Origin of the sequence: Brevundimonas sp. P7753, assembly GCF_013386595.1 — a bacterium.
GTDB lineage: Bacteria > Pseudomonadota > Alphaproteobacteria > Caulobacterales > Caulobacteraceae > Brevundimonas > Brevundimonas bullata.
On sequence record NZ_JACARP010000042.1, the window covers coordinates 1 to 55,132 of the forward strand.

54 protein-coding genes (1 of these 54 cut by a window edge) are annotated in these 55,132 nt (G+C 67.9%); 33 read left to right on the forward strand and 21 right to left on the reverse strand.

Translation table 11 applies throughout. The features are described 5' to 3' along the window. The 13 genes from HX774_RS09145 to HX774_RS09200 all read left to right on the forward strand — a co-directional run. Positions 1 to 693: hypothetical protein (locus tag HX774_RS09145; RefSeq protein WP_218650358.1), on the forward strand; the 693-nt coding region annotated here is incomplete at its 5' end. After that, a complete protein-coding gene (locus HX774_RS09150; protein WP_178826174.1) occupies positions 690 to 1,412 on the forward strand; it encodes a site-specific DNA-methyltransferase in 723 nt (240 codons plus the stop codon). The genes HX774_RS09145 and HX774_RS09150, both read left to right, overlap by 4 nt. Continuing rightward, complete coding sequence (locus tag HX774_RS09155; RefSeq protein ID WP_178826176.1) at positions 1,409 to 1,990, forward strand: hypothetical protein; 582 nt, start codon at positions 1,409 to 1,411, stop codon at positions 1,988 to 1,990. Before HX774_RS09150 ends, HX774_RS09155 begins: the two co-directional genes overlap by 4 nt. Further along, the gene (locus HX774_RS09160) at positions 1,987 to 2,340 is read left to right on the forward strand and encodes a hypothetical protein (RefSeq protein ID WP_178826178.1); all 354 of its coding nucleotides are present in this window, start codon (positions 1,987 to 1,989) and stop codon (positions 2,338 to 2,340) included. Before HX774_RS09155 ends, HX774_RS09160 begins: the two co-directional genes overlap by 4 nt. Then, positions 2,337 to 2,693, forward strand: coding sequence for a hypothetical protein (locus tag HX774_RS09165; RefSeq protein WP_178826181.1), 357 nt, complete (start codon positions 2,337 to 2,339; stop codon positions 2,691 to 2,693). Before HX774_RS09160 ends, HX774_RS09165 begins: the two co-directional genes overlap by 4 nt. After that, entirely contained in the window at positions 2,690 to 2,926 is a 237-nt protein-coding gene (locus tag HX774_RS09170; RefSeq protein ID WP_178826183.1) for a hypothetical protein, read from the forward strand. The genes HX774_RS09165 and HX774_RS09170 overlap by 4 nt, the downstream gene beginning before the upstream one ends. Next, positions 2,923 to 3,153 carry a hypothetical protein gene (locus tag HX774_RS09175; RefSeq protein WP_178826185.1) on the forward strand — a complete coding sequence of 77 codons (231 nt, stop codon included), beginning with the start codon at positions 2,923 to 2,925 and terminating at the stop codon, positions 3,151 to 3,153. Before HX774_RS09170 ends, HX774_RS09175 begins: the two co-directional genes overlap by 4 nt. Positions 3,154 to 3,207: 54 nt before the next feature. After that, the gene (locus HX774_RS09180; protein WP_178826187.1) at positions 3,208 to 4,434 is read left to right on the forward strand and encodes a tyrosine-type recombinase/integrase; all 1,227 of its coding nucleotides are present in this window, start codon (positions 3,208 to 3,210) and stop codon (positions 4,432 to 4,434) included. Between the two features lie 192 nt (positions 4,435 to 4,626). Beyond that, positions 4,627 to 4,758 (forward strand): hypothetical protein, encoded by a 132-nt coding sequence (locus HX774_RS20060; protein WP_255500293.1) that lies wholly within the window; start codon positions 4,627 to 4,629, stop codon positions 4,756 to 4,758. A gap of 74 nt (positions 4,759 to 4,832) precedes the next feature. Then, positions 4,833 to 6,527: an alkaline phosphatase family protein gene (locus tag HX774_RS09185; RefSeq protein WP_178826312.1), complete on the forward strand. Its 1,695-nt coding sequence runs from the start codon at positions 4,833 to 4,835 to the stop codon at positions 6,525 to 6,527. A 135-nt stretch (positions 6,528 to 6,662) separates the two neighbouring features. Next, a complete protein-coding gene (gene pyk / locus HX774_RS09190) occupies positions 6,663 to 8,114 on the forward strand; it encodes a pyruvate kinase (RefSeq protein WP_178826189.1) in 1,452 nt (483 codons plus the stop codon). A gap of 162 nt (positions 8,115 to 8,276) precedes the next feature. Next, positions 8,277 to 9,317, forward strand: coding sequence for a DNA adenine methylase (locus HX774_RS09195; protein ID WP_178826191.1), 1,041 nt, complete (start codon positions 8,277 to 8,279; stop codon positions 9,315 to 9,317). A 38-nt stretch (positions 9,318 to 9,355) separates the two neighbouring features. Next, positions 9,356 to 9,493, forward strand: coding sequence for a hypothetical protein (locus HX774_RS09200; RefSeq protein WP_162790554.1), 138 nt, complete (start codon positions 9,356 to 9,358; stop codon positions 9,491 to 9,493). A gap of 143 nt (positions 9,494 to 9,636) precedes the next feature. Here HX774_RS09200 and HX774_RS09205 read toward each other — a convergent pair whose 3' ends face one another. The 9 genes from HX774_RS09205 to HX774_RS09245 form a co-directional block, all read right to left on the reverse strand. Beyond that, entirely contained in the window at positions 9,637 to 10,287 is a 651-nt protein-coding gene (locus HX774_RS09205; RefSeq protein WP_370523438.1) for a ribonuclease HII, read from the reverse strand. After that, positions 10,284 to 10,898 carry a DNA-3-methyladenine glycosylase I gene (locus HX774_RS09210; protein WP_178826193.1) on the reverse strand — a complete coding sequence of 205 codons (615 nt, stop codon included), beginning with the start codon at positions 10,896 to 10,898 and terminating at the stop codon, positions 10,284 to 10,286. The genes HX774_RS09205 and HX774_RS09210 overlap by 4 nt, the downstream gene beginning before the upstream one ends. A 96-nt stretch (positions 10,899 to 10,994) precedes the next feature. Next, complete coding sequence (locus HX774_RS09215; protein ID WP_178826195.1) at positions 10,995 to 11,141, reverse strand: hypothetical protein; 147 nt, start codon at positions 11,139 to 11,141, stop codon at positions 10,995 to 10,997. 36 nt (positions 11,142 to 11,177) lie between these two features. Further along, a complete protein-coding gene (locus HX774_RS09220; RefSeq protein ID WP_178826197.1) occupies positions 11,178 to 11,315 on the reverse strand; it encodes a hypothetical protein in 138 nt (45 codons plus the stop codon). 75 nt (positions 11,316 to 11,390) lie between these two features. Next, the gene (locus HX774_RS09225; RefSeq protein ID WP_178826199.1) at positions 11,391 to 11,591 is read right to left on the reverse strand and encodes a helix-turn-helix transcriptional regulator; all 201 of its coding nucleotides are present in this window, start codon (positions 11,589 to 11,591) and stop codon (positions 11,391 to 11,393) included. Continuing rightward, entirely contained in the window at positions 11,588 to 12,040 is a 453-nt protein-coding gene (locus HX774_RS09230) for a hypothetical protein (protein ID WP_178826201.1), read from the reverse strand. Before HX774_RS09230 ends, HX774_RS09225 begins: the two co-directional genes overlap by 4 nt. Before the next feature lie 102 nt (positions 12,041 to 12,142). Continuing rightward, positions 12,143 to 12,937: a folate-binding protein YgfZ gene (locus tag HX774_RS09235; RefSeq protein ID WP_178826203.1), complete on the reverse strand. Its 795-nt coding sequence runs from the start codon at positions 12,935 to 12,937 to the stop codon at positions 12,143 to 12,145. Positions 12,938 to 13,108: 171 nt separating this feature from the next. Further along, positions 13,109 to 13,654, reverse strand: coding sequence for a hypothetical protein (locus HX774_RS09240; protein WP_178826205.1), 546 nt, complete (start codon positions 13,652 to 13,654; stop codon positions 13,109 to 13,111). A 76-nt stretch (positions 13,655 to 13,730) separates the two neighbouring features. Further along, positions 13,731 to 14,396 (reverse strand): hypothetical protein, encoded by a 666-nt coding sequence (locus tag HX774_RS09245; RefSeq protein WP_178826207.1) that lies wholly within the window; start codon positions 14,394 to 14,396, stop codon positions 13,731 to 13,733. 137 nt (positions 14,397 to 14,533) lie between these two features. On the opposite strand from HX774_RS09245, the gene HX774_RS09250 reads away from it, so the two are divergent. From HX774_RS09250 to HX774_RS09260, 3 genes are all read left to right on the forward strand, one after another. Continuing rightward, the gene (locus HX774_RS09250) at positions 14,534 to 15,490 is read left to right on the forward strand and encodes a glycosyltransferase family 9 protein (RefSeq protein WP_178826209.1); all 957 of its coding nucleotides are present in this window, start codon (positions 14,534 to 14,536) and stop codon (positions 15,488 to 15,490) included. Positions 15,491 to 15,566: 76 nt separating this feature from the next. After that, positions 15,567 to 16,904, forward strand: a complete 1,338-nt coding sequence (locus tag HX774_RS09255; protein WP_178826211.1) for a dihydroorotase — start codon at positions 15,567 to 15,569, stop codon at positions 16,902 to 16,904. A gap of 496 nt (positions 16,905 to 17,400) precedes the next feature. Next, positions 17,401 to 18,168 carry a prephenate dehydrogenase/arogenate dehydrogenase family protein gene (locus tag HX774_RS09260; protein ID WP_178826213.1) on the forward strand — a complete coding sequence of 256 codons (768 nt, stop codon included), beginning with the start codon at positions 17,401 to 17,403 and terminating at the stop codon, positions 18,166 to 18,168. Positions 18,169 to 18,314: 146 nt separating this feature from the next. On the opposite strand, the gene HX774_RS09265 is transcribed toward HX774_RS09260, so the two are convergent. Genes HX774_RS09265 through HX774_RS09275 form a run of 3 tightly spaced genes read right to left on the reverse strand, consistent with a single transcriptional unit; the run spans position 18,315 to position 20,234 of the window. Next, a complete protein-coding gene (locus HX774_RS09265; RefSeq protein ID WP_178826215.1) occupies positions 18,315 to 19,238 on the reverse strand; it encodes an alpha/beta hydrolase in 924 nt (307 codons plus the stop codon). A gap of 31 nt (positions 19,239 to 19,269) precedes the next feature. Next, a complete protein-coding gene (locus HX774_RS09270; protein ID WP_178826217.1) occupies positions 19,270 to 19,950 on the reverse strand; it encodes an SdpI family protein in 681 nt (226 codons plus the stop codon). Further along, positions 19,947 to 20,234, reverse strand: a complete 288-nt coding sequence (locus tag HX774_RS09275) for a metalloregulator ArsR/SmtB family transcription factor (protein WP_178826220.1) — start codon at positions 20,232 to 20,234, stop codon at positions 19,947 to 19,949. The genes HX774_RS09270 and HX774_RS09275 overlap by 4 nt, the downstream gene beginning before the upstream one ends. A 170-nt stretch (positions 20,235 to 20,404) precedes the next feature. On the opposite strand from HX774_RS09275, the gene HX774_RS09280 reads away from it, so the two are divergent. Next, on the forward strand, positions 20,405 to 21,163 hold the full coding sequence (locus HX774_RS09280; RefSeq protein ID WP_178826222.1) for a 3-oxoacyl-ACP reductase: 759 nt from the start codon (positions 20,405 to 20,407) through the stop codon (positions 21,161 to 21,163). A 43-nt stretch (positions 21,164 to 21,206) separates the two neighbouring features. On the opposite strand, the gene HX774_RS09285 is transcribed toward HX774_RS09280, so the two are convergent. Genes HX774_RS09285 through HX774_RS09300 form a run of 4 tightly spaced genes read right to left on the reverse strand, consistent with a single transcriptional unit; the run spans position 21,207 to position 24,791 of the window. Beyond that, positions 21,207 to 21,695 (reverse strand): DUF411 domain-containing protein, encoded by a 489-nt coding sequence (locus tag HX774_RS09285; RefSeq protein WP_178826224.1) that lies wholly within the window; start codon positions 21,693 to 21,695, stop codon positions 21,207 to 21,209. Positions 21,696 to 21,697: 2 nt separating this feature from the next. Further along, positions 21,698 to 21,895: a heavy-metal-associated domain-containing protein gene (locus HX774_RS09290; RefSeq protein ID WP_178826226.1), complete on the reverse strand. Its 198-nt coding sequence runs from the start codon at positions 21,893 to 21,895 to the stop codon at positions 21,698 to 21,700. Then, the gene (cueR, locus tag HX774_RS09295) at positions 21,892 to 22,311 is read right to left on the reverse strand and encodes a Cu(I)-responsive transcriptional regulator (RefSeq protein ID WP_178826228.1); all 420 of its coding nucleotides are present in this window, start codon (positions 22,309 to 22,311) and stop codon (positions 21,892 to 21,894) included. Before cueR ends, HX774_RS09290 begins: the two co-directional genes overlap by 4 nt. Next, on the reverse strand, positions 22,308 to 24,791 hold the full coding sequence (locus tag HX774_RS09300; protein ID WP_178826230.1) for a heavy metal translocating P-type ATPase: 2,484 nt from the start codon (positions 24,789 to 24,791) through the stop codon (positions 22,308 to 22,310). The genes cueR and HX774_RS09300 overlap by 4 nt, the downstream gene beginning before the upstream one ends. Positions 24,792 to 25,018: 227 nt before the next feature. Between HX774_RS09300 and HX774_RS09305 the strand changes: the two genes are divergently transcribed. The 6 genes from HX774_RS09305 (at position 25,019) to HX774_RS09330 (ending at position 34,202) form a co-directional block, all read left to right on the forward strand. After that, a complete protein-coding gene (locus HX774_RS09305) occupies positions 25,019 to 26,794 on the forward strand; it encodes a copper resistance system multicopper oxidase (protein WP_178826231.1) in 1,776 nt (591 codons plus the stop codon). Then, entirely contained in the window at positions 26,791 to 28,083 is a 1,293-nt protein-coding gene (locus HX774_RS20065; protein ID WP_255500300.1) for a copper resistance protein B, read from the forward strand. The genes HX774_RS09305 and HX774_RS20065 overlap by 4 nt, the downstream gene beginning before the upstream one ends. A 76-nt stretch (positions 28,084 to 28,159) precedes the next feature. Beyond that, a complete protein-coding gene (locus HX774_RS09315) occupies positions 28,160 to 28,522 on the forward strand; it encodes a hypothetical protein (RefSeq protein ID WP_178826233.1) in 363 nt (120 codons plus the stop codon). Between the two features lie 54 nt (positions 28,523 to 28,576). Then, positions 28,577 to 29,830: a TolC family protein gene (locus HX774_RS09320; protein WP_178826235.1), complete on the forward strand. Its 1,254-nt coding sequence runs from the start codon at positions 28,577 to 28,579 to the stop codon at positions 29,828 to 29,830. Then, positions 29,830 to 30,990: an efflux RND transporter periplasmic adaptor subunit gene (locus HX774_RS09325; protein WP_178826237.1), complete on the forward strand. Its 1,161-nt coding sequence runs from the start codon at positions 29,830 to 29,832 to the stop codon at positions 30,988 to 30,990. The genes HX774_RS09320 and HX774_RS09325 overlap by 1 nt, the downstream gene beginning before the upstream one ends. 11 nt (positions 30,991 to 31,001) lie before the next feature. Then, positions 31,002 to 34,202 (forward strand): efflux RND transporter permease subunit, encoded by a 3,201-nt coding sequence (locus HX774_RS09330; RefSeq protein ID WP_178826239.1) that lies wholly within the window; start codon positions 31,002 to 31,004, stop codon positions 34,200 to 34,202. A gap of 57 nt (positions 34,203 to 34,259) precedes the next feature. Here the strand turns inward: HX774_RS09330 and HX774_RS09335 are convergent, their stop codons facing one another. After that, on the reverse strand, positions 34,260 to 39,449 hold the full coding sequence (locus tag HX774_RS09335; RefSeq protein ID WP_178826241.1) for a hypothetical protein: 5,190 nt from the start codon (positions 39,447 to 39,449) through the stop codon (positions 34,260 to 34,262). Positions 39,450 to 39,829: 380 nt separating this feature from the next. On the opposite strand from HX774_RS09335, the gene HX774_RS09340 reads away from it, so the two are divergent. Continuing rightward, a complete protein-coding gene (locus HX774_RS09340) occupies positions 39,830 to 40,810 on the forward strand; it encodes an AraC family transcriptional regulator (protein WP_178826243.1) in 981 nt (326 codons plus the stop codon). 45 nt (positions 40,811 to 40,855) lie between these two features. On the opposite strand, the gene HX774_RS09345 is transcribed toward HX774_RS09340, so the two are convergent. Beyond that, a complete protein-coding gene (locus HX774_RS09345) occupies positions 40,856 to 41,509 on the reverse strand; it encodes a ChrR family anti-sigma-E factor (RefSeq protein WP_178826245.1) in 654 nt (217 codons plus the stop codon). Next, the gene (locus HX774_RS09350; protein WP_255500303.1) at positions 41,506 to 42,084 is read right to left on the reverse strand and encodes a sigma-70 family RNA polymerase sigma factor; all 579 of its coding nucleotides are present in this window, start codon (positions 42,082 to 42,084) and stop codon (positions 41,506 to 41,508) included. Before HX774_RS09350 ends, HX774_RS09345 begins: the two co-directional genes overlap by 4 nt. Before the next feature lie 164 nt (positions 42,085 to 42,248). Between HX774_RS09350 and HX774_RS09355 the strand changes: the two genes are divergently transcribed. The 6 genes from HX774_RS09355 to HX774_RS09380 are packed head-to-tail and all read left to right on the forward strand — an operon-like array spanning position 42,249 to position 48,547. Beyond that, entirely contained in the window at positions 42,249 to 43,574 is a 1,326-nt protein-coding gene (locus HX774_RS09355; RefSeq protein ID WP_178826247.1) for an NAD(P)/FAD-dependent oxidoreductase, read from the forward strand. After that, positions 43,571 to 44,374, forward strand: coding sequence for a DUF1365 family protein (locus tag HX774_RS09360; protein WP_178826249.1), 804 nt, complete (start codon positions 43,571 to 43,573; stop codon positions 44,372 to 44,374). The genes HX774_RS09355 and HX774_RS09360 overlap by 4 nt, the downstream gene beginning before the upstream one ends. Continuing rightward, entirely contained in the window at positions 44,364 to 45,827 is a 1,464-nt protein-coding gene (locus tag HX774_RS09365; RefSeq protein ID WP_178826251.1) for a deoxyribodipyrimidine photo-lyase, read from the forward strand. The genes HX774_RS09360 and HX774_RS09365 overlap by 11 nt, the downstream gene beginning before the upstream one ends. A 31-nt stretch (positions 45,828 to 45,858) precedes the next feature. Further along, positions 45,859 to 47,079: a cyclopropane-fatty-acyl-phospholipid synthase family protein gene (locus HX774_RS09370; protein WP_178826253.1), complete on the forward strand. Its 1,221-nt coding sequence runs from the start codon at positions 45,859 to 45,861 to the stop codon at positions 47,077 to 47,079. A 48-nt stretch (positions 47,080 to 47,127) separates the two neighbouring features. Further along, positions 47,128 to 47,691 (forward strand): lipocalin family protein, encoded by a 564-nt coding sequence (locus HX774_RS09375; protein WP_178826255.1) that lies wholly within the window; start codon positions 47,128 to 47,130, stop codon positions 47,689 to 47,691. A 52-nt stretch (positions 47,692 to 47,743) separates the two neighbouring features. Next, complete coding sequence (locus HX774_RS09380) at positions 47,744 to 48,547, forward strand: DUF3313 family protein (protein ID WP_178826256.1); 804 nt, start codon at positions 47,744 to 47,746, stop codon at positions 48,545 to 48,547. Between the two features lie 75 nt (positions 48,548 to 48,622). On the opposite strand, the gene HX774_RS09385 is transcribed toward HX774_RS09380, so the two are convergent. Beyond that, positions 48,623 to 49,801: an acyl-CoA dehydrogenase family protein gene (locus tag HX774_RS09385; RefSeq protein ID WP_178826258.1), complete on the reverse strand. Its 1,179-nt coding sequence runs from the start codon at positions 49,799 to 49,801 to the stop codon at positions 48,623 to 48,625. Further along, positions 49,798 to 50,865 carry a phosphotransferase family protein gene (locus HX774_RS09390; protein ID WP_178826260.1) on the reverse strand — a complete coding sequence of 356 codons (1,068 nt, stop codon included), beginning with the start codon at positions 50,863 to 50,865 and terminating at the stop codon, positions 49,798 to 49,800. The genes HX774_RS09385 and HX774_RS09390 overlap by 4 nt, the downstream gene beginning before the upstream one ends. Before the next feature lie 112 nt (positions 50,866 to 50,977). Here HX774_RS09390 and HX774_RS09395 point away from each other — a divergent pair, with 112 nt between their 5' ends. From HX774_RS09395 to HX774_RS09405, 3 genes are all read left to right on the forward strand, one after another. Further along, positions 50,978 to 52,474, forward strand: coding sequence for a carotenoid oxygenase family protein (locus tag HX774_RS09395; protein ID WP_178826262.1), 1,497 nt, complete (start codon positions 50,978 to 50,980; stop codon positions 52,472 to 52,474). A gap of 71 nt (positions 52,475 to 52,545) precedes the next feature. After that, the gene (locus tag HX774_RS09400; RefSeq protein ID WP_178826264.1) at positions 52,546 to 54,408 is read left to right on the forward strand and encodes an AMP-binding protein; all 1,863 of its coding nucleotides are present in this window, start codon (positions 52,546 to 52,548) and stop codon (positions 54,406 to 54,408) included. Positions 54,409 to 54,425: 17 nt separating this feature from the next. Beyond that, on the forward strand, positions 54,426 to 55,132 hold the 5' portion of the coding sequence (locus HX774_RS09405) for an acetyl-CoA acetyltransferase (protein WP_178826266.1). It continues 514 nt past the right edge of the window; the window shows 707 of its 1,221 coding nt (coding positions 1-707); it begins with the start codon at positions 54,426 to 54,428; its stop codon lies beyond the right edge, outside the window.

The following is a 55,132-nucleotide window of genomic DNA, read 5'->3' on the forward strand; positions in this document are numbered from 1 at the left end:
GACGGGGCGGAAGCCCCAGCGCGGGAGGGGGTGGTCATGGCTGCGACCGACGTTCCTATGTGGGCCGATGGGATCGCCACGGACGGCGAAAACGTCGCCATGGCTCAGAAGGCCGAGGCGGACCACGGCGGCCACTATTGGGCCGTGGACGGGGGCAATGGCGGCCTAGATTGGGAGCCGACGCACTTCATTTCGCTGGACGCCCTCACCCCCCGCCATGAAGCCCCAGCCCCCCGCCAGGAACTCGCGCCCTATACCGAAGACCTGAAAGGCATCAAGGCGGCAATGCTGGCAGATGAAGCCCCAGCCGAGGGGGCGGGGGAGGTGCTGATGTTGGAGGGGAACCCGTTCGGAACCGGCCTTTCAGAGCCGCGCCTTGTCCGCGCCCGTTCGTCTGCGCCGGAAGCCCGCGATGAAGCGCTAGGAAATCTGCTGGCAGTCATTCACGGCGACGGCGGACACAGGGCACTGGAAGTCGGAACCAAACAGGCTGCGCTTGAGGCTGAAAAGATCGTTGCTGGTTTATTTGCCGCCCCGAGCGCCGACAAGCTGCGGGAGGCTATGAAGACGGCTTGCGATTTGCTGGCAGGACGAACCTACGGCCATGCTGCTCGCTCGCCGGGACATAATGCGCGACTTGTCCTTGAACACGCCCTCTCCACCCCTGACGCCCTGAAGGGGGATGCGAAATGAGCGGTCTCTATCACGGCGACTGCCTCGACATCCTCCCGGCCATCGCGACCGGAAGCATCGACCTGATCCTGGCCGACATGCCCTACGGCACGACTCGATGCGCGTGGGACAGCCATATCGACCTGCAGCGGTTGTGGCCCGAACTCAAGCGCGTGTCGAAAGGGGCGATTCTGCTTTTCGCGCAGACGCCTTTCGACAAGGTGCTGGGGGCCAGCAATCTGCCAATGCTCCGCTATGAATGGGTCTGGGAGAAGACGCACGCGACCGGCCATCTGAACGCCAAGCGCGCGCCGCTCAAAGCCCATGAGAACGTGCTGGTATTCTACACCAAGGCCCCGACGTTCAATCCGCAGAAGACATCGGGCCACGTTCGCAAATCAGCGGTGAAGCGCGGGGACGTCACGCCGGTCTATGGCGCACAGACCTTCGCGCCTATCAGCTACGACAGCACGGATCGCTACCCCCGTTCGGTCCAGGCCTTCGCCAGCGACAAGCAGAGGTCGAAGCTGCATCCGACCCAGAAGCCGCAGGGCCTCTGCGAGTATCTGATCCGCACCTACAGCAATCCCGGCGACGTGGTTCTTGATTTCTGCATGGGGTCGGGAACGACCGGGGCTGCGGCTCATGCCGAGGGGCGCCGCTTCATCGGGATCGAAAGCGATCCGGCCCACTTCGCGACTGCGCAGTCGCGGGTCTCGACCATAAGGAAAGCCGCATGACCGCCCCCACCACCCGAGAGACAGCCGACCATGCGGAACTGCTGGAGAAGCTGAAACGCGTCAAATACGTCCGTGAGGCGCACGACGAGCCCCACGGAACCTATGATCAACCGTGCGACGCTGACGATTACGGAGCGGAGGCGGTCCCGGTCAATCCAGACGGTGAAGCCGCCGCCGACGCCCTCGAAAATCTCCTGTCCGAGATAGCGGCGCTGCGTGGGGATTTGACTGTCTCGCGCGACGATCTCGACCAGTTGCAGGCGCATTTTCGGCAGCGGGACCGCGAGGCCACCCAAGCCGAGCGCCAGCGCGACGAGTTGCGGAAGGCGTTGGAGGGTGCGCTGCCTCAGCTTGAGGTGCTCCACAGCATCCTTTCCAGCAAGGAAACGCGAGCTGTCGTGTGGCGCGAAATCACTAAGGGACGCCAAGCCCTCGCCAGCCAGGGAGCCGACCCCACGCCGGTCAAGAAAGAGCGCGCTTGGATTTGTCCGCAGGACAACACGCCATGCCCTCCCGAGTGCGACAGCGACGACCGCCGCCACTGCGCTTCCGTCGCTTGCAATGAGCAACCAGAATGACCGACCTTAGCGCGCTCATCGAACTGGTCGAACACCGCATCGGCCAAGACTTTGACGGTGAATGCCACCTGACCGAAGCCGAAGCTCGCCAGATCGCCGCAGCCATCCGCGATCTGACGGAGTGGCGTGACATTGCGACGGCTCCGAGGGATGGCCGAGAAATCATCCTGAGACGCTGTAAGCGCGTGGGCGCTGCGAGTTGGATCGAGTGGCCAGAGTCCGCGTCCGAAGAAGCGGGGCAGGGATGGACCATTGGATACGATGGGGACTGCTGGGACGGCGATAAATCTCCCGCCCACTGGCTCCCCCTCCCATCCGCCCCTAACCAAGCAAAGGAGGCTGGAGAGTGATGGTTCATTCCGCCGAAGACGGCTTCATACCTGTTGATGGTGCATCCATCGTCCGCGACTATTGGTCCGCAATCTGCGACTGCGATTGGCATCAGGTGCCGGAGGACGTTCGGGACACCTATGAGGACGCGCTCATTTCTCAGGGGCTGGCTGTCTGGGACGCCGTCGATGACGACGATCTGGACAACCCTTTCGCCGAAGAGATTGGTATCGTTCCGGGTGGATCGGTCCTGCGCCTCACGCCAGCAGGTCGAGCCGCTTTCGTCAGCCCTATCCAGCACGGGTACGAAGGCGCTGAAAGCGGCGAAGTCTCCCCTAATCTCAAAGCCAAGGCACAGGGAGAGGGCGGATGACTGACCGCATCGCCATGATCGTCGGCTACGGCGTCATGTGGTTATCGGCCAGCGCCATCGTCGCCTTAGCTGCTGGTGTCCTCATGCAGTTGATCTGGGTCCGCGTTATCCGGCCTGCACACCTGATGGCCGACTATCAGGAGTGGCGACGCGCGAGGGCTTCAGGCGCTTGGCAATGGCCGCGCATCGTGACCCGCACCCCCACCACGCCCCCTGATGGAGAGGGACGATGAGCGCCGCGAACGACAGCACGCCGACCCGCCGCGTCCGTCTGGAGGGCGCCGCCGACATCGCCAGCTATCTCGGCCGGCCCGAGCGTTGGGTCTATCACGCCCGAGAGAAGGGCTGGTCCTGCCCGATCAGGAAGCGCGACGGGATCGGGCTCTATGCCTTCCCCGACGAGCTGGACGCGTGGCTGGAAGCTGACGAGACCCTAGCCCCGAACGTGCGGGCCGCGTGACAGATGACATCGGCGGCCTGACGTGCCTGTATGCGGCACGCTCAGGGGCTTCGCATGGCTAACGTCCGCAAGATCAAGAACCGGCCGCGCCAGGACGGTAGCGTCAAGGTCAGCTGGCGCGCGACCTGGGCTGGCCCTGACGGCGTCAGGCAGTCCAAGAACTTCGACCTGAAGGGCGAGGCGAAGGCCTGGCTGGACAGCGTGTCGGCAGGGCTGGTCGGCGGGTCGTCCACCATGACAGTGACGCAACTGGCCGAAGCCCATATCGCCAACTTCCACGGCCTGGTCAGGGCGGGCGCCCGGCGCACCGGGACGGCGGACGGCTATCAGTCGATCCTCGATACCCATATCCGCGACCACAAGATCGGACGCACCCGGCTCTCCAACCTGCGGTCGCCCGACATTCAAGGCTTCCTTGATGAGGTCGTCCAGAGTGGCGGCTCCATCAACCTCGCACGCCAGATCAGGCGCTCTCTGGTGACGTGGTGCCGGTTCGGAGCTCGCCGCGGCTGGCTGTTGGCGAATCCGGCTCAGGCCTGCGCCGTCGAGGGCGATGGGGAAAAGGCCGACAGCGAGCCCTTCTCTTTGCCGTCGAAGGATCAGCTCGCCGCCCTGGTGAAGGCCGCGACCGAGAGCACCAACCCTGAACGCGATAGCGCCGTTGTGCGCATCCTCATGTTCGGCGGGCTGCGGATCTCGGAAGCTCTTGGCATGGCAGACGACGCCGCAGCTGTTCGGACGACGGGCGGCAAGCTGCGCGTGAAGGAGCGGCTAGACCGGACGCATCGGACGCTGGACCCTCCGAAGACGAAGAAGGGCCAGCGCGACGTGCCTATCGGGCAGACGACGGCCCTGGCCGTTCGCGCCTGGCGCCTGAAGCGCGGGCCGGTCGGCCACTTCCAGCACGTAGACGGCCGCCGGGAGCGCCGACTGATGCCGGGCCGGCTGTTCCCGAACCCGAAGACCGGCGAGGGCGTCTGGGGCTATGAAGACTTCATCCGCGACTGCTGGATGCCGCTGATGCGCGCCGCCGGGCTGGTGATGATGCTGCCCGACAGCAAGGGCAAGAACCGCCCGGTTGCCGAGTTCAAGCCCCACGTCCTGCGCCATGTCGCCGTCAGCCTCTGGCTGGCGCAAACGCCGCAGCCCAAGCCGAAGAAGGTTCAGGAGCTGGTCGGACACGCTACGCTGAAGATGACGATGGACACCTACGGCCATCTTTGGCGGGACGAGGAAGAGGACGACGCCATCGCCCAGGCAAGCGAGCGCCTGATTAGCTGAGAGCGCCGCGCCAGCGCCGCAAATCCGGCAAGGTGTTGGAATTGCTCAGGGCGTCTCAGACTTAAAATCTGCCGACTTCGGTCTTGCGGGTTCGACCCCCGCCGCTCGCACCACTTCCATTTCACAGGCTTGGTTGTCGTTGCGGGGACCCGAGGGCTCGACGCGTCCGAGGTGTATGGCTAGGCTTGGGCGATGAAGAAGATGCCCCTGAGCGAAGTCCTTCTCTGCATCATTCTGGTCATCGGCGCGATCGGGGCCGCACTGTCGGTCCTGGCCATATTCGCGGCTCTGGGGGTCAGCCTCTACGCGGCTCTGTTGGGTTGATCCGATCCCTTGTCTTGGCGCCGTAACGCTGCGGGGGTAGGCAAGCTGCACCTTTAGTGTTTCCGGTGTTCAAGATGATCTTCAGCCGCGTTCTGGCTCCGACCCTGGCGCTCGCCCTTCTGGCCGGTGCGGCCCTTCCGGCCATGGCGCAGCAGGCGGCTCAGCCCATGGCGGCGACGACATCGGCTGAGCGCGCCGCGCCGGCCCTGGTCGTGACCCTGGTGGTCGATCAGTTGAGCGCCAACCTTTTCAACCAGTATCGCAGCCAGTTCACCGGCGGGTTGAAGACCCTTGCCGATCAGGGTCTGGTGTCGATCAACGGCTATCAGACGCACGGCGTCACCGTGACCTGCGCCGGGCATTCCACCGTCCTGACCGGCGTCCATCCGACGCACAGCGGCATCCCGGCCAACGACTGGATCGACACCACGACGGGTCAGGAGACCTATTGCCTGGCCGCGCCGCAGAACACCCTGGCGCACGGCAGGAACACCGACAACGGCCCGGTCGGGCCGGATATGCTGAAGGCCTCGACGCTCGGCGACTGGCTGAAGTCGGTCAGCCCGACCAGCCGCGTCTTCGGCATTTCCGGCAAGGATCGCGGGGCCATCAACCTGGCCGGGCACAAGGGCGACGGCGCCTTCTGGCTGACCGAGGGCTTCGGCTTCACCACCTATGTCGAGCCGGGTCAGTCGGCGGAAGCCAAGCTGGCGCCCGTCGCGGCGATCAATGCGCGGATGATCGACCGCTTCTCGCGTCAGGCGCCGACCTGGACCTATACGAATGACGCCTGCCGTCGTCTGGAAGGCCAGTGGGTCATCGGCGGGCAGACCTTCAACTCGACCCTGCCGCCCGCCAATGATAGCATCGAGGGATCGCCCCTGCTGGATGAGCTGACGCTGGAGGGCGCCGCCGAGTTGCTGGACAGTCAGCAACTGGGCCGTCGCGGCGTCACCGACATGCTGGGCGTCAGTCTGTCGGCCACCGACAAGATCGGTCACGGCTATGGCACGCAGGGCCCCGAGATGTGCGAGCAGATGCTGCGTCTCGATGCGGCGCTGGGCGTCTTCCTCGACAAGCTGGCGACCGTGCCGGGCGGCGTGGTCGTGGTGCTGACCGCCGACCATGGCGGGTCGGACTTCCCCGAGCGGTCCTCGGTCGAGGGCTATCCGGCGGCGGGCCGTGTGGACCGCGCCCTGATGCCGCGCGTCAATGATGCGTTGAAGGCCCGCTTCAATCTGGACGCCAATCCGCTGGCGTCGTCGGCGGGCGGGCTGATCGTCGTCGACAAGGACAAGAAGTCGCTGGCCGAGCCGCTGCGCAGTCAGGTCATGGCCGCGGCTGTCGAACTGCTGAACCAGGAGCCGCAGGTGGCGTTGGCGGTGTCGCGCGACGAACTGCTGGCCGAGCCGGCGCCCGCCTCGGACAATCCCGAGGAACTGAGCCTGCGTCAGCGCCTGCGCCTTTCGGCGGTGGCCGGGCGCTCGCCGGACATCATGCGATCCTATCAGCCTGGCCTGACCGGCGCGGGCCGGGTGGGCGGCGCTATTTCCAGCCACGGCTCGCCCTGGGACTATGATCGTCGCGTGCCGATCATCTTCTGGTGGCCGGGCGCCCAGGGTCAGGAGCGCTTCCTGCCGATGCGGACCATCGACATCGCCCCGACCCTGGCCCACCTGATCGGGGTCAAGCCGACGGACGAAGTGGACGGTCGCTGCATGGACCTGCCGCAGTTCGCCACGGGGCGTTGCGAGGCCCAAAAGCCGTAAAGTCGTGTTTCAGGGCTCATAAACTCGTGTTTCGGGCCGGGGGCGTGGTCTTACGCCCCCGACGTTTCGTTGGCACAAGGGATCAAGGCCTCTGAGGGGAGGCCATGGCCGTCAGAGCCGCTTTGAGGAAACACCATGAACAGAGCCCGCCGCGCGCGCATCGTCGCGACCCTTGGACCCGCGAGCCGTGCGCCCGCGACCGTCAAGGCGCTGGCCCAGGCCGGGGTGGACGTCTTCCGCCTGAACTTCAGCCACGGCTCGCACGAGGACCACGCCGCCGCCTTCAAGGCCGTGCGCGGCGCCGAGATCGCGCTGAAACGCCCGCTGGGCATTCTGGCCGACCTGCAAGGGCCGAAGCTGCGGCTGGGCCGGTTCGCCGATGTCGAGATCGCCATCAAGCCCGGGCACAGGATGCGCTTCGATCTGAACCCGGAGCCGGGTGACGAGACGCGGGTGCAGATGCCGCACCCGGAAATCTTCAAGGCCCTGCGCACCGGCATGCTGCTGCTGATCGACGACGGGCGCATTCGTCTGCGGGTCGGGGAACGCTCGGATGAGTGGGCCGACGTCACGGTCGAGAGCGGCTCCAAGCTGTCGGACCGCAAGGGCGTGGCCGTGCCGGAAGCGGTCATTCCCGTCTCGGCCCTGACGCCCAAGGATCGCGAGGACCTGGCCTTCGCCCTGCGCCTCGGCGTCGACTGGGTGGCGCTCAGTTTCGTGCAGCAGGCCGAGGACATGGCCGAGCTTAAGCGGATCGTGAACGGGCGCGCCGCCTGCATGGCCAAGATCGAGAAGCCCCAGGCGCTGAACGATCTGGAGAGCATCCTCGACTACTGCGACGGCGTCATGGTCGCGCGCGGCGACCTGGGCGTGGAGATGGAGCCGGAAGAAGTGCCGGTGGCGCAGAAGAAGATCCTGCGCGCCGCCCGCCAGCGCGGCGTGCCCGCCATCGTGGCGACGCAGATGCTGGAGTCGATGACCAGTTCGCCGGCCCCGACGCGGGCCGAGGCGTCCGACGTGGCCAACGCCGTCTATGAGGGGGCCGACGCCTTGATGCTGTCGGCGGAGACGGCGTCCGGCGACTATCCGATGGAGGCGGTGCAGATCATGAACCGCATCATGGAGCGGGTGGAGCGCGACCCCCTGTGGCCCGGCCTGATGGACGCCGAGCACGCGGGCATGGATATCCACGACGTCGACGCCCTGGTGGCGGCGGCGCGCAAGGCGGCGGAGGCGGCCTCGACCGCATGCATGGTGGTGTTCACGACCCTGGGCGGCACGGCGCGGCGGATGTCGCGCGAGCGGCCCTTGCAGCCGGTGCTGGCCCTGACGCCCAAGCCCGAGACGGCGCGTCGTCTGGCCCTGGTCTGGGGGCTGGAGCCGCGTCTGGGCGAGCAGCCGACCTCGCTGGAAGGCCTGACCGAGGATGCTGTCGAAAGCGCCATGATCTATGGCCTGGCCGAGGCCGGGCAGCGCATCCTGATCCTGGCAGGAACGCCTTTCGGCGCGCCGGGGGCCGCGAATCTGTTGCGTCTGGCCCATGCTCCGGCCCATGTTGCGGGAAAGGTGAAGCGCGGCCAGGACTGAGGTATGAATCCTCCCCTGTGCAGCGTCAGCGAAACGGGGGAGGGGGACCGCGCAGCGGTGGAGGGGGCGACCCTGAAACGCAGAGCCCGGCTTCCGCCCCCTCCACCATCCTTCGGATGGTCCCCCTCCCCCGCAAAGGGACGGGGGAGGATCGGAGAACGAATGATCAAATACATCGGCTCAAAGCGCGCGCTTCTGGGCCATGTGACCGGAGCGGTGCGCGCCGCCCTGCCGGACGGCGGGACGGTCTGCGACCTGTTTTCCGGCTCAGCCCGCGTCGGTCATGCCTTGAAGGGGCAGGGCTTCCGCGTCTGGTCCAACGACCACAACGCCTATGCCCACACGCTGGCCACGGCCTATGTCCAGGCCGACCGTGAGCGCTGGGAGACGCAGGCCCAGGTCATCCTGACCGAGTTGCGGACGGTGACGCCCGAGGCCGGCTGGTTCACCAAGGCCTTCTGCGAGGACGCCCGCTTCTTCCATCCCGACAACGGCGCCCGCATCGACGCCATGCGCGCCCGCATCGAGACCATGGGCCTGGAGCCTGAGCTGAAGGCCGTGGTTCTGGTCGCCCTGATGGAGGCGGCGGACCGGGTGGATTCCACCGCCGGGTTGCAGATGGCCTATATGAAGCAGTGGGCGCCGCGCGCGTTGAAGCCGCTGGAGCTGCGGCTGCCGGACCTGTTGCCGGGCGTGGCGGCCGGACCGTGCAAGGCGACGCAGGGCGACGCGGTCGAGATCGCCGATCAGGTCGAGGCCGACCTCGTCTATCTGGACCCGCCCTATAACCAGCACTCCTATCTGGCCAACTACCATTGCTGGGAAAGCCTGATCCTGTGGGACAAGCCCGAGACCTACGGCATCGCCAACAAGCGGGTGGACGTGCGGACCCGCAAGAGCCCGTTCAACAGCCGCCCCGGCATCGGCCCGGCCCTGCAATCCGTGGTCGAGCGGCTGAAGACGCCCAACCTGATCGTCAGCTTCAACGACGAGGGCTATCTGAGCCGCGACGACCTGACGGCCATGCTGTCGGCGCGCGGTCATGTGCAGGTGGTCGAGATCCCGCGCCCCCGCTACGTCGGCGCCCGCATCGGCATCCATAACCGCAAGGGCGAGAAGGTCGGGGCCGTCGGGCGGCTGCGCAATGTCGAGCATCTGTTCGTCGTGACGCAACAGCCGTTGAGCCTGCCCGTCGCCGCCTGAGGCGGAACCAATCTCGCAAGGTCGGGATTGTTTTCCGCATGACCATGCCGTCGCAACGCCCATCCTCGACCCGGCGTCTCGCCTCCAAAGGGCTGCCCAGCTGGGCGATCCTGCTGGCCGGGCTCGCGGTCGCGGTGGTGATCGCCTTGCTGGTCGGCGGCGCTCTGGGACTTTAGGCGCTTTTCCCTTTCGTCATCCCAGCGTCATCCCGGAAGCGGCGCAGCCGCTATCCGGGACCGCAAAAAGCACCGAGCGTCAGCGTATTGGGCGGTCCCGGCTCTGCGCCTCGCTGTGCGAGGCTCCGGCCGGGATGACGGTTTCAAGCCTCCGCCAGCAAGGCCTTGATCGGCGCCCAGCTGGGGCGATGCGCAGGGCAGGGGCCGAGGGTTTTCAGCGCCTGCTGGTGCAGGGGGGCGTTGTAGCCCTTGTGGCTGGCGAAGCCGTAGCCGGGGTATTGTCCGTCCAGCTCGATCATCAGCCGGTCGCGCGCCGTCTTGGCCAGGATGGAGGCCGCCGCGATGGACAGGGACAGGCTGTCGCCCTTGACCACGGTGGTCACGTCGCAGGGCAGTTTGAAGCGGTAGTTGCCGTCCACCAGGGCGATGGCGGGCTGGATGCTCAGGGCCTCGATGGCGCGGCACATGGCCAGGCCGGTGGCGTGCAGGATGTTCAGCTCCTCGATTTCCTCGACCGAGGCGAAACCGACGCCCCAGGCCAGGGCGCGGGCCTTGATCTCGGGTTCCAGCGCAGCGCGGCGTTTCTCGGTCAGGGCCTTGGAATCATCGATGCCGGGCGGCAAATCGTCGGGGTTGAGGATCACCGCCGCCGCCGACACCGGCCCGGCCCAGGGGCCCCGCCCCGCCTCGTCCACGCCGCAGACGGGGCCGTTCCAGGTCGCGCGGGCCTCAAGCTCCAGCATCAGGGTGGGGAAGGGGCGGTCGATCTTGGTGGCGGCTTTGGGCGGCTTCATCGCGCGTCAGTGCCACGAACTTCTCCATGGCGGAAGCACGTCGTCTGGTGGTCGTTGACCATGCCGACGGCCTGCATGAAGGCGTAGGTGATGACCGGGCCGCAGAATTTGAAGCCGCGGGCCTTTAGAGCCTTGGCCGTGGCGACGCTTTCAGGAGTCTGGGTCGGGGCTTCGCGGAAGTCGGTCCACTGGTTCACCAGCGGCTTTCCATCGACGAAGGACCAGAGCCAGGCGGAGAAGTCCTCGCCGTCGTCGCGCATCTCCAGCCATATGCGGGCGCCGTTGATGGCGGCGTCGATCTTGGCGCCGGAGCGGATGATGCGCGGGTCGGCCAGCAGTCGGGCGCGGTCGGCCTCGCCATAGCGGGCGACGATCTCGGGATCGAAGCCGTCGAAGGCGTCCCGCATTCCCTCGCGCTTTCTCAGGATGGTGATCCAGGCGAGGCCAGCCTGGAAGCCGTCCAGCACCAGCTTCTCCCACAGGGCGCGGGGGTCGTGCTCGGGCACGCCCCATTCCTCGTCGTGGTAGGCGATGTAGAGCGGATCGGTGGTTCCGCACCAGCCGCAGCGGCCATCACTCTTGTCGGCAGAGGCTTTCTCGGATTCGGTCATGCCGGGATGTTGCCGAAATGTTCTGTCGGGACAAGTAAAAAGGCCCGGCGTCTCCGCCGGGCCTGGAGGTGTGCGTCGGCCAGCGGAAGGGCCGGATCAATGCGAGGGCGTTACGGCGGCGGCGGGGTGGGGCTGGCCGAAGGTTGGGACCGCCTCAACCGCCAGGGCGATCAGCAGGGCTCCGCAAAGCCCGACGGCGAAGCCGGACACGCGTTGGACAGCGAGGGAGTAGAGATTGAACATGGTTTGGTCCTGAAATGTGATGCGGGGTGGGAAGGCTTAGCGGAACCAGGCGGCGGCCTGGCTGGGGCAGGGAAGGGTCATGACGGCCAGGAAGATCAGCAGGCCGCCGCAGCCGCCCAGGGCGAAGTCGGAGACGCGTTTGGCCGCTTGGCCCATGCGGTTGGCGCAGGTCATTGGGTTAGTCCTCTGAATGTCGGTGTTTTTTAGGGAGAGGGCGGGTGTGCAGGTCCGCCCAAACCTGAAGTCTGGCTACTGAACGAAGATGGCTGAGATCGGTCGGCCGAAGAGGCGGGCGATGCGGAAGGCCAGAGGCAGGGAGGGGGCGTAGCGACCCTTCTCCAGCGCCTGGACGGTCTGACGGGAGACGCCGAGCTGTTCGGCGAGGTCGGCCTGGGTCCAGTTGCGCTCGGCGCGGCAGACCTTGAGGCGGTTGACGAACTCGCTGGTCATCGGCGGGCCACCCACCAGCCGCACCAGGCGAGGGTATAGCCGACGGCCTGGGCCGCCAAGGCGGCGATCAAACCTGCGGCGATCAATGCGGCGTCGGTGTGCGGCACGCGAGCCGGCAGAAGGTGGACGCCGTTCAGGGCGGCGATGACGACGGCGGCGCCGCCGACGATGAAGCCCAGGTTGCCGCCCCACCACCAGGCCCACTTGTGGGCTTCCTTCGCGGCCTCATCGAGGCTGCGCCACCAGTAGAGAGTGTGCAGGACCAGGAAGACGGCCAGGCCGGCGGCCAGGACGACGACGCCGATCGACGGCGCCTGGCCCCAGGCCGAGGGCCAGAAGGGGGTGGCGGCGGTGGCGCTGACGCCGATGACGGTAAGGGCGCACAGGCCGACCGCCAGATCGTCCATCGTCTTCCTGTCGACGGCGGTCGTCGTGGTTGCGGTGTTCATGACAAGCTCCCCTGTCGTTGTGACAAGTGAACTTTACCAACGCTGCGCTTTGCATCAAGCGACTTTTACATCATGACAAGCAGATTTTCCGTTAAGTCAAAATTAGCCTTGAAAATCAGGGACCCAATCGGGCTTTTCGACGCGCACAGGACGGCCCTCGACGCTCAGATCACCCTCCAGACGGTCCCGACGCATCAGGGCGATGGCGCGGCCGTCGGCGCCGGTCATGACCTCGCCGGCGCGAAGCTCGCCGTTCAGCACCTCGGCGCCGCGCTCGGGGGCGGGGCCGTCGAAGGCGATGGCCATCATGCGGTTCTTGATGGTGCCGCGCCGCTTCATCCGCGAGGTCGTCTCCTGACCGATGAAGCAACCCTTGTGGAAGTCGATGCCGTTCAGCAGGTCGAAGTTCGCCTCGATCGGATAGGTCTTGTCGAGGAGGGTGTCTGCGGTGGGATCGGGCACGCCGAGGGCCAGGCGGTGGGCCTGCCAGTCGGCCTCGGTCGCGTCGGTCTCGCACTGATCGCCCCAGCGGCGTCCGCCGAGCGTCGGGAGGCGGGGGTCGGGGATGAAGCCCTCGGGGATGTCGCCGCCCCAGGCGACGAAGACGGCGTCGGGGAGGGGCATGACCTCGACGTTGGAGCGCAGTTTGTACATGGACAGGCGCTGGACCAGGGCGTCGCGCCGCTCGGCGGCGACATCCAGCACTACGCCGTTCTCTTCGCCCCAGATGAAGAGGTCGAACAGCAAGCGTCCAGGCGGGGACAGCAGCGCGCCGAAGCGAAGCTCTCCGGGCGTCAGGGTCTCCACGTCCTGCGTCAGCAGGTTGTGCAGGAAGGGGCAGGCGTCAGGGCCGGTGACGCGGATCAGGGCGCGGCTGTCGAGGCGGGCGATGGACATACGGCCAAGATAGGGACGGGGAGGGGGAAGCGACAGGGTCTCTTTCTTCCCCACGCGCGGCGGCGCCCTTTGGCATTTTGAGCCTTTCAAGGCTTACCGATCCGCCGCCCCCTCCGTCACGCCGCTGCGCGTCGCGCCACCTCCCCATGGAATGGGGAGGAACGAAGGGGATCAGTTGACCGCATACCGCGCGACAACCCCGTCGGGCTGGAAGTCGTGCTGGTCCAGCCGGTCCAGCGAGGCGATCATGCGGGCGACGAAGTCCTGAGGGTCGCCTTCCTCGACGGCGGGGCGCAGCCAGTCGGTCACGACGGCGCGGGCCGGGTAGGTGCCGACCGGGCCGGGGACGCTGAGGGCGACCTCGATGCCTTCGGCGATCCAGCCGGCGACGGTGGCGAAGACCTCCATGCTCGCGAGGAAGTCGGAGCGGCGCACGACATAGAGGGTGATCTCGCCGCGCTCGACGCCGTCGGGGCGGATGATGACGCCGCTGCGGTCTGGGCGCCAGTCGTCGGACAGTTCGACCGCCCGCCACAGGCAGAACCAGACGCGGCAGGTCGGGGGCCGGATTTCGTGCACCGAACAGCCGGCCCCGTCGACGCAATAGCCGCAAAGCTCGCCCGTCGGCTTGGCCAGTTCGGGCAGATCCAGCGGAATGACGCGGCAGCACTCGACGCAGCCGCCGCAGGTCCGGTCGGGAAGGAGGGGAAGGCTCATGAGCGGGGTTTAGCGCAGGATTGGCGGGAATGCGCGCCCGCGCTCGCCGGGGTCGGAGCGCAGGGCGGGACTGGGGTCAGGACAGCAGCCAGCCGAAGGCGAAAACCAGGCTGGTCGAGAGGGTGAAGCCGCCCAGAGCCCAGAGCCCGGCGCGCACGGCGCCCACGCCGTCCAGCCGCATCAGCCAACGGTGCTGGATGACCAGGTACCAGAGGGTGGTGGCGGCGATCACGGCCAACCCGGCCAAGGTGGCCGTCTCGCTGGGATAGCGGATGCCCGCGGCGCCCAGGCTGACCAGGATGGCGGTGGCGCCGGAGAGATAGCATTGGGCGAAAAACGGCGTGCGCAGGGTTTCGCGGTCGATCCGCTTCTTCTCCAGCTTGAGCGAAATCCAGGCGAAGGCCAGGGCGTGAAGGCTGAACAGCAGGGCGCGAAAGGCGAGCACCGTCTGTTCGCTATGCATGATGGCCTGGGCCAGGTGCGAGCGCGGCGCCGCGTCCGGCATGCCCATGGCCAGCTCCAGGCCATGGGCGAGCAGGAGGCTGAGCACCAGGAACAGCGGCGGGCTCAAGGTCTCCAGGTACTGTTTTTCGGGCTTGTCGCGCTGTTCCTGATCGGAATAGCGCATCGTGGCCAGCGGGCGCGTGAGGGTGGTCCACAGGGTGCGCGGATAGAAGAGCAGCCACGACATCACCTCGTAGAGCAGTTCCTCCACGGACCGCAGGATGGTCAGCACGTTCATGGTCCGGCTCCCTCAGCGACGCGAATGCTAGCAGAGGGCGCCCGGTTGCGCAGCGGTCAGGGCGAACTTCGCTCACGGAACCGGCGTCACGTCTTATCTACGCTGAATTCCGTAGAGAATCCCTCTAGGGTCGTCTGATGCATGGGCGTTTCCCGATCCTCTATATCGCCGAGGCGGACGCTGAAGAGGCGGTCCTCTCGTCGGGCACGCTCGCCCATCTGGTCGAGGCCATCCCGCACGCCACCTTCACTGTCGTCGGTTCGGCGGCCAGCGCACCCCTGTTTGCGGACACGCCCCGGCTGGAGCGGCTGATCGTTCTGGACCGCGACGGGCGCTGGGACTGGATCGCCCTGTGGAACCAGGTGCGCGAGACACACTGGGGGCTGGTGGCCGACATGCGCGGCTCGACCCTGTCGGGCAAGCTGCGACGCCAGAAGCGGGCGGTGAAGGGCAAGGTCTTGCCCGACGTCCATCTGGTCGAGCAGGCGGCGCGGGTGCTGCAACTGGACGAGATTCCGGCGCCGAAACTGTTCGTCGGACGCGATACGCAGGAAGCCGCCGACGCCCTGATCCCGCCGGGCGAAGGTCCGATCCTGGCCATCGGGCCGGGCGTGGACTGGATCGGCAAGCGCTGGCCCGCCGACCGCTACGCCAAGGTGGCCCTGTCCCTGCTCGGCGAAGGGGGACCCCTGGCCGGGGGGCGGCTGATGATCGTCGGCGAAGAGGCCGACCGCGACGCGGCCCACTCGATCCGCTTCGCCGTCAAGCGCGAGCGGGTGATCGAACTGCAAGGCCGGCTGACGCGGTTGCAGACGGTCGCGGCCCTGTCGCGCGCTGACTTCTATATCGGCGGTGACTCGCTGTGGACCCAGTTGGCGGTGGCGGCGGGCGTGCCGACGGTGGCCGTGTTCGGTCCCTCGGACGAGGTCCTGCGTCGTCCCTGGACCGGGGTGGCGGTGCGCGGTCCGCGCAGCCTGCAAGAGTTCATCGACATGGACCCGCGCCTGAACCAGCACATCCAGCACATGATGGACCTGCCCTATGAGCGGGTGTTGAAGGCGTCGAAGAAGCTGCTGGCGCAACTGGCCGACTGACCCTTCCTGAGTGGGCGAGGGGTTGTCCCATGAGGCGTCAGGCGCGCATAAGCGCTCGACCTCAGGAGATGCGCCAATGACCCAGACCTATGACCTGATCGTGCGGGGCGGCGAAGTCGCCAACCACGCCGGACGCGGCATGGCCGACGTCGGCGTCATCGACGGGCGCATCGCCTTCATCGGCGATCTGTCCCAGGCCTCGGCGGGCGAGGTGTTCGACGCCACGGGCCTGACCGTCCTGCCGGGCGTCATCGACACCCAGGTCCATTTCCGCGAGCCGGGTCTGGAATGGAAGGAGGACCTTGAGACGGGCAGCCGCGCGGCGGCCCTGGGCGGCGTCGTCGCCGTGTTCGAGATGCCGAACACCAATCCCAACACGACCGACCCGGACACCATGGCCGACAAGCTGGTCCGGGCGAACAACCGGATGTGGACCGACCACGCCTTCTACGTCGGCGGCACCCATGAGAACGCCGAGTATCTGGCCGATCTGGAGCGCCTGCCGGGCTGCTGCGGGGTCAAGGTCTTCATGGGCGCCTCGACCGGCGACCTGCTGATCGCCGACGACGAGGGGGTGAGGAAGGTGCTGTCGAACGTGCGCCGTCGCGCCACCTTCCACTCCGAGGACGAATACCGACTGGTCGAGCGCCGCAGCCTGGCCCGCACCGGCGACTGGACCAGCCACCCCGAGGTCCGCGACGCCGAAAGCGCCATCATGTCCACGCGCCGTCTGGTCGGCCTAGCCAAGGAGACCGGCGCCCGCATCCACGTCCTGCACGTCACGACCAAGGATGAGATGGAGTTCCTGCGCTTCCACAAGGATGTCGCCACCGTCGAGATCACGCCGCAACACCTGACCCTGGTGGCCCCCGAAGCTTACGAACGTCTCGGCGCCTACGCCCAGATGAACCCGCCGATCCGCTCGCAGGAGCACGTCGACGCCCTGTGGCTATGGGGCATGCAGCAGGGCGTGGCCGACGTGCTCGGCTCGGACCATGCGCCGCACACGAAGGAAGAAAAATCCAAGCCCTATCCGGCCTCACCGTCGGGGATGCCGGGGGTGCAGACCCTGGTGCCGCTGATGCTGACCCATGTGGCCAACGGGCGTCTGTCGCTGGAGCGTTTCATCGACCTGACCTCAGGCGGGGCGCAGCGGGTGTTCGGCACGGCCAACAAGGGGCGGATGGCCGTCAGCTATGACGCCGACCTGACCATCGTCGATCTGAAGGCGAAGAAGACCATCGCCCACGATCAGCAGGCCAGCCGCTGCGGCTGGACGCCCTTCGACGGCTTCGAGACGACCGGCTGGCCGGTGGCCACCATCGTGCGCGGCCGCGTGGTGATGAAGGACGGCGAACTGATCGGCCAGGCGCATGGCCAGCCGGTGCGGTTCCAGGAGACGCTGGCGGGGTGAAAGGCCTGATCGGTTCCGCATGGTTGGCTATGGTGTCGGCCGCTCTGGCGGGGTGTTCTACCGAGGAAGCCTCTGTTCTTGCGCCGTGTGAGATCCGAGAGATTGCGCGGGTGTGCGATGTCGAGAGCAACGAGCGGTTCGTCAGCGTGAGTCGAACATCTGCGCCTTGCTTGGCTGGCGTAACGGTGGACGGTGTAAACGTATCTATTCCGTACCAGCCTCTTCGAAGTATCGGCGACGCCGAGCTTGAGGGCATCGAAGCGGCCACGGGCTATGATGAGTATTTGATCAGTCTGCTTCCATCTAGGCCTGTCGCAGACAGCGCGACTCCCGGCGTGCTGTACGCCTGTTCTGAAATGTGCCGCGCCGTCATGTCGTGGCGAGGCTACGCCGTGGTTGTGTCCTGGGGTGATGTCAAAGCGAACCCAGGCGCTGTTATGAAGTCGGCAATAGCTTCGCTTGATGCGTGGGCGGCACAATGCAGGGAGGGGGCTCGATGAGAGGCGCTGCATCGAAACCCGACGCGGTTGCTCCGGTCTTTCGCTCTCGCCTGGGCCTGATCGGCTTCGGCGCCTTTGGGCGGCTGACGGCGCGGCATCTGTCGCCCTGGTTCGACATTCTCGCCTATGACCCGGCGGCCAGCGACGGCGAGGGGCTAGTGCGGCTGACGACGCTGGAAGAGGCGGCGGCCTGTTCGGTGGTGGTGCTGGCTGTGCCGGTCGAGGTATTGACCCATACGGTTGCGGCCATCGCGCCGCATCTGGCGTCCGGCGCCCTGATCCTCGATGTCGGTTCGGTGAAGGTGAAGCCGGCCAAGGTCATGCTGGAGGGCCTGCCCGAGGGTGTGCAGATCGTCGGAACCCACCCCCTGTTCGGTCCCCAGAGCGGCAAGGACGGCATCGCGGGCCTGCGCATCGCCGTCTGTCCGGTGCGCGGCGACAAGGCGGCGTGGCGCGTGGCCGCCTTCTGTCGCAAGGCGCTGGGGCTCAAGGTCTTCGTCGTCACGCCCGAGGATCACGACCGCGAGGCGGCCACGGTCCAGGGCCTGACCCACCTGATCGCCAAGGTTCTGCTGGCCATGGAGCCGCTGCCGACACGGATGACCACGACCAGCTTCGAGCGCGTCATGCAGGGCGTCGACATGGTCCGCCACGACAGCGCAGCGGTGTTCCGCGCCATCGAACACGACAACCCCTACGCCGCCGAGGTGCGGCGGCGGTTCTTTGACCTGGCGGAGCAGGCGAGGGCGGAGCTGGACGGGTAGGCTTCACCTTTCCTCCCCACTCTGTGGGGAGGGGGACCACGAAGTGGTGGAGGGGGCGGCACAGACGGTTAACGTAGAGTCGCCCCCTCCGTCACGTCGGCTGCGCCGCCGCGCCACCTCCCCATGAAATGGGGAGGAACGAACGATTACCGCCTCTTCAGCACGAAATCCGCCACCGCCTCGACCACGCCGGGGGCCAGCGGCAGGGCCGGGTCCATATAGGTGGCGACATTGGCGGCGCGGTCGGTGGGCGCGGTCTTCAGCACATGGTTGACGCCGTCCCAGACGACGAGGTCGGCGCGCGGCTGGGCGGCCTTGATCGCCTGGGCGTCGGCGACGCTGACCTGAAGGTCGGTGGTCCCCTGACCGACGAAGATGGGTCCGTCGTAGGCGGCGGCCAAGTCAGCTGGGGCCAGCGTCAGCCAGGAGATCAGATAGGGCTGGACCGAGGGACGGAACAGGGCGGTCAGTTCGGCGGGCGGGTCCGCCACGGTGCGGCCGGCCTCAACCTCGCTCAGGACGTCGTAGGCGCGGGTCTTCAGCGGCTCGGGCAGGGCGGCCAATTGTTCGCGCAGCACCACGCCCGCCGGACGACCGGCGCCGGACAACAGGACCAGGCCGCAGATATTGTCGTCGTGGCTGGCGACCGCCTTCAGGGCGACCAGCGCGCCTTCGCTGTGGCCGATCAGCCAGGCGCAGGGATGGCCCGTCTTCGCAGCCGCCTCTGCGGCCCAGGCGCGGGCGTCATCGGCATAGGTGTTGAAACGCAGGTCGGTCTCGGCGGGCCCCGCAGCCGCGCTCTCGCCGATGCCGCGCTTGTCGATGCGGATCGTGGCGACGCCGCGTTCGGCCAGCCCCTCGGCCAGCAGGCGGTAGGAGGCGGCCTTGATGCCGAACTGGGCGCTGTTCCCGTCACGGTCGGTTGGGCCGGAGCCGGGCAGGATGACGGCGGCGGCGCGCGTCTGACCCTCGGGCGTCAGCAGGGTCCCGTGGAGAGCGGCGGGCGTCGAGGCCAGCTCGACCGGCGTCGAGACCGGCGAGAGCAGCAGGGCGGCGGCGAGGGTCAGCATGGTCGTCTCCGTCGTGGGATTTGCAGAAGGGTCAGAAGGGCTGGCGGTCTGGGTCGGCGCGCCAGACGCGCCAGCTTTCGAACACCGACCAACCGGCGGCGATCAGGACGCCCGCGATCAGCAGGCTGAAGCCCAGCGGCTGGGGCAAGACGGGGGCGGTGATCAGACCGGCGAGGCCCAACCAGAAGAAGAGGCGACCCGCAAGCCGGTTTGAGCGATCCCAGGCCAGGCGGCTCTTGTAGTTCCAGGGCGTGCGGACGCCGATGATGGGATTGGGCGCGATGCGGCCCATGAAGGCGCCCATGACCGCGAACAGCAGGCTCATCATGGCGGCGGTCATGCCCATGGACACGCCCGGCTGCGCGGCGCCGCGTCCGAGGATCATCCAGACCATGAAGGCGCTGGTGCCGACGATGGCCAGGAGGGAGACCATCTGGCCGATCTCCAGACCGCGCCGTCGGGCGTCGTCGGGCGTGCGCTTGGCGTACCAGCTCATCGGCCCGGCGGTGATGGCGGCCATGACGGCCATGAAGCCGATCAGGCTGGCCAGTTCGCTGCGGTCGCCCCAGCGGTCGGGCTGGCCGTGAATGTCGAAATGCATGGGGACTGGCCCGGCCGGACCTGTGACCTGAACGCCGATGGCGACCGCGGCGAGGCCAACGACCGTCAAGGCGGTCAGGGCGTCCAGCACGGTGAAGCGGGTCTTGATCATTTCGGCGTCTCCTCCTCGTTCGTCCTGCCTGTTCCGCTGAGGTCCATGAGGAAGGCCAGGGCCTCCTCTACCGCCGAGATCTCCAGCCGGTAGCGGATCGACTGGCCGTCGCGCTCGGGGCTGACCAGGCCGGCCTCTTTCAGCGCGTTGAGGTGGCCGGTGATGGTCGGCCAGCTCATGTGGAAGGCGGCGGCGATGTCGCCGGACGCCAGAGGTCCTGCTCGCAGCATGGCGATGATGCGGCGCCGCACCGGATGGGACAGGGCTTTGAACAGGCTGTTCATAGGGAAGAAGCTAATTAGGGTTTTGGCTAAATGCAATCCGTGTTTGGCGAAGCCGAGGCGGCGCGTGCCTCCTCAGACCGTTCATCCCGGCGTCGACTGCGCCCTTTCCGGGATGACGGGCGAGGGGGAGCGGCCTATGGCTCAGCCCGTTTCGAGTTGAGGAGAGGCCCATGGACATCCGCGATCAGATCGTTCTCATCACTGGCGGCGCGCGTGGCGTCGGCGCGGCGGCGGCGCGGGCCTTTGCCGGGCAGGGCGCACGGGTCGTGATCAACTGGCGGGCCAGCGGCGAGCAGGCGCAAGGCTTGGCGACCGAGCTGGGCGAGCGAGCTGTCGCTCTGCAGGCCGATGTGACCGACCGCGCGGCGGTCGAGGCCATGGTGGCGAAGGCGCAGGTCCATTTCGGCGCCCCGATCAGCACCGTGGTCAACAACGCCCTGGACTACAGCTTCAACGGCGACGCCCGGGCGCAGATGGCCGACATTCCGTGGGAAGACATGGCGCGTCAGTTCTCGACCGTGATCCGGGGGGCGCTGAACGTCATTCAGGCGACGGCGCCGGGCATGAGCGCGCAGAAGTTCGGCCGGGTGGTCAACATCGGCACCAACCTGTTCCAGAACCCGGTGGTGCCCTATCACGACTACACCGCCGCCAAAGCGGCTTTGCTCAGCCTGACGCGGACGGCGGCGGGCGATCTGGGGCCGTCGGGCATTACGGTCAACATGGTCTCGGGCGGCTTGCTGCGGACCACGGACGCCAGTGCGGCGACGCCGGATGCGGTGTTCGACCTGATCGCCGGGATGACGCCGCTGCGCTCGGTGACGACGCCGCAGGAGTTCGCCGACGCGGTGCTGTTCTTCGCCTCGCCGTGGAGCCGGGCGGTGACGGGGCAGAACCTGGTGGTCGACGGCGGGCTGGTTCGGGGCTGAATATGAAAAGGCCCCGCCAGTTCGCTGGCGGGGCCTTTTGCTTTTAGCGGCGAACCGGGTTCGCGCCCTCGAAGGTCATGAAAGGGGCGGGGCCGCCGCTGCCGAAACGCATGACGTCGTAGCGTTCGGGGGCGTAGCCGGGGGCCTCCATGCCGGGCGAGCCGGTCGGCATGCCGCCCACGCCGATACCGCGAGAGGCGCCCGGCGTCTGCAGGAAGGCGTTGACGGCGGCGGCGGGGACGTGGCCCTCGATCACCTTGCCGTCGACGACGGCGGTGTGGCAGGACCACAGGGATTGCGGCACGCCCAGACGGGCCTTCACCGGGGCCAGATCATCGGTCGGGACAATTGTGATGGCGTAGCCGGCCTTGCGCATATGCTCGACCCAGCCGCCGCAGCAGCCGCAGGAATCGCTCTTGTAGACGGTCATGTCCGAGGCCTGGGCCACAGTCGGCAGGCCGTTCAGCAGGAAGCCCGCGCCGCCCAGGATGGCGGCGCCGAAGGCGAGGGTGGCGATCTTCATCTTCTTCATGCTCAGGCGGCCTCAGCCGGATAGCCGGCGGCGTCGAGCGCGGTCAGCAGGGTTTGACGGTCAGCGCTGGTCGTCACCTCGACGCGGCAGGCCTCGATGTCGGCGGTGATTTGGGCCGAGGCGTCGACGGCGTGAATGGCCTTCTCGACGCTGGCGACGCAGCCGCCGCAGCGGATCTTGGGAATGGTCAGGGCGATCATGGGGTGACTCCTTGGGAAGCGGCGGCGGGCGAACCCGCCAGGTCGGACAGGATGGGGCAGTCGGGGCGGTCGTCGCCGGCGCAGCAGCGCGACAGGTCGCGCAGGGCGTCGGCTATGGCCTGCATCTCCTTGATGCGGGCGTCGAGGTCGGCGACGTGCTTCTCGGCCATGGCCTTGACCTCGCGGCTGGGCCGGTTGCGGTCGCGCCACAGGGACAGCAGGCGACTGATCTCCTCGACCGAGAAGCCCAGGCTGCGGGCGCGTCGGATGAAGCGCAGGTCGTTGAGGTCGCGCTCGTTGAAGTCGCGATAGTTGCTCTCGGTCCGCTCGGACGGTCGGATCAGGCCGACGGTTTCGTAATAGCGGATCATCTTGGCCGAGACGCCGGTGGCGAGAGAGGCCTTGCCGATGTTCATCGGGCGGCTCCTTCAATGTGAGGTTTGAAGGCGCGCAGGCGCAGGGCGTTCAACACGACGCTGACGCTGGACAGGGCCATGGCTCCCGCCGCCAGCATGGGCGACAGCATGTAGCCGAAGGCGGGATAGAGGACGCCCGCCGCGACCGGGATCAGCAGGACGTTGTAGCCGAAGGCCCAGGCCAGGTTCTGGCGGATGTTGGTCATGGTGGCGCGCGACAGGCCGATGGCGCTGACCGCGCCGCGCAGGTCGCCGCCGGTCAGGACCACGTCGGCGCTTTCGATGGCTACGTCGGCGCCGCCGCCGACCGCCAGACCGACGTCGGCGGTGGCCAGGGCCGGGGCGTCGTTGACCCCGTCGCCGACGAAGGCGACGCGGCGACCCCCGGCCTTGAGGGCGTTGATGGCGGCGACCTTGCCGTCGGGCATGACCTCGGCATGGACCTCGTCGATGCCCAGCAGGCGGGCGACGGCGGCGGCGGTGCGGCGGTTGTCGCCGGTGATCATCGCCACCTTCAGCCCCAGGCCATGCATGGCCTGGATGGCGGCGGCGGTGGTCGGCTTGATCGGATCGGCCACGGCGATGACGGCGGCCAATTTGCCGTCGATGGCGGCGTAGAGGGGCGTCTTGCCCTCGTCGCCCAGATGGGCGGCGGCGTCAGCGAAGACGGCGACATCGTGGCCCAGCTCGGCCATGTAGCGGTCGGCGCCGACCGCGATGCGGCGGCCCGCGACGACGCCCGCCACGCCCTTGCCGGGCACGGAATCGAAGGTCTCGGGACGGGCGATGATCAAGCCGCGCGCGGCGGCGGCCTCGACCAGGGCGCGGGCGACGGGGTGTTCCGACTGTCCCTCGATGGCGGCGACCAGGGCCAGGACCTCGTCTTCAGCGAAGCCCTCGGCCACGGTCAGGTCGGTCAGCTCGGGGCGCCCCGCCGTCAGGGTGCCAGTTTTGTCGAAGGCGATGACCTGGACCCCTTGCAGGGCTTGCAGCGCCTCGCCCTTGCGGAACAGGACGCCCAGTTCAGCGGCGCGGCCTACGCCCACCATGATCGAGGTCGGCGTGGCCAGACCCATGGCGCAGGGGCAGGCGATGATCAGCACCGACACGGCGGCGACCAGGGCCATGCCGAGCGCCGGATCGGGCGCGAACAGATACCAGACGGCGAAGGTCAGGACGGCGATGGCCATGACGGCGGGGACGAACCAACCGGTGACGCGGTCGACTAGGGCCTGAATGGGCAACTTGGCGCCCTGGGCGGTTTCGACCATGCGGACGATCTGGGCCAGCACCGTCTCGGCGCCGACCTGCTGCGCCTCGAAGCGGAAGGCGCTGGTGGTGTTCAGGGTGCCGCCGACGACCTTGGCGCCCGCGCTCTTCTCGACGGGGATGGGTTCGCCGGTCAGCATGGATTCGTCGAGCCAGGACGAGCCCTCGGTCACCACGCCGTCGACGGGGACGCGCTCGCCGGGGCGCACGACGATGATGTCGCCGGCCTGCACGGTGTCGATCGAGACATCCTGTTCGACGTCGTCGCGCACGACGCGGGCGGTTTTAGCCTGCATCGACATCAGGCGGCGGATGGCCTGACTGGTCTGGCCCTTGGCGCGGGCCTCGATCCAGCGCCCGACCAAAATCAGCGTGACGATGACGGCGGCTGCCTCGAAATAGACGTTGGCCGTGCCGGAGGGCAGCAGGCCGGGGGCGAAGGTGGCGACCGTCGAGAAGGCCCAGGCCGCGCTGGCGCCCAGCACCACCAGGGAGTTCATGTCCGGCGCGCGGCGCAGCAGGGCGGGCACGCCCTTGCGGAAGAAGATCAGGCCCGGAACGAACAGGACAAAGCTGGCCAGGACGAAGCTGATCAGCCGCCAGGTCTGCGTGCCGATGGTCTGCTCCAGCCAGTGATGCATGCCGGGGATGAAGTGCGAGCCCATCTCCAGCACGAACAGGGGGAGGGTCGCCACGCCAGCGATCAGGACGGCGCGCCCCAGGTTGCGGATCTCGGCGGCGCGGGCGGCCTGTTCGCGGTCGCCTGCGTCGGCGTCGGCCTGATCCGGTTGTTCGAGAACATAGCCCGCCTGCTGCACGGCGGCGGCCAGGTCGCGGAAGGCGACGGCGCCGGAGAGGAAGCGGACGGTCGCCCGTTCGGTGGCCAGGTTGACGCTGGCGCCCAGGACGCCGGGCACGGCGGCTAGGGCCTTCTCCACCCGACCGACGCAGCTGGCGCAGGTCATGTTGCGGACCGGATAGGCGACCTCTTCCTCCAGCGGCTCATAGCCGGCGGCGCGGATGGCGGCGGCGACCGCGCCGGGCGAACCGTCGGCGTTCAGCGACACCTGCGCCCGCTCGGCGGCCAGGTTGACGTTGGCTTCGGTCACGCCGGGCACGGCGCGAATGGCCTTCTCGACCCGGCCGACACAGCTGGCGCAGGTCATGCCGAGGACCGGCAGGTCGAGGATTTTCAGGGAGGCGGCGGACATCGGCGGAGCCTTTCGTCGTTTACAGCCTGATCCTTCTAAACCTTCCCGTCATAGGAAGGTCAATGCCCCAAAAGCGAGGTGATGATCCCCTCGCGCTCGGCGCGATAGTCTTGGACCTGTCTGTGGCGTCCTGTCGCAAGGGGCGTGGGGCGACGCTGCGTAGTAGCCAGTGAAGCCCGCGTCGCATTCGTCGGACGCGAGACGGTACAAGAAGGATGATCCCCTCCATGTCGAGCATGGCTCTCGATCGCAGGTCCCTGTTGCGCGGCGCGGCTGCGGGCGGCGGGCTGCTTGGCCTTTCGGGCCTGATGCCGGCTTGGGCCCAGACGGGTTCGCCGGGGCTGCGCGCCGATATGCCGACGCTGACGGGGCCGAACATCGACCTGACGGTGGGCCATTCCCACTTCACCGTCGGCGGGCGCACTGGCCACGCCTTCACCGTCAACGGCCTGCTGCCCGCGCCCCTGCTGCGGATGCGCGAGGGGCAGAACGTGCGCCTGTCGGTGACGAACACCCTGGACGAGGACACCTCGATCCACTGGCACGGCCTGCTGCTGCCGTTCCAGATGGACGGGGTGCCGGGGATCAGCTTCCCCGGCATCAAGCCGCGCGAGACCTTTGTCTATGAGTTCCCGATCAGGCAGTCGGGCACATACTGGTATCATAGCCATTCGGGGATGCAGGAGGCCATGGGCCACTATGGCCCCATCGTCATCGACCCGGCGGGCGTCGATCCCGTCGGTTATGACCGCGAGCACGTGCTGGTCCTGTCGGACTGGAGCTTCCTGCATCCGCACGAAATCCTGGCCAAGCTGAAGAAGAGCCCCGGCTACTTCAACATGCAGAAGACGACGCTGGCGGGCCTGCTGGACGGGTCGGACGGCATGGATCTGGCCGAGCGTCGAATGTGGGCGGGGATGCGGATGGACCCGCGCGACATCCTCGACGTCAACGGCACGACCTATACCTATCTGATCAACGGCCACGGCCCGCAGGAAAACTGGACCGGCCTGTTCCGGCCCGGCGAGCGGGTGCGGCTGCGCGTCATCAACGCCTCGGCCATGTCGATCTTCAACGTCCGCATTCCGGGTCTGGCCATGACCGTGGTCCAGGCTGACGGCGAGCATGTGCGTCCGGTCGAGATCGACGAGTTCCAGATCTCGGTCGCCGAGACCTATGACGTCATCGTCCGCCCGACCGAGGACCGGGCCTACACCATCGTGTCGGAAGCCATCGACCGTTCGGGCATGGGCCGCGCCACCCTGGCCCCGCGTCTGGGCATGACGGCGGAGGTCCCGCCGCTGCGCAAGGTTCCCAACCTGACCATGGCCGATATGGGGATGGGCGGGATGGATCATGGCTCAATGGCGGGGATGGACCATTCGGCTCATGGTGCAGCGGCGGGAGCCGCCGCCGCCGCCGCGCCGATGGACCACGGCGCCATGAGCATGCGTGACCCCAACAACGCCCCCGCCGACATGGCGGTCGGCGTCGGCGTGGACATGGTCTCGCCCGCGCCCGCCAACCGCCTGGGCGAGCGGCCTCAGGGGCTTCAGGACGTCGATCACCGGGTGCTGGTCTATACCGATCTGCGATCACTTGAACCGAACAAGGATGCGCGTCCGCCGTCGCGTTCGATGGAAATCCATCTGACCGGAAATATGGAACGGTTCATGTGGGGCTTTGACGGGCGCAAGTTCTCGGAGTTGGTCGAGCCCATCCGCTTCGAGCTGAACGAGCGGGTCCGCGTCACCCTGGTCAACGACACCATGATGGCCCACCCGATCCACCTGCACGGCCACTTCTTCGAGCTGGTCAACGGACACGATGGACATCAGCCGCTAAAGCATACGGTCAATGTCGCGCCGGGCTCGAAGGTGACCTTCGACCTGACCGCCGACGCGCCGGGCGACTGGGCCTTCCACTGTCACCTGCTGATGCACATGCATGCGGGGATGTTCAACGTCGTCACGGTTCGTCCGCTGGAAGGAGCCGCCCGATGAGCCGCCCCCTGTTCGCCGCCGTCGCGGTTCTGCCCCTGATGCTGGCCGCCGGTTCCGCCGTGGCCCAGACGCACGGCGGGCATGCAGGCCATGGCGCCCAGGCCGCGCCCGCTCGTCCGCCGCAGGCGCGCCCGAGACCCGCGCCCAAACCGCGCGCCGCCGCGTCTCAGCCTCAACGCGCCACGCCGCCGGTCCCGGCCCAGGCTCCCGCCGTCGATCCACATGCTGGGCACGTCATGAGCGGTCACGCCGGTCACGGCGCTCAGCCTGCTGCTGACCCCCACGCGGGTCACGCCATGAGCGCGGCCCCGGCGGCTGCGACCGACCCGCACGCCGGGCATGACATGAGCGGGATGCAGACGGCCCCCGCCGCCGACCCTCATGCCGGTCACAACAGGGCCCCGGCGGCTGATCCTCATGCGGGTCACGACATGGGCCAGACCCCGGCGGCGGACCCCCACGCAGGTCATGACATGTCGGCCATGGCGCCCGGTGCGCCCAACATCCCGACCAGCGTCGACGCGGTCGGCGGGCGCATGGTCGAGACGCCGCCGCCCGCCGCCGCCCGCGCTGCGCCGGCCCATGCGGCGGACCTGCTGTTCGATCCCGCCGTCATGGCGGCGGCGCGCAAGCAGTTGCTGGCCGAGAACGGCGACGTGCGCACCACGGCGGTCCTGATTGATACGCTCGAAGCCAGTTTCGACGATGGCGAGGAGGGCTACAGCTGGAACGCCCAGGGCTGGACCGGCGGCGACATCAACCGCTTCTGGTGGAAGACCGAAGGCGAGGGCGCCTTCGACGGCAAGCTGCACGACGCCGAGGTTCAAGCCCTCTACAGCCGCGCCGTCGCCCCGTTCTGGGACGTGCAGGCGGGGGTTCGCCAGGACTTCCGACCCGACGGCGACGATACGACCCATTTGACGCTCGGCGTTCAGGGCGTCGCGCCCTACTGGTTCGAGGTGAGCGCCGCCGCCTTCCTGTCGACCGATGGCGACCTGACCGCACGCGCTGAAGCCGAATACGACCAGCGCCTGACCCAGAAGTGGATTCTGCAGCCGGCGCTGGAACTGGAAATGTCGGCCAGCGATATTCCTGAGCTGGAGATGGGTTCGGGCCTGACCTCGGTCACGGCGGGGCTGCGCCTGCGCTATGAAATCCGCAAGGAATTCGCCCCCTACGTCGGCGTGGAGTGGAGCCGGTCGTTCGGCGACACCGCCGACTACGCCAAGGCGCGCGGCGACGACGTGGAGGCGACGCGCTTCGTCGTCGGGATCAAGGCCTGGTTCTGATGACGAACCGGGCGCTGCGGCGGATGGGCGCGCGCGGCGATCAATGTCGTGCGAACCGTTCGCGTTGTGCTATCTGATGCCCATGGCCAAGGGTGGATTCAGGACAATGGTGTTGGGGGCGCTGCTGGCGCTCGTCGTCACCATGTTCGGTCTCGTGCCCGTCGCCGACGCGGCGGTCTGTGGCCCTGAGCTGCCGCATGATGTGGCGACGGCTGATGGGCTGGTCGTCGAAGTCCACGATGCGGATACGGACGACCACACGGGTCCTGCGGGTGCGGCCTGCGCCCACGGCCATTGCCACCATGCGGCCAACGCTCTGATTCCCTTCCTGGAAACGCCTGCTGCGGCTTTTTCAGGCGTTGCGCGACTGTCCCCCCTGCCGAGCGATCTGCTGACGTCGCGCGTGCCCGGCGGACTGGAACGCCCTCCCCGAAGCTGAGCGGACGCCGCGCCGATGGGCGCGTCTTCTTGTCAGTCATTCGGGATATGAACCATGTCTTCCCTGAAACGCCGGGGGCCGCTTGCGCTCGTCGGCTGCGCCCTGGCCGCTTGCGCGGTCTGGGACGTCGGCCCCGTCAGGGCCGACCCCGCGCCTGCCTATGAAATTCTGCTGGAGCGGATAGGGCGGAACGCTCCTGCCCAGGTCGAGGCCGACGCCCTGCTGGAGGCCGCTGAGGCGCGCCTCCGCCAAGCCGGTGTCCGCGCCAATCCAGAGCTGGCCCTGCGCGCCGACGGCGTTCTGGGCGGCAAGCCCTATGCCGGATGGGGCGAGGCCGAGATCAGTCTCGACCTCACCCAGAACCTGGAACTGGGCGGGCGTCGCGGCGCGCGCGTCGATGTGGCCCGCGCCGAGGTCGGGGTCAGCGCCCTGCGCCGCGAACAGGCGGGTATCGACACGGTCGCCCGTCTGGCCCTGACCTATGCCGAGGCCGAGGCGGCTGAACGTCGTTTCGCTCTGGCCGAGGACGCCCTGACCCTGGCCGTGGCCGACGCCCGCGCCGCCCTGGTGCTGGTGGAGGAGGGGCGCGAACCGCTGTTGCGCGGCATCCAGGCCGAAACCGAGGCGGCCATGGCGCGGGCGGCGGTGGAGGGTGCGCGGGCGGAGCGTGACGTGGCCTTCGCGCGACTGACCGACGAGGCCATGCTGCCGACGCCGGTGACGTCGGTAGGGGCCGGTGTGCTGGACCGGACCTCGCCCGCGACGCTGGACGCCGCGGCTTCGCTGGCCGTGCGCGTGGCCGAGGCTGAAGCCGAGGCGGCTGAGCGTCGTATCGGACGCGAACGGGCCGAGGCCCGACCCAATGTCAGCGCCTCGCTGGGCGTGACCCGCTATCAGGCCGAGGACGCCACGGCCTTGACCGTCGGCCTGTCCATGCCCCTGCCGCTGTTCGACCGGAACCGGGGCAATATCGACGCGGCGCGGGCCGAGCATCGCGCCGCCGAGGCGCGGGTGGCGGGGGCGCGGCTGGCCGACGCCGCCGAGCGAAGCGCGGCCCTGGCGCGGCTTCGCGCCTCGGCCAGTCGGGTCGCGGCGGGCGACATGGGCGTGGCCTCGGCCGAGGAGGCCTATCGCCTGTCGCGGCTGGGGTTCGAGGCGGGGCGGATATCCCAGCTGGAGCTGCGCTCGACCCGCGTGGCCCTGATCTCGGCGCGCGACGCCGCGGTCGAAGCCCGTCTGGCGCGGGTGCGCGCCGAAATCGAACTGGCGCGCCTGCAAGGCCGCGCCCCCTTTGAAGGAGGTCGCTGATGCGTCCGTTCCAGACTCATCGCTCCCGGCTGCTGGCCGGCGCCGCTGTCGCCGTCCTCGCCATCGGCGGCGCGGTCTTCCTGCTGACCCGCGACGGATCTGAGCCGGCGGTCGCCGAAGCCGCAGAGGCGGCAGGCGCGCCTGAGGCGCCGGAAGGGGTCGTCCTGCTGACCGCCGAACAGATACAGGCTTCGGGCATTTCCGTCGTGGCGGTCGGACAGGGCGGCGGCGGCGAAGTGCGTCTGTCCGGTCGGGTCGAGCCGATGATCGACGCCCGCGCGGCGGTCGCGGCCCCGGTCGGCGGGCGCGTCGAGCGGGTCCTAGTTGCGCCGGGACAGGCGGTGCGCGCCGGTCAGGTTCTGGCCGTCGTGGTCAGCGGGGACGCGGCCGTCATCCGCGCCGACGCCGACGCGGCCTCAGCTTCGGCCGAGGCCGCCCGCAGCGCCTATCAGCGCGACCGCCGACTGGCCGAGCAGGGCGTGGTGGCGCGTCAGGATGTCGAGACGGCGCACGCCCGCTATCTCGGCGCCGAGGCCGCCGTGCGCGCGGCCAGGGCGCGGGTCGCCGCCAGCGGGGCGCCGGACGCATCCGGTCGCTTGAGCGTGACGACGCCGATCTCTGGCGTTGTCACCTCGGTTCAGGTCGGTCCCGGCGGCTTTGCAGCCCAGGGCGGAGTGGTGGCCGAGGTGGCCGATCCGGCAAGGGTTGAACTGGTCTTCCACGCGCCGCCTCTGGCCGCGGCCCAGGTGCGGGTCGGCCAGACCTTGCGAGCCCAGGGACCGGCCGGAGAGGTCGACGCCGTGGTCATCGGCGTGGCGGCGGGGGCGGGCGGCGAAAGCGGCGCCACGGTCATTCGCGCGCGTCCGGTCGAGGGCCAGGCGCCGCCGGCGGGGGCGTCTGTTGCGGGCGTGCTGACGACGGCGGGGGCGTCGGACGGGCTGACCGTGCCGACCGAGGCGGTGCAGACCATGGAGGGGACCGCCGTGGTCTTCGTCCAGGTCGAGGGCGGCTTTCGGGCCGCGCCGGTGCTGACCGGGCGTCAGGCCGGGGGGCAGACCGAAATCCTGCGCGGGCTGGACGGCGACGAACGGATCGCCGCCGCCGGGGCCTTCCTGCTGAAGGCCCAACTGGGTCTCGGCGACGCCGACCACGGCCACTAGGGAGAGGTCTGATGTTCAAACTCATCATTGAGGCCTCGGTCCGCCATCGCTGGTTCGTGGTTCTGGCGGCGGCCCTGATCGCGGCGCTCGGCCTCTATAATCTGACGCGTCTGCCCATCGACGCCGTGCCCGACATCACCAATCGTCAGGTGCAGATCACCACCCTGGCGCCGGCTCTGGCGCCCGAACAGGTCGAGCGACAAGTCACCTATCCGCTGGAGACGGCGATGGCCGGGCTGCCGGGACTGGAGAGCACCCGCTCGCTGTCGCGCAACGGCTTCAGCCAGATCACTGTCGTCTTCACCGACCGTACCGACATCTATTTCGCACGCCAGCAGGTGGCCGAGCGGATGCGCGGCGCCTCCCTGCCCGAGGGCGTCGAACCGGCGCTAGCGCCAATCACTACGGGCCTGGGCGAGGTGCTGATGTGGACGGTGGACTATGCGCCGTTCGACGCCCGCAACGTCAAGGCAGGCAAGCCCGGCTGGCAGGCTGACGGCGTCTATCTGACGCCCGAGGGCGAGCGGCTGACGACGCCGGCGCAGCGCGCCACCTATCTGCGGACGGTGCAGGACTGGATCATCGCGCCGCAGATGCGGACCACGCCGGGGCTGGCGGGGATCGACGTCAACGGCGGCTTTGTGAAGGAGTATGCGGTGCGGCCCGACGTGGCCGCCCTGACCCGCTATGGCTTGTCCGTCACCGATCTGGCGACGGCGCTGGAGCGGGCCAATGTTCAGGCCGGCGCCGGCCATGTGCAGCGCGCGGGCGAGGCCCTGGTGGTGCGGGTCGACGCGAGGGCCGCCACGGTCGAGGATCTGGCTCAGGCGCCGGTCGTCAACCGGGCCGGGCTGACGGTGCGGGTCGCGGATGTGGCCAGGGTCGAGATCGGCCAGGCGCCGCGTCTGGGCGGCGCCAGCCGCGACGGGCATGAGGCGGTGCTCGGCACGGCCCTGATGCTGGCCGGAGAGAACAGCCGCACCGTGGCGCAGGCGGCGGCCCGGCAACTGGCGCGCGTCAGCGACAGCCTGCCGCCCGATGTGGCCGCCGTGCCGGTGCTGGATCGCAGCCAACTGGTCGATTCCACCATCGCCACCGTGGCCCGCAACCTGGCCGAGGGGGCCATGCTGGTCATCGTCGTCCTGTTCCTGCTGCTGGGCGATTTCCGGGCGGCGGCGATCACGGCCCTGATGATCCCGTTGAGCTTCCTGTTCGCCGTCATCGGCATGAACCGTTTCGGCATCAGCGGAAACCTGATGAGTCTGGGCGCGCTTGACTTCGGCCTGATGGTCGACGGCGGGGTGGTAGTGATCGAGAACACCTTGCTGATGCTGAGCCAGAGGCGGGGCGAACTGGGGCGGCCGCTGGTCGTAAGTGAGCGGCTGGACATCGCCGTCCGCGCGGCGCGCCAGATGGTCAAGCCGGCGGCGTTCGGCCAACTGATCATCCTCCTGGTTTTCACGCCCCTGCTGCTGCTGGAAGGGGTGGAGGGCAAGACCTTCGTGCCGATGGGCGCGACCGTCATGCTGGCCCTGGTCGGAGCCTTCGTCTTTTCCTTCACCTTCGTTCCGGCGATGGCGGCCCTGCTGGTGCGCGAGTCTAGAGACGTCCGTCTCGGCGCCAAGGGTCAGATCGAAGAGCATGAGACGCGCCTGTTGCGCGTCGCCCGGCGGGGCATCGAACCGGCGATCCGGGCGGCGGCGGCGCGGCCCAAGGCGGTGCTGGCGGCGGCTCTGGCTGCGCTGGCGCTCGGGGCCGTGTCGTTTGCGACCCTGGGGCGCGAGTTCGTCCCGACGCTGGACGAGGGCGACATCGCCATGCAGGCGTCGCGCGTGCCGTCAGTCTCGCTGGAGCAGTCGCTTCAGATGCAGAGGGGGCTGGAACGGGCCATCAAGGCCATGCCCGAGATCGAGACCGTCTTTTCACGCACCGGCACCGCCGAGGCGGCGGTCGATCCCATGCCGGTCAATGTCTCGGACAGCGTCATCATCCTGAAGGACCGCAAGGCCTGGCCGGACCCTAAGCTGACGAAAGAGGAACTGATCGAGCGGATTGAGCAGACGGCCGGTCAGCAGATCGGCAATGCCTTCGAGTTCAGCCAGCCGATCGAACTGCGGTTCAATGAGCTGATCTCGGGCGTGCGCAGCGACCTGGCCGTCATGATCTATGGCGAGGATTTCGAGCAGATGAAGGCGGTCGCCGACCAGGTGGCCGACCGCCTGCGCCAGACGCCGGGCGCGGCGGACGTCAAGGTCGAACAGGTGTCGGGCCTGCCCACCCTGACGGTCAGCGTGGATCGCTTCAACGCCGCCAGCTACGGCCTGTCGGCGGCGGACGTCAGCGAGACGGTGTCGGCGGCGGTGGGCGGCGCGCAGGCGGGCCGCATCTTCGAGGGCGACCGCCGCTTTGACGTGGTGGTGCGTCTGGCCGACGAGGCGCGCAATGACCCGGCCAGCCTGGCCGCCCTGCCTGTCGTCGCCGCCACCGGGGTGATCGCGCCCCTGTCCTCGCTCGCCGTCATCCAGACGGGGGAGGGGCCGAACCAGATCAGTCGCCACAACGGCAGCCGTCGCATGGTGGTTCAGGCCAATGTGCGCGGCCGCGACCTGGGCGGCTTTGTCGCCGAGGCTCAAAAGGCGGTGGCTGATGTGCCCCTGCCGACCGGCTATCGGCTGGAGTGGGGCGGGCAGTTCGAGAACCTGAAACGGGCCGAGCAGCGATTGTCGCTGGTCGTGCCGGTGGTCTTCGTCCTGATCGGCGTCCTGCTGTTCATGGCCCTAGGGTCGTTCACGGAGGCGGGGCTGGTCTTCGCCTGCGTGCCTCTGGCCCTGGTCGGCGGGGCCTTGGCCCTGTTGCTGCGGGGGATGCCCTTCTCGGTCTCGGCGGCGGTCGGCTTCATCGCCGTGTCGGGGGTGGCGACCCTGAACGGGCTGGTGCTGATGCAGGCGATCCGCGAGCGGCTGGAAGCCGGGCTGGCCCCGCTTGAGGCGGCGGTTCAGGGGGCGTGCAGCCGGTTGCGCGCGGTGCTGACCACGGCGACCGTGGCCATCGTCGGCTTCCTGCCCATGGCTCTGGCGCACGGGGCTGGGGCCGAGGTGCAAAAGCCGCTGGCGACCGTGGTGATCGGCGGCCTGCTGACCGCCACGGCCCTGACGCTGCTGGTCCTGCCGAGCCTTGCGGCGCGGACGGTGAAAAGGCGGGCTGTGGTCTAAGGGCTGCGAGAATGAGAGGTGGAGCCCCCTGCGGGACGCAGGGGGCTCCGCAGGCACTTAGAACGAAACGCGGACGCCGATGCGGCCGGTGTAGTTCCTGTAGTCTTCGCCAGCGTCGGCCTTGGCTTCGACGAAGCCCGTCAGGCCGGTCTTCGAGGTGAAGGTCACGCCCAGTTGGTATTGGCCGTAGGCGTCGACCGCGGTGTTGGCGAAAGTGCTGTCGGCTGCGCCCGAGGTGAAGCGGACACCGTCTTCGCCGGCCAGTTCCTGCACCAGATGGGCCCCCAGATAGTAGCCGATCTGGCCCTGGGCGATGGACCCGGCGCCGCCGAGGCGGGCGCCGGCCTTGGCGCGCAGGCCGTCCAGGGCTTCGAAATCGATCACCGCGCCTTGCGAGGCCAGGGCGTCGAGGTCGGTGCGGCTGTAGGCCAGGCTGACCACAGGCTCGAAGAAGAAGGCCTGGGTTTCGATTTTTCCGTTGAACCGGGCGCCGGTCTCGACCTGGAGACCGTAGCCGCGACCGTCGAGGTCTTCGTCATAGCCGGCGGTGGTGCTGCGGGCCTGGATGTCGATCAGGTCGTACTTGGCCAGGGCGTTGACGAAGTAGCGACCACGCTGAACGCCGGCGTAGGCGCCCAGGTTGAGGCCCTTGTAGTCGGCGCTGTCGGCCTTGTCCTTGAACTCCAGCGTCGAGTCGACATAGCCGCCGGTCAGACCATAGGTCACGCCCGTAGCGCCGATCACGCCCAGGTCGACGCCCATCTGACCGCCCACATGGTCCTGGGTATAGGACAGGTCGACGGTCTGATCGACGCCGTTGCCGGCGCGGATCAGGGTCTCGTCACGCTTGTCGGCGGCGCCATAGACCTGGCCCCAGACGCGGCGGTCGGAGGCCGCCTGGCTCGGATCGCGCAGGGCGGCGGTGTGGGCCGACCAGGCGTCGGCCGACTGACGCCACAGGGTCTGGGCGCCTTCGTTCAGCTTGAGCGTGCGGAAGACGGCGTCGCCTTCCGTCACGGCGATGAAGAAGTCGTCCGCGGCCACATCATGACGCACGCCGTAACGGGCGAAGCCGATGTTGGTGGTCTCATCCGCCATGGTGAAGGCCCCGGCCGCCGAACCGCCGGCGGCGTCGACCAGTTTCAGAACGGCGCCCGGCTTCAGCTGGGCGGCGGTCTTGTAGTTCAGGGTGATGGTGGTCGTGCCCGTGGCGCTGCCGCCGACGACCAGTTGATCGTAAGCCGGTCCGCCGGTCGCGCCCGCGTCCATGTCCAGCACCAGACGTCCGTCCATGCCCACATAGTCGCCCGAGATCGTCAGAACGTCGCCCACGCGGCCGTCGGCCAGGTTGATGGTTCCAGCGTTCACGAAGCGCTCGAGACGCGCCAGGGTCGCATGGCCCTGCATCGTCACCAGGCCGGTGTTGACGAAGCGGTCGCTTCCGCCGCCGAAGTCGCTGAAGCCCGACAGGACGAAGCGTCCCGTGTTGTTGACGACGTCGTCGCCGGCGCCGAACTCGACGTTGCCGGTGATCAGGCCGCTGTTGTTCAACGTCACCTCGCCCTGGGCGAAGATCGTGCTCTGCTCGCCCCGGTTGATCGTGCCGGCGTTGTTGATCAGCACGGTCTCGCCTTCGGCGTAGATGGTGCTGACGCCGCGCATGGATTTCGTGGTGACGGAGGCGGGGTTGATGCTCCGCACGCCGCTCGTCAGGACGCTGGCGGCGCCGATGTTGAGGACGACGTCGCCGTCCTGGGAGGTGGCCAGGATGGCTTCGGCGTTGGTCGAGGTGATCCGGCCCGTCGTGGAGACGGTGATGTCGCCTTCGCCGCTGCTGGCCCGGATGGCCTGGTCGTGAGCACTGACGGCGGCGGCCGTCACGAACATGTCGCAGACCTCGCTGCTGACGTTGACGCCGCGGCTGCCGTAGCCTGTGGCCGAGACGCTATTGACCTTGATCGTCGCCGTATTGCTGGTCGAGCTGGCCAGGACGCCATCGGAATCCTGGCCCAGGGTCGAGACCGAATTGACGTCGACGAAGATCCCGCCCCCGCCGTTCACGTCGACGCCATGGGCCTCGCTGCCTTCGGTGGTGATCGCGCCGGTGCTGACGACGCGGGCGACGCCGTCGGCATAGAGGTCAAGGCCGCTGCTATCCGCGCCCGTGGTCGTGACCGAGCCGACGGTGACGTTCAGGTCGCCCGTGTCGTTCCGGGCGTCGACGCCTTCGCTGTAGTCGCCGCTCGTCGAGATCAGGCCTTGCGCGATGATCGTGACGAGGTCCCCGTCGCCGTTCACATTGATGGCGTCGGAACTGTATCCGCTGGTCGTGACCGCCGCCGTGGTGACGCTGATGTCGCTCCCGCCAGAGGCGTCGATGGCATCGGCGTTTTCACCGGAGGTCGAGACCGGGGCCTTGGCGACGATGGTGATCTTGCCGCTGTCGCTTTCGGCCAGAATGGCGTTTGCGAAGTCGCCGGTGGTCGTGACGGCCTCCGCCGTGGTGATGGCGATGTCGGCGCTGTCGCTGCCGGCGCGGACCCCGTTGCCGTTTTCGCCGGAGGTCGAGATCGCGGCCAGGGTGAGGATGTCCACCGACCCGCTGTTGCCAATGGCGCGGACGCCGTCGCCGTAGTCGCCGGTGGTCGTGATCAGGCCATTGGCGACGATCTTGGCGATACCGCTGAGGCTGTGGGCATAGAGGGCGGCGCCGCTCCCGCCGGTCGTGACGGCGGCGGCGGAAACCGTGACGTCGTTTTCGCTCTGGGCGGCGACGCCATAGCTGTCGTTTCCGGTCGTGGTGATCGAGCCGGTGCTGACGACGCTGACGGTTCCGCTGGACGCCTGGGCAGAGATGCCGCTGCTGCTGTCGCCGGTCGTCGTGATGGCGGCGGCGCTGTTGACTTGAACCGTGCCGGATTGGGTGGAGGCCAGGATAGCGTCGCTGTCTGCACCGCTCGTGGTCAGCGTGCCCGAGGCGTCAAGCGTGACATCGCCCGTGAGCGTCCAGAGATTGACGGCGTCGCTGTCGCTGCCCGTCGTCGAGACTGAACTGACCTCGGCCCGGATGTCGGACTGCAGAGCCTGCAGCCGGATGGCCGTGGCGAAGTCGCCCGTGGTCGAGACGGCGCCGTGGCTGATCAGCGAGATGTCGCCGCCCGTGTCGGCGGTCTCGGCGCTGATCCCATAGGCGCTGTCGCCGGTCGCGGAGACGGCACCCTGGTTGGTGATGGAGATCGGGCCGCTCACGCTTTCCGCATGGACGCCGGCGCTGCCCATGCCTGCGGTCGTGAGATCGCCGGTGTTTTCGATGGTCACGGCGCCCGAGGTGGTTTGCGCCTTGATCGCATGGGCGAAGTCCTCGGTGGTCGTCACGGAGCCCGAGTTGTTGATCTTCAGCCCGCCAGCGCCCGTGAGGCTGCTGATGCCCGTGCTGGACGACCTGATGTCGCCCGCGTTGGCGACGCTGACCGAACCATCAATGCTCGTGGCGTAGACGCCGAGGCTGCCTTGGCCCGTGGTCGTGATCGTCCCCGAGGTGGCGAGATCCACATTCCCGGAGCCGAAGGTGTTGGCGGTGATCGCGTGGCTGTTGGCGCCGGCCGTCGTGACCGAAGCGATCATGGCCGTGATGTCGCCCTGCTCGTTGGACAGGGAAACCCCGATGCTGTTGTCGCCGGTGGTCGAGACCGCGCCGGTGCTGACGAGGGTCACATCGCCTTCAAGGTTGCCGATGCCGATGCCGTTGGCGGCGAAGCCCGAGGTTGAGACCTCGCCGTGGTTTTTGACCAGAATGTCGCCCGTCTGGCTGGTGACGACAATGCCGGTCGCCCCATTCCCGGTGGTGGCGACGGTCCCGGTCGCCTCATTGGTAAGGGTGACTGCGCCGCTGACGCTTTGCGCCACGACGGCGTGGGCGTTGTCGCTATTCGTTGCGACCTTGCCGGTGTTCAGCACGTCCACGGCGCCGCTGGACGAATAGGCCAGAATGCCGCGCGCTGCGCTGCCGACGGTCGTCAACTGGTTGGTGTTTTCAACAGATACGGCGCCGGTGTTGGAGCGGGCTTCAATGCCATGGCTGTCGTGGCCGGATGTGGAGATCATGCCGTCGTTGGTGACCGAGACGGCGCCATTGCCTGACTCGGCCTTGATCGCTGCGCTTAGCGCGCTGGTGGTCGTGACGGCGCCGGTGGTGGTGATCGTGGTCCTGCCGTCGATGTTCTGCGTCAGGATGCCGGAACTGAAGAATCCTGCGGTCGCCAAACTGTCCGCTGTGACGGTGATGTCGCTGTGGTCGTTGGTGGCGAAGATGGCTGCGCTGTTGGCGCCCTGGGTGGCGCCTGAAGCGATATCAATCGTGATCGCGCCGGACCCGGTGGTTGCGCCGGATGAGGTGGCGCGGACAGCGTGGCTGCCGTTGTTGCCGCCGGTCGTCACGGAACCTGCCGTGATGTCGAGCGCGCCCCCAGTCATCTGGGCGATGACGCCGTGGCTGTTGTTGCTGAGCGTCGTCACGTCGGCGACTTCGATCACGACATCGCCGCCGGCCATGACATTGACGCCGCTGCTGAACTGGCCCTGGGTCTGGATCGTGCCGTCGCTTGTGATGCTCACGGCGCCGGTGACGGCGTTGACCCGGATGCCGTTGGCGTCGTGGCCCTGGGTCGAGATGTTCTCGACGTGGATGTCGAGGGCGCCGTCGTAGGTCGACGTTGCGATCCCGTTGGCGTTTGACTCCGTCGTGGTGATCGATCCTGCGTTGATGACGGTGTCGCCCGCGCCGTTGGAGGCCGAAATGCCGTCCCTGGTGCTGGTGATCGAGGACGAGTTGACGGTCAGCAGGCCTCTGTCCGTGACGGCGAGAATGCCAGTGCTGTTTGTGCCCGTCAGAAGGATGGCGCCGGCCTGGTTGATCGTCAGATCGCCGTCGAAGGTCGAGCCGGTGATGCCGCCGACATTGGCGCCGGACGCGTTCACCTGGGCGGCCGCTTCAAGATTGATCGTCAGATCATTCGCCGCCATCGCGCCGTAGGCGATGCCGTTTGCATAGGGGGCGCCGGCCGCCGTGCAGGTGACTTCGCCGTTGACCACGGCGCCGCACTCGTCGGGGGCGAAGGCTAGGGCGGGGGAGGTCAGGGCCACGGCGGCGCCGACCAGGGCCGAGCCGATCTGAAGGCGCGAGCGCAGCGGCAGGGACTTGCCGATAGGTTGAGAAATAGTTACCGATGAGTGCGTGAAGGTGCGCATTTTGGTCCTGAGAATATTGTCTATCCACCGAAAGCCATAAGGCTGTGGGGCCTTTTTGCTTGGTTCAGGCGGAACCTGAGCGGCTGGTGAGGTATTCTCGGTTGTCGCGCAATGGTGATGAACTCTGTTTTGCTGCGAGGTTGCCGGATGATTGCTTTTCGTCACTAAGATGTAGCAATGCGTCACTGGGACGTTTTCTTGGTTGCGTTTCCTCTTCTGTGAGGGGCGGCCTCAGCGGGCTCCAGAACGCATGGCGCATGAGGGACCTGGCGGTTCGATCGCGGGCCGGTCGTCTAAGCGTAGCCGTTGGGCGCGACTTGATGTAATCGGGAGCCTCGGCCCTGCGATCGACGCGGAGATCGATCTCTAGAGAGTGATGAATGCAGGGTTGGACGGATCAGGCGGAGCTAATCCAGACAGCCGCCGGCCTGTCTTCCGACGACACCCTCAAGGCCATGTTTCCCCAGGTCTCGCACCTGATCGACGGACAGCTGGAGTTCGTGCCGGTTCAGACGGGTCTGTTCTGCTCGGTCAACGATTTCAGGACCCGCGGGCCGGGAGGCGACCGGATGGTGCTGCGCAACTGCGTGGCGATCCAGATCGTCAAGACGGCGAGCGTCCATCTGAATCTGCCGGGCCACGCCCGCTATCGCCATTCCGGCGCCCGCATCACCCTGACCACCTATCCGAAGGAAGTCCGCCAGGTCCGGGGCTACGACGCGGGCACGCATGTTCAGTACATCGGCGCCTGGGCGGACCCGCAGTTGCTGATCGACGGCTTTGGCGTTCAGGTCGACGGTCTGGGCGAGCCGCTGAGGAGCTTTTTCCGGGGCGAAGCCGACGCCCCGGCCTCCGTCAGCATGGCCCTTCCATCTCGGCTATGGGCGACGCTGGACGACATCTTCGGCTCCCCGCACACGGGCGTGCTGCGCAAGACCTATCTACAGGCCAAGATGATTGAAATGGTCTGCGAGGTGGTCAGCGCCCTGAACCGTCCGACCGAACCGGCGTTGCGACCCGAAGGCTCCCTTTTCACCTACAGGGAGCTGAAGCAGATTGAGGCTGCGGCCGCTATCTACATAAAGGAACTCGGCGCGCCCCCTTCCGTCGCCGAGCTGGCGATGCGGGTGGGGCTGAACCGCAACAAGCTGACGTCGGGCTTTCAGGACGTCTTCAAATGCTCGCCGCACAAATACTCCAAAGACGTTCGCATGGACTGGGCCCACCGTCTTCTTCAAGGCGGAGCAGTAGGCGTGGCGCAGGTGGCGGAAAAGGTCGGCTATACTTCGGCCTCAGCCTTTAGCCGTGCCTATAGCGAGCATTTCGGCTTTCCGCCTTCGCGCGCCGACCGTCCGGGCTAGGCGCGCTTCTGGATTGTAGCGCCCCTCAGAGCGGCGGCAGCGAAGTCACAGCCGCACGAAAGGCTGCATCAGGCGGCCTAGCCATCCGTCGAGCTCGATCTGGCCATCCAGGGCGACGACGCAGAGGCAGGGCTCATCCGACACCACGCGCGGCTGGTGCAGCACCTCGGGATCGGCCTCTTCCAGATCGCCCACATCGAACCGCTCGGTCTCGGTAGCGTAGGCGCCGGACAGCACGCAGGTCAGCTCGACCCCGCCATGGGTGTGGCGCGGCGTTTCGCGCCCTGGGCCGATTTCCAGCAGGATGACCCGGCAGTCGCCGTCGCGCGGCGCGTGGACGTCGCGCACCCGCATCCCTGGTCCGATCCAGCGCCACGGACCGAGCGCGTAGCGCCGCAGCGGTTCCGGCAGCTCGGGCATGTTGTTGAGCGGCGGCTGGGACTTCACCTCGCCGGCATCGGTCTCGATCCGCGCCATCGCCCGCATCAGGGCGTCGTCCGCCATCGAGGCCGGCGCAGCTTCGTCGAGGAACTCGCCTCCCACGGTTTGCAACTGGCGCACCCAGGCGTCATTGGCGGGACGCAGGGCCAGATGGGCCGCGACGACCACAGCCTCGGGCGGGCTGAGATTGCCTGCGGCATAGGCGAGCAGGCGTTCTTCGGAGGGATTGCCTCTGGAGGAATGGAGACGCGCGTTCATCGGGCGGCCTCCTCGGAGGGTTCGAGGATCAGGCGTAGTTTGATCATGGCGTTACGGATGCGGGATTTGACGGTGCCCAGCGGCAGGTCGAGCTGACGGGCGATTTCGGAATGGGGGCTGTCCATGAAGAAGGCGAGGCGCAGCACCTCGACCTGATCCGGCTTGAGTTGTGACAGGGCGTCGCGAACCCGTGCAGCGTCCTGGGACAGGGCCACAATGTCGTCGGGCCGCTCGACAGTCTGTTCCGCCAGTTCGATTTCAGGAACGGGCAGGGGCCGGGCGTCGCGACGCAGCATGTCGAGGCGACGGTTGCGCGCGATGGTGAAAATCCAGGTGGCGGCTCGCGCCTTGCGCGCGTCGAACAGGTCGGCCTTGCGCCAGACCGTCAGCATGGCGTCCTGGGCGAAGTCCTCGGCTGCGCCGGGCGTCGCGCCCGACTTGATCAGCCAGGCCTTCAGCCGGGGCGCGAAATAGCTGAACAGCTCGGCGAAGGCCTCGCGGTCGCGGTGCAGGGCCACGGCCTCGATCAGGCGATCATGGACGAAGGGGTCGGGCTGAACCGCGTCCAGGCTCATGCCGGCCGACCGCCTTGCAGGGGATGTGAAAGAGGAAGCCTCGACATGCATGAACCCTAGTACGCTGCGCGCAAATGTCTGGATCATTCGCAATCCGAAACCCGCTCGGGAGCGTAGTCCTTCCATGCCTATCCTTGTGCAGACGGGCGTGTTCTGGAGTCGTAATGTCCTATTCGCCCGCCGACAATCTCAAGATCGCCGTGATCGGTTCGGGCATCGCCGCCCTGTCGTCGGCCTGGCTGTTGGCGCAGCGTCATCGGGTGACGATCTATGAGAAGGCCGAGCGTCTGGGCGGCCACTCCAATACGGTGACGGCGGGCGTGGCGTCGGGCGATGTCGCGGTGGATACGGGCTTCATCTGCTTCAACGACGCCACCTATCCCAATCTGATCGCCCTGTTCGCGCATCTGGGGGTCCAGACCCGCGCGACCGACATGTCCTTCGCCGTGTCTCTGGACGACGGTCGGTTCGAGTACGCCGCGCCCGGCCTCTTCGCCCAGCGCCGCAACCTCCTTCGTCCGCGTTTCTGGTCGATGCTGAGTGAGATCATGCGTTTCTATCGAACCGCGCCGATCGACCTGGGCGGGCTGACGGACCCCAACCTGACGCTGGGGGACTATCTGAAGCGCGAGGGCTTCAGCGAGGCCTTCCGTGACGACCACCTGCTGCCGATGGCGGCGGCGATCTGGTCCTCGCCGGCCCATACGCTGATGGACTATCCCGCCGAGGCCTTCATCCGCTTCTGCGGCAACCACGGCCTGTTGAAACTGATCGGGCGCCCTTTGTGGCGCACCGTCGAGGGCGGCAGCCGCGTCTATGTCGAGCGTCTGGCGAAAGAGATCGGCGACGTGCGTCTGAACCATGGGGTGACGGCGGTGCGTCGCACGGATCAGGGCGTCATGGTTCATGACAGCGAGGGCGGGGTCGAGCGCTTTGACCATGTGGTCATCGGCGCCCATGCCGATCAGGCCCTGGCCATGCTGGCCGAACCGACCGCGCGAGAGAAGGAGGTTCTGGGCGCCTTCCATTACAGCCGCAACCTGACGGTCCTTCACACGGACGCCGGCCTGATGCCGCAACGTCGTCGCGCCTGGGCCAGTTGGAACTATATCGGCGCCGATGACGGCCTGTGCGTCACCTATTGGATGAACAAGCTCCAAGGCCTGCCGGGCCAGGATCTGTTCGTCACCCTGAACCCGCCGCGTCCGCCAAAGCCCGACACCATCCTGCGCAGCGAACTGTACGAGCACCCCATCTTCAATCCCGCCGCCATTCAGGCGCAGAAGCAGTTGTGGAGCCTGCAAGGCCAGGGCGGGGTCTGGTTCTGCGGCGCCCATTTCGGTGCAGGCTTCCACGAGGACGGTCTGCAATCCGGCCTCGCCGTGGCCGAGCAACTGGGCGGCGTGCGCCGTCCCTGGACGGTGGAGAACGAGAGCGGCCGCATCCATCTGTCCGCCCCGACCGCCGACGCCATGGAGAAGGCTGCGTGACCCAGGCCTCGGCCCTCTATCGCGGCCAGGTCATGCACCGACGGCTGCGGCCCAAGGCGCACCGCTTGAACTATCGGGTCTTCTGGCTGCTGCTGGATCTGGACGAGATCGAGGGGCTGGATCGTCGGCTGCGTCTGTTCTCGCGCAATCGCTTCAACCTTCTGTCCTTTCACGACAGGGACCATGGCGACGGCTCGTGTCTGGCCTTGCGTTCGCAGATAGAGGCCCTGCTGGCGCGCGCCGACATCGACATCGGTGACGGGCCGATCCGTCTGCTGACCATGCCGAGGGTCCTGGGCTACGTCTTCAATCCGATCAGCCTCTATTATTGCCATCAGGCCGACGGACGGCTGGCGGCCATGATCTATGAGGTGACGAGCACCTTCGGCGTGCGCCACGCCTATGTCATCCCCGTGCCGACCGAGGATCAGACGGCGGGTCTGATCCGCCAGGGCGCGGCCAAGGCCCTCTATGTTTCGCCCTTCATGGGCATGGAGATGGATTATGCGTTTCGCGGCCATGCGCCGGGTCAACGTCTGGATCTGACCATCAACGGCATCGACGCCGAAGGCTTGCTGATCACGGCGGCCCTGTCCGCCGAGCGTCGCCCGCTGGAGGATGGCGACCTTCTGGCCGCCGCCGCCGCCTTGCCCCTCATGACCTTGAAGGTGGTGGCCGCGATCCATTGGGAGGCGCTGAAGCTGTGGATCAAGGGCGTGCGTCTGACGCGCCAGCCGCTTCCGGCGTCGGAGCCCTTCACGATCCAGCATCGCGCGCGGGAGAGCCGCCTTGGTCGATGACAGCGCGCGTCCGGTCATTCTGTGGTTCCGCCGCGACCTGAGACTGGAAGACAACCCCGCCCTGAACGCCGCCGCAGCGACGGGGCGGCCCATTTTGCCGCTCTTCATCCTGGACGAGATGGGGGAGGGGCGTGCGCTCGGCGCCGCGTCCGCGTGGTGGCTGGACAAGTCGCTGCGGGCGTTGGACGCCGCGCTGCGAACGCGCGGCGCACGGCTCGTTCTGCGCCGGGGCGACTCCGAGGCCGAACTGCGCCGTCTGATTGATCAGACCGGCGCCGATCAGGTCTTCATGAACCGTCGGTTCGAGCCTGACGCCTTCACGCGCGACGTCGATATCGCCCATGCCCTGCGCCACGACGGGGTCGAGTGTCATGGCTTCAACGCCGCCCTGCTGAGGCGCCCGGGCTCGGTCGTGACCGGCGCGGAAAAGCCCTACAAGGTGTTCACGCCCTTCATGAAGGCGTTGCTGCAGGCGATGCCGGACCGGGCCCCCGCGCCCGCGCCCCAAGCCGTATTCACGCCTTCAGACCCGGCCAGCGACGACATCGACGACTGGGGTCTGCATCCGACCGCCCCTGACTGGTCCGGGGGCTTCGACTGGTCGCCGGGCGAGGCCGGCGCGGCCTCTGCGCTGGCCGCCTTTCTGGAAAACGGCCTGAAAGACTATGCCGCCGGTCGTGACGTTCCGGGGCGACAGGGCACGTCGCGTCTGTCGCCGCATCTGCATTGGGGCGAGATCAGCCCCCGACGCGCGGTGCAGGCTGCGCGTCAGGCGGCGGCGCAGGGGCGCGTCGCCCCCGCTCAGGCGGACAAGTTCGTCGCCGAGATCGGCTGGCGCGAGTTCTCGGCTCATCTGCTGCACCAGTTTCCCTACATCACCGACCGCGCCTTCCGGCCCGAGTTCGACGCCATGCCCTGGAGGGCCGATCCCGTCGCCTTGGCGGCCTGGAAGCAGGGACGGACGGGCTATCCCCTGGTGGACGCCGGCATGCGCGAGCTGTGGGCGACCGGCTGGATGCACAACCGCGTGCGAATGGTGGTCGCCTCCTTCCTGGTCAAGCATCTGCTGATCGACTGGCGCGAGGGCGAGGCCTGGTTCTGGGACACGCTGGTGGACGGGGATCTGGCCAGCAATGTGCAGAATTGGCAGTGGGTCGCGGGCTCCGGGGCCGACGCCGCGCCCTATTTCCGCATCTTCAATCCCGTCATCCAGGGGCAGAAGTTCGACGCCGACGGTCGCTATGTCCGGCGCTGGGTTCCCGAGCTTCGGGCGCTCTCGGACCGTTGGATTCACGCCCCCTGGACCGCGCCGGCCGCCGTCCTGGCCGAGGCCCGCGTCCGGTTGGGCCAGACCTATCCTCGGCCCATCGTCGATCACGCCGAGGCGCGTCAGCGGGCTCTGGACGCCTTGAAAACCCTGGCCGGCCGCTCGCAGGATGAAGAGCCGCAATGAACCTTTTCCCCAACAGAGACCTCTGCAAGCCATGACCACGACCTTCTACGGAGCCCGAGAAGCAGGACCGTCGTCGGCCGTATTCGGGCTGTTGCTGCGCCTGCTGTCCTCCAACTGGACCTGGGGGCGGCTGACGCTGGTGCTGCCCGACGGCTCCAGCCGCCAACTGAGCGGCAAGGAGCCCGGCCATGCGGCGGTGATGAACATCCGCAGCTACAACTTCGCCGCGCGCGTGCTGAAGGGCGGCGATATCGGTTTCGCCGAGGCCTATATGGCGGGCGAGTGGGACTCGCCCCAGCTGGCGGTTCTGCTGGAGACCCTGGTCAACAACTACGACCACATTCGCCGCCTGTTCGACGGCAATCGGGTGGTGAACGCGATCAACTGGCTGGGACATCGGCTGAACCGGAACAGCCGTCGGGGATCTCGCCGCAACATCCACGCCCACTACGACCTGGGCAACGCCTTCTATGCGTCGTGGCTGGACCCCTCGATGACCTATTCGTCCGCACGTTTCGAGCGACCGGGGCTGTCGTTGCAAGAGGCGCAGCGCGCCAAGTACGCGTCTCTGGCGCGGATGATGGACCTGCAGCCGGGCCACAGCGTGCTGGAGATCGGCTGCGGCTGGGGCGGCTTCGCCGAGTTCGCCGCCCGCGAAGTCGGGGCCGTTGTGACCGGCGTCACCATCTCGCGAGAGCAGCACGATTATGCGCGTCGCCGCCTGTTCGAGGCGGGTCTGGCCGAGCGTGCCGATATTCGCCTGATCGACTATCGCGACGTGGAGGGCCGGTTCGACCGCGTGGCGTCCATCGAGATGTTCGAGGCGGTGGGGCGCGAATACTGGCCGACCTACTTCGACAAGGTTCATGAGGTGCTTGCGCCCGGAGGGCGCGCGGGCCTGCAGATCATCACCATCCAGGACGACTTGTTCGACGAGTATGACGCCCGAACCGACTTCATCCAGAAGTACGTCTTCCCCGGCGGCAGCCTGCCGTCCGAGGCCAGGATGGCGCCGGTGCTGGATCGCGCGGGCCTGAGCGTGGCGGGCGTCGAACGGTTCGGCGTCGACTACGCCGACACCCTGGCGGAATGGGCGCGGCGCTTCGAGGCCGCCTGGGCGGACATTGTTCGCAATGGCGCGGGGTTCGATGATCGGTTCCGCCGCCTCTGGCGCTTCTACCTGGCCTATTGCGAGGCGGGTTTCCGCTCGGGTCGGACCGATGTGATTCAGATGGCGCTGGAACGCCCCTAGGTCTCATGCCTTTGCAATGACCACGGGGTCTTTCTTTTGGATGCGCGCATGAACCTGAGACGTACTTCCTTGATGCTTGCGGCTGGGGCGATCTGCGCCGTGGCCCTGTCCGCCTGCGCCACCCTGCAGCGGGGCCCCGTCGGCAATCCGGCTGTTCCCCAGCCGTCGAAGACGGTCGATCTGAACCGCTATGCAGGCCTCTGGTACGAGATCGGCCGCTACGAGAACGGCTTCGAGCGGGGATGCGAGGCCGTGACGGCGGAATACTCGCGGCGCGACGACGGTCTCGTCGGCGTGCTGAACACCTGTCGTCAGGGCGGCGTCGACGGCCCGGTGAAGACGGTCGAGGGCAAGGCCAAGGTGGTCGCCGACAGCGGCGACGCCCGGCTGAAGGTCTCCTTCTTCGGGCCTTTCTACGTGGGCGATTACTGGGTTCTGGACCATGCCGACGACTATGCCTGGTCGATCGTCGGTGAACCTTCGGGCCGGTATCTCTGGCTCATGAGCCGGACGGCGAATCCGTCCGATGCGGTCCGCGCCACCATCATGAACCGGACGGCGGCCCTCGGCTACGATCTCAGCCTGGTGCGGGAAACCCAGCACCGGCCCTAGATCTGATCGGCCTGGCGGCGCGTAAGTTCGTATTGAAGAGGGAGAGACGACTATGGCTGGCAGGATAATCCGCGGTCTGGGCGCGGCGGCTTTGGCGATGGCCGCGGGCGCCTGCGCCAGCGGAAGCGCGCCGTCGAACTCGGGCTTCCTGACCACTTACGAGGGGCTGACGCCGCGAACGGACGTGGTGCGAGCCTCTGTCCAGCAGCGGCGCGACGAGGCCCTGGCCTCGACCATCACCCGCTTGTGGGTGGCGCCTACCGAGGTCTTCGGCGTTACGGACCCCGTCTTGTCGGACGACGACCGGCGAGCGGTCCTGAGCGAGGTGGACCGACAGGTCTGCTATGAACTGAGCGAACGTTTCGAGATCGCCGAACAGCCTGAGCCTCAGGCCGGCACGGTCCGGGTGGGCGTCACCTATATCCGTCCCACGCACCAGGCGGGTTCCGCGGCGGCGGCCGTCGCCAACTTCTTCATCCCCGGTCCGATCAAGGTGCGGGCCCCCGGCGGCACGGGCGGCCTGGGTGCGGAAGCGGAGCTCCTGACGCCGGACGGCCGCCAGGCCGCCGCCATCGTCTGGCGGCGAGACGCCATGGTGGTGGGAACGGATAAGCCGTCGCTGTCGCGTATCGGCGACGCCCACCAGTTGGCCGAGCCCCTGGGCGACATGGTGGGGGACGCTCTTGCGCCGGATGATCGCGAAGTACGGCCCATCCCCAGTCCTGACCCCTGTGAGCGGTTCGGCCCCCGCGTGCGGGTCGAAGGGATATTGGCGGGCTTTGCGACAGGCTTGTACGAACCAGGCTTGAGCGGAGGACGCCCCCCGGCGGATCAGGAGGTGGACCCTGTCGACTGATCCGTCGCGACGACCGGGCCCCGCCTTCTACTGACAGTTAGAGACCCGATTTCGCGGGCGGATGTGTCAGGCGTTTTAGATCGTCGCCTGTCGTTCGATGGTCTTGGCCAGGCTCCATTTGTGGACCTCCGTCGGGCCGTCGTAGATGCGGAAGGCGCGGACCTCGCGGAAGATCTGTTCGACCACGGTGTCGCCCGAGACGCCGGTCCCGCCCATGATCTGGACGCAGCGGTCGGCGACGCCGAACAGGGCCTCGGACACGGCGACCTTGGTCATCGAGCTTTCGGTTGTGCCCAGGGCGCCGGTGTCCAGCACGCCGGCGCACCAGTCGATCATCAGCTCGGCCTGTTTCAGCGCGATCAGGTTGTCGGCCAGCATGAAGCCGACGCCCTCGTGGTCGATCAGCGGCTTGCCGAAGGCGTGGCGTTTGACGGCGTAGGCGGCGGCGATCTCGTGCGCGCGGCGGCAGGCGCCGAGCCAGCGCATGCAGTGGCTGAGACGGGCCGGGCTGAGACGGACCTGAGCGTATTTGAAGCCCTGATGCGCGGCGCCGAGGATCTGGTCGCCGGGCACGCGCAGGTCTTCGAGGGCGATGATCGAGTGGCCGCCGGGCATGGAGGAATCGATCGTCTCCATCACCCGCTCGACCCGCACGGCGGGGTCGGGCAGGTCGACCAAGAACATGGTGGCCGCGACCTTGCCGTCGCCCGAGTCCGTGCGGGCCATGACGATGCCGACCGCGGCGCCGACCGCGCCGGTGATGAAGGCCTTGCGGCCGTTGATGCGCCAGCCGTCGCCGTCCGGCACGGCGGTGGTCTTCAGCATGGAGGGGTCGGCGCCGGCGCCGTCGTCCTCGGCGGGTTCGGTCATGAAGAAGGCGGAGCGCGCCTGACCGCTGACCAGGGGGTCGAGGAAGCGGCGCTTCTGAGCCTCGCTGGCGACCTGGCCCAGCAGGTACATATTGCCCTCGTCCGGGGCCATGACGTTGAGGGCGACGGGGCCTAGCGGCGACAGGCCCGACGCCTGAAGCACCAGGGCCGTCGCGCGCTGCGACAGGTGCGATCCGTCGACCCCGATGTGCGGCGTCATCAGCCCTGCGGCGCGCGCCCTGGCCCGCAGTTCGACGACCAGGTCGTCGGTTGGCCCGTGCGACGTGGCGCGCGGGTCCTTCTCATAGGGAATGACGACATCGCGCACGAAGCGTTCGACGCGCGCGGCGATGGCCTGGCCCTGGTCGAGGTCGTTGCGGTTCATGATGTCGTCTCCGTCTGGGCCCAGGCCAGGGCGGCGAGGGCGGGCAGGTTGTCGGCCATGGTTTGGGCGTGGGCGGAGGCGGCTGTGCCGCGCGCGATCCGGCCCTTGATGCCGTGGAAGATGGCCGCCAGCCGGAACATGTTGAAGGCCATGTAGAAGCGCAGTTCGTGCGATCTGGGCGGCGCGCGACCCATTCGCTCGCAATAGGCGGCCAGGTAGTCGGCTTCGCTGGGAATCCCGAGGGCCGTCAGGTCGGCGCCGGCAAAGCCGCCGATCATGGATGGCGGCAGGCGGTACATCATCAGGTGATAGGTGAAGTCGCCCATGGGATGGCCCAGGGTCGACAACTCCCAGTCCAGCACGGCCCGCACCTCGGCGCTGTCGGGGGCGAAGATGAGGTTGTCGGCGCGGAAATCGCCGTGAACCACGCATGCGGCGCCGTCGTCCTCGGGCATGTTCTCGGGCAGCCAGGCGACCAGCCGGTCCATGTTGGGATCGCGCCCCGCCAGGTCGTCTTCCTGATACTGCCGGGACCATCGCTGGATCTGGCGCGCGAAGAAGGCGCCGGGGCGGCCGTAATCTTCCAGGCCGAGGGCCTGGATGTCGAGGCTGTGCAGGCGGGCGATGGTGGCGTTCAGGGCGTCGAAATGCGCGGCGCGCTGATCCGGCGTCAGATCGGGCAGGGTGGGGGTCCAGAAGATGCGGCCCTCGACCATCTCCATCACCATGAAGGTCGAGCCGATGACGGCCTCGTCCTCGCACAGGATCAGGGGGGCGGGGACGGGAAAGCCGGCGGCGTACAGGGCCGAGATCACGCGATGCTCGCGCTCGACCGCATGGGCGCCTTTCAGGACGGGACCGCCCGGCTTGCGGCGCAGGACGTAGGACTTGCCCGGCGTGTCGAGGCGATAGGTCGGGTTGGACTGGCCGCCGTTGAACTGGCGGATGTCGAGGGGGCTCACCTCCGGCGCGTGCTGGCGCAGCCAGGCCGTCAGGCGCACGACCGGCAGCTCGTGCCCCGCCCGCACGGGGCCGGACCCCTCGAAGGTGATGGTCTGGGACATGGTGGAAACCTCGCTGAACGGGTGATCACACGCCCGGCTCAGCCGCGCCGATCTATGACTTGCGTAAATAGACCAAAAAGGCGAGGGTTCGTCCAGAGCCAGGAGATGAGCCATGCAGATCGAGCGGTTGTCGCCCATCGTCGCGACCCTGAAACCCAGCAATCACCCCTACCTCAGCGGGCCGTGGACGCCGCAGCATGAGGAGGTCAACGCGGTTGATCTGGAGGTGATCGAGGGGGCGATCCCGGCGGACATCGACGGCGTCTATATCCGCAACACCGAGAACCAGATCCATACGCCCCTGGGCCGTCACCATCCCTTCGACGGCGACGGGATGCTGCATCAGATCAGCTTCCGCAACGGCAAGGCCGACTATCGCAACCGCTTCGTGCGCAGCCGCTGTTTCCAGGCGGAGCAGCAGGCGGGCGAGAGCCTGTGGGGCGGGATGATGGATGGCCCGGAAGTGTCGAAGCGCCCCGGCTTCGGCGCCCATGGCGGCATCAAGGATTCGGCCAGCACCGACGTGGTGGTCCATGCGGGCAAGGCGCTGGCGACCTTCTATCAGTGCGGCGAGGCCTATCAGCTGGACCCGACCTCGCTGGAGGATCAGGGCGTCGCGCCCTGGGCGCCGCTGGACGGGGTCTCGGCCCATGCGCGGGTGGACGAGCGGACCGGCGAGCTGCTGTTCTTCAACTACTCGAAGCACGCGCCCTATATGTATTACGGCGTGGTCGGCCCGGACGGGCGGCGCACCCACTACACGCCCGTTCCCTTGCCGGGCGCGCGTCTGCCGCACGACATGATCTTCAGCGAAAACTACACCATCCTGAACGATTTCCCGCTGTTCTGGGACGAGAAGGCGTTGAAGGCGGGCTATCACGCCGTGCGCTATCGCCCCGACGTGCCGTCACGCTTCGCCGTCATTCCCCGCTATGGCGAGGCCAAGGACATTCGCTGGTTCGAGGCGGCGCCGACCTATGTGCTGCACTTCCTCAACGCCTATGAGGAGGGCGACGAGATCGTCATGGACGGCTATTTCCAGGAAAAGCCGATGCCGGACCCGCTGGGCGATCTGCCTGAGATCTACGCCGAGCACGCCCACATGATGGCCTTCGTCGACGAGAACAGCTTCCGCCCGAAACTGCACCGCTGGCGCTTCAATCTGGCCGACGGGACGACCAAGGAAGAGCGGCTGGACGACCGGCTGGTCGAGTTCGGGACCATCAATCAGCAGTACGCCGGCCAGCCCTATCGCTATGCTTACAGCACCACGACCAAGCCGGGCTGGTTCCTGTTCAACGGCTTCATCAAGCACGACCTGAAGACCGGGGAATCCTGGACCGTGACCCTGCCCGACGGGCGCTACGCCAGCGAGGCGCCGTTCGCGCCGCGCATCGGGGCGACGGACGAGGACGACGGCTATCTGGTCAGCTTCATCATCGATGAGAACGCGGGCCGGTCGGAGTGCATCCTGATCGACTGCAAGCGGTTCGAGGACGGCCCCGTCTGCCGCATCGCCCTGCCGCACAAGATCAGTTCCGGCACCCACGCCTGCTGGGCCGACCGCCGCTTCCTGACCGCCGAGGCGGGCGCCGCCGACGCGGCTTGACCCAGCGTCGTTCTGCGTCTCATCTTGCTTTTATTAGCAGACCGTCTTGAGGCGGCGACCGGGAGGGTTTCATGGACGCATCGGATCAGATGTCGGAGCAGTGGCGCACCGCAGGCTTTCGCGACGCCGGGCTGATGCCCGTCGACCTGGACGTGCGGCGCGAGCCGGACGGGGCGATGGTGATGCGCTCGCGCGTGGCTCTGGCCGAGCATGACTGGAACCTGCCGCGGGCCTTTGCCGGGGTGGCGGCGCGCCGGGGGGCGGAGACGGCCCTGGCGCGGCGCGATCCGGCCCAGGGCGGGGTCTGGTCCACGCTGGACTACGCCGGTCTGAAGCGCCGCATGGACGCCGTGACCCAGTGGCTGCTGGATCATCCGCAGCATACGGGCGGGCCGCTGATGCTGATGGGCGCCAACAGTCCGGCCATGGCCGCCTTCCTGTTCGGCGCCATGGCGGCGGGCGTGCCGACCGCGCCGGTCAGCGCCCATTACGCCCTGCTGGGCGGCGATCTGGGGCGGTTGAACCATGTCATCCGCAGTCTGAAGCCGTCGATCCTGCTGGTGGAGGACGCGCGCATGGTCGCGGGCGCGATCGACGCCCTGGACCTGGGCGACGCCATCGTCATCACCGCCACGCCCGAGGCCCTGACCCGCCCCAGCCTGCCTCTGTCCGAGGTCATGGCGACACGGCCTGGCCCAGATGTCGCCGCGAGCATCGAGGGGTTGCAGCCTGATCAGGTCGCCCAGTTCATGATGACCTCGGGCTCGACCGGCCTGCCCAAGGTCGTGCCGCTGAGCCTGAAATCGGTCGCCGCCAACACGGCCCAGGCCGCCCAGGTGATCGGCGAAGGCTATGCCTGGTCGGGGCAGATGCTGGGCTGGATGCCGTGGAACCATGTGGCGGGGGCGGCGGTGCTGCGCGCCGTTCTGCTGGCGGGCGGCGCCTTCTACATCGACGACGGCAAGCCCATGCCGGGCCTGTTCGAGGAGTCGATCCGCAACCTGCGCGAGCTGCCGGTGCGCTACTACGTCAACGTCCCCACCGGCTACGCCATGCTGGCCGATGCGCTGGAGGCGGACGCTGAGCTGCGCCGGACCTTCTTTTCGGACCTGCGGGTCATGGTCTTCGGCGGCGCGGCCCTGAGCCAGTCGGTCAGCGACCGGATACAGGCCATGGCGGTGAAGGAGACCGGCCATCGCATCATGCTGACCTCGGCCTATGGCGCGACCGAGACCACGGCGGGCTTCATGGTGGTGCATCAGTACACCGACCGCCTGGGGCTGGGCTTGCCGGTGCCGGGCGTCGAGGTGAAGCTGGTCCCGCATGACGCCGACAAGTTCGAGGTGCGGGTGCGCGGCCCCAACGTCATGGCCGGCTATCACGACGACGCGGCGCGGACCGCCGAGGCGTTTGACGCGGACGGCTATTACCGCATGGGCGACCTGGCGACCCTAGCCGACCGTGACGATCCGGCCCAGGGCGTTTTCTTCGCCGGGCGGCTGGCGGACCAGTTCAAGCTGTCGACCGGCTCCTGGGTGTTCGGGGCGCAGATGCGCGAAGCCGCCTTGCAGGCCCTGGCGCCTTTGGCTGCCGAGGTGGTGCTGTGCGACGACAACCGACCGTGGCTGGGCGTTCTGGCCTGGCCCTCGCCCGCCGGGATCAAGGCGGCGCTGGATATGGAGGTCGTCGAGGCCCTGACCTCGGGCGCCCTGGCGCAGGCGGCGAAGGAACGACTGGCCGCGCACAACGCCTCGGCCCACGGCGCCAGCGGCCGCATCGCCCGGCTGGCCTTCCTGACCACGCCGCCCGATCCGAACGCCCACGAGGTGTCGGACAAGGCCACGATCAACCGCCGCGCCGTCATCGACAACCGCAAGGCCCAGGTCGACGCCCTCTACGCCGAGCCGCCGGGGCCGGGCGTGGTCGTCGCCTGAAGCAGAGAGAATATCCGATGGTCTATATCCTGGGCGGCTGGCAGTCCGACTTCAAACGCAACTGGGCCCGCGAGGGGCTGGAGATCGGCGACGGTTTCGCCGAGGCCCTGCACGGCGGCCTCGACGCCGTAGGCATGGCGCCGGGCGAGATCGAGGTCGGCCATGTCGGCAACTTCGTCGGCGACCTGTTCTCGGGCCAGGGGCAGTTGGGCGGCTTCTTCGCCATGGCCGCGCCGGCCTTCGACGGTCTGCCGACGTCGCGGCACGAAGCGGCCTGCGCCTCTGGCAGCATCGCCCTGCTGGCGGCGATGGCGGACATCGAGTCCGGTCGTTATGGAACCGCCGCTGTCCTGGGGCTGGAGATGATGCGCAATGTGCCGGGCGAGACGGGCGCGGCCTATCTGGGGGCCGCCGCCTGGGTCGGGCATGAGTATCAGGGCGCACGCTACGTCTGGCCGCGCGCCTTCTCGGAACTGACCGACGAATACGACCGTCGCTATGGGATCGACGAGGCCTACCTGCGCCGCATCTCCCAGATCAATTTCTCCAATGCCAAGCTGAACCCGAACGCCCAGACGCGGGATTATGTCTTCAACGACGCCAGCTTCGCAGCCGACGACGAGGCCAATCCGGTCATCGAGGGGCGGGTGCGCAAGAGCGACTGCGGCCAAGTGACGGACGGGGCGGCCATGATTGTCCTGGCCTCGGCCGAGCGGGCGGCGGA

What these genes read in the sequence shown, in the direction of transcription:
- HX774_RS09150 (WP_178826174.1), top strand. Translation starts at nt 690, where the DNA reads ATGAGCGGTCTCTATCACGGCGACTGCCTCGACATCCTCCCGGCCATC.
- HX774_RS09155 (WP_178826176.1), top strand. Translation starts at nt 1,409, where the DNA reads ATGACCGCCCCCACCACCCGAGAGACAGCCGACCATGCGGAACTGCTG.
- HX774_RS09160 (WP_178826178.1), top strand. Translation starts at nt 1,987, where the DNA reads ATGACCGACCTTAGCGCGCTCATCGAACTGGTCGAACACCGCATCGGC.
- HX774_RS09170 (WP_178826183.1), top strand. Translation starts at nt 2,690, where the DNA reads ATGACTGACCGCATCGCCATGATCGTCGGCTACGGCGTCATGTGGTTA.
- HX774_RS09175 (WP_178826185.1), top strand. Translation starts at nt 2,923, where the DNA reads ATGAGCGCCGCGAACGACAGCACGCCGACCCGCCGCGTCCGTCTGGAG.
- HX774_RS09180 (WP_178826187.1), top strand. Translation starts at nt 3,208, where the DNA reads ATGGCTAACGTCCGCAAGATCAAGAACCGGCCGCGCCAGGACGGTAGC.
- HX774_RS20060 (WP_255500293.1), top strand. Translation starts at nt 4,627, where the DNA reads ATGAAGAAGATGCCCCTGAGCGAAGTCCTTCTCTGCATCATTCTGGTC.
- HX774_RS09185 (WP_178826312.1), top strand. Translation starts at nt 4,833, where the DNA reads ATGATCTTCAGCCGCGTTCTGGCTCCGACCCTGGCGCTCGCCCTTCTG.
- pyk (WP_178826189.1), top strand. Translation starts at nt 6,663, where the DNA reads ATGAACAGAGCCCGCCGCGCGCGCATCGTCGCGACCCTTGGACCCGCG.
- HX774_RS09195 (WP_178826191.1), top strand. Translation starts at nt 8,277, where the DNA reads ATGATCAAATACATCGGCTCAAAGCGCGCGCTTCTGGGCCATGTGACC.
- HX774_RS09200 (WP_162790554.1), top strand. Translation starts at nt 9,356, where the DNA reads ATGACCATGCCGTCGCAACGCCCATCCTCGACCCGGCGTCTCGCCTCC.
- HX774_RS09205 (WP_370523438.1), bottom strand. Translation starts at nt 10,287, where the DNA reads ATGAAGCCGCCCAAAGCCGCCACCAAGATCGACCGCCCCTTCCCCACC.
- HX774_RS09210 (WP_178826193.1), bottom strand. Translation starts at nt 10,898, where the DNA reads ATGACCGAATCCGAGAAAGCCTCTGCCGACAAGAGTGATGGCCGCTGC.
- HX774_RS09215 (WP_178826195.1), bottom strand. Translation starts at nt 11,141, where the DNA reads ATGTTCAATCTCTACTCCCTCGCTGTCCAACGCGTGTCCGGCTTCGCC.
- HX774_RS09220 (WP_178826197.1), bottom strand. Translation starts at nt 11,315, where the DNA reads ATGACCTGCGCCAACCGCATGGGCCAAGCGGCCAAACGCGTCTCCGAC.
- HX774_RS09225 (WP_178826199.1), bottom strand. Translation starts at nt 11,591, where the DNA reads ATGACCAGCGAGTTCGTCAACCGCCTCAAGGTCTGCCGCGCCGAGCGC.
- HX774_RS09230 (WP_178826201.1), bottom strand. Translation starts at nt 12,040, where the DNA reads ATGAACACCGCAACCACGACGACCGCCGTCGACAGGAAGACGATGGAC.
- HX774_RS09235 (WP_178826203.1), bottom strand. Translation starts at nt 12,937, where the DNA reads ATGTCCATCGCCCGCCTCGACAGCCGCGCCCTGATCCGCGTCACCGGC.
- HX774_RS09240 (WP_178826205.1), bottom strand. Translation starts at nt 13,654, where the DNA reads ATGAGCCTTCCCCTCCTTCCCGACCGGACCTGCGGCGGCTGCGTCGAG.
- HX774_RS09245 (WP_178826207.1), bottom strand. Translation starts at nt 14,396, where the DNA reads ATGAACGTGCTGACCATCCTGCGGTCCGTGGAGGAACTGCTCTACGAG.
- HX774_RS09250 (WP_178826209.1), top strand. Translation starts at nt 14,534, where the DNA reads ATGCATGGGCGTTTCCCGATCCTCTATATCGCCGAGGCGGACGCTGAA.
- HX774_RS09255 (WP_178826211.1), top strand. Translation starts at nt 15,567, where the DNA reads ATGACCCAGACCTATGACCTGATCGTGCGGGGCGGCGAAGTCGCCAAC.
- HX774_RS09260 (WP_178826213.1), top strand. Translation starts at nt 17,401, where the DNA reads ATGAGAGGCGCTGCATCGAAACCCGACGCGGTTGCTCCGGTCTTTCGC.
- HX774_RS09265 (WP_178826215.1), bottom strand. Translation starts at nt 19,238, where the DNA reads ATGCTGACCCTCGCCGCCGCCCTGCTGCTCTCGCCGGTCTCGACGCCG.
- HX774_RS09270 (WP_178826217.1), bottom strand. Translation starts at nt 19,950, where the DNA reads ATGATCAAGACCCGCTTCACCGTGCTGGACGCCCTGACCGCCTTGACG.
- HX774_RS09275 (WP_178826220.1), bottom strand. Translation starts at nt 20,234, where the DNA reads ATGAACAGCCTGTTCAAAGCCCTGTCCCATCCGGTGCGGCGCCGCATC.
- HX774_RS09280 (WP_178826222.1), top strand. Translation starts at nt 20,405, where the DNA reads ATGGACATCCGCGATCAGATCGTTCTCATCACTGGCGGCGCGCGTGGC.
- HX774_RS09285 (WP_178826224.1), bottom strand. Translation starts at nt 21,695, where the DNA reads ATGAAGAAGATGAAGATCGCCACCCTCGCCTTCGGCGCCGCCATCCTG.
- HX774_RS09290 (WP_178826226.1), bottom strand. Translation starts at nt 21,895, where the DNA reads ATGATCGCCCTGACCATTCCCAAGATCCGCTGCGGCGGCTGCGTCGCC.
- cueR (WP_178826228.1), bottom strand. Translation starts at nt 22,311, where the DNA reads ATGAACATCGGCAAGGCCTCTCTCGCCACCGGCGTCTCGGCCAAGATG.
- HX774_RS09300 (WP_178826230.1), bottom strand. Translation starts at nt 24,791, where the DNA reads ATGTCCGCCGCCTCCCTGAAAATCCTCGACCTGCCGGTCCTCGGCATG.
- HX774_RS09305 (WP_178826231.1), top strand. Translation starts at nt 25,019, where the DNA reads ATGTCGAGCATGGCTCTCGATCGCAGGTCCCTGTTGCGCGGCGCGGCT.
- HX774_RS20065 (WP_255500300.1), top strand. Translation starts at nt 26,791, where the DNA reads ATGAGCCGCCCCCTGTTCGCCGCCGTCGCGGTTCTGCCCCTGATGCTG.
- HX774_RS09315 (WP_178826233.1), top strand. Translation starts at nt 28,160, where the DNA reads ATGCCCATGGCCAAGGGTGGATTCAGGACAATGGTGTTGGGGGCGCTG.
- HX774_RS09320 (WP_178826235.1), top strand. Translation starts at nt 28,577, where the DNA reads ATGTCTTCCCTGAAACGCCGGGGGCCGCTTGCGCTCGTCGGCTGCGCC.
- HX774_RS09325 (WP_178826237.1), top strand. Translation starts at nt 29,830, where the DNA reads ATGCGTCCGTTCCAGACTCATCGCTCCCGGCTGCTGGCCGGCGCCGCT.
- HX774_RS09330 (WP_178826239.1), top strand. Translation starts at nt 31,002, where the DNA reads ATGTTCAAACTCATCATTGAGGCCTCGGTCCGCCATCGCTGGTTCGTG.
- HX774_RS09335 (WP_178826241.1), bottom strand. Translation starts at nt 39,449, where the DNA reads ATGCGCACCTTCACGCACTCATCGGTAACTATTTCTCAACCTATCGGC.
- HX774_RS09340 (WP_178826243.1), top strand. Translation starts at nt 39,830, where the DNA reads ATGCAGGGTTGGACGGATCAGGCGGAGCTAATCCAGACAGCCGCCGGC.
- HX774_RS09345 (WP_178826245.1), bottom strand. Translation starts at nt 41,509, where the DNA reads ATGAACGCGCGTCTCCATTCCTCCAGAGGCAATCCCTCCGAAGAACGC.
- HX774_RS09350 (WP_255500303.1), bottom strand. Translation starts at nt 42,084, where the DNA reads ATGAGCCTGGACGCGGTTCAGCCCGACCCCTTCGTCCATGATCGCCTG.
- HX774_RS09355 (WP_178826247.1), top strand. Translation starts at nt 42,249, where the DNA reads ATGTCCTATTCGCCCGCCGACAATCTCAAGATCGCCGTGATCGGTTCG.
- HX774_RS09370 (WP_178826253.1), top strand. Translation starts at nt 45,859, where the DNA reads ATGACCACGACCTTCTACGGAGCCCGAGAAGCAGGACCGTCGTCGGCC.
- HX774_RS09375 (WP_178826255.1), top strand. Translation starts at nt 47,128, where the DNA reads ATGAACCTGAGACGTACTTCCTTGATGCTTGCGGCTGGGGCGATCTGC.
- HX774_RS09380 (WP_178826256.1), top strand. Translation starts at nt 47,744, where the DNA reads ATGGCTGGCAGGATAATCCGCGGTCTGGGCGCGGCGGCTTTGGCGATG.
- HX774_RS09385 (WP_178826258.1), bottom strand. Translation starts at nt 49,801, where the DNA reads ATGAACCGCAACGACCTCGACCAGGGCCAGGCCATCGCCGCGCGCGTC.
- HX774_RS09390 (WP_178826260.1), bottom strand. Translation starts at nt 50,865, where the DNA reads ATGTCCCAGACCATCACCTTCGAGGGGTCCGGCCCCGTGCGGGCGGGG.
- HX774_RS09395 (WP_178826262.1), top strand. Translation starts at nt 50,978, where the DNA reads ATGCAGATCGAGCGGTTGTCGCCCATCGTCGCGACCCTGAAACCCAGC.
- HX774_RS09400 (WP_178826264.1), top strand. Translation starts at nt 52,546, where the DNA reads ATGGACGCATCGGATCAGATGTCGGAGCAGTGGCGCACCGCAGGCTTT.